Raw genomic sequence first — 57,671 nt, forward strand, 5'->3', positions numbered from 1 at the left:
GTGCCCCAGGTGAGACTCGAACTCACACTGGACGGGTTTTGAATCCGTTGCCTCTGCCAATTGGGCTACTGGGGCGCAAAGAAGATATTAGCCTAAGGGGGAAGTATTGGCGAAATTAGCGCCATTATGTGGGCTTTTGGTGTCGAAAGCGGCTCTCGTCGCCGTCGAAACTCCCCGCTATAGCGCGCGATCTTCCCGCTACGATGTAGCGGGGCCGCGGGCGCATTGCAGCCACGAACCACCTTGTGGTTGGTGCAACCTTCGTCATCGTTGATCTGAGATTGTCGGTGCATTCCGCTAACCGAGCGGGGCTTTTCGCTAGACTGTTGGACTGTGACTGACGCAAACAATCGACTCATGCTTATCGACGGACATTCCATGGCGTTTCGCGCATTTTACGCGTTGCCCGCCGAGAACTTCGCCACCTCAGGTGGACAGGCAACCAACGCCGTTTACGGATTCCTATCGATGCTGTCGAATTTGCTTAACGACGAAAAACCCAGCCACGTCGCGGTGGCCTTCGACATTGGCCGAAAAACCTTCCGATCTGAACTATTCCCGGAATACAAAGCGCAACGCGACGAAACTCCAGAAGCATTTCGTGGACAAGTGCCACTGTTGAAAGAGGTGCTAGCCGCGTTGGGGATCGTCACCCTGGATAAGGAAAACTACGAGGCAGACGACATCATCGCAACCTTAGCCACGGCTGCGAAACCCTTGGGCTATGAAACTCTCATCGTTACCGGCGATCGAGATTCTTTCCAGTTGGTCAACGACACCACAACGGTGTTGTATCCCATGAAAGGGGTCTCGGTGTTGCATCGATTCACCCCGGCAGCGATTGAGGAGAAGTACGGATTACAGCCGAACCAATACCCAGATTTCGCCGCGTTGCGGGGTGACCCATCCGATAACCTGCCGTCGGTGCCTAAAGTGGGCGAGAAAACCGCGACGAAATGGATTGTCCAGTATGGATCTCTGGAGAATCTTCTCAGTAGCGCCGAGGAGATCAAAGGCGTTGTCGGAAACAATTTGCGTGACTGCATTGAGCAAGTGCGCATGAACCGAACCTTGACTGAAATGGTTAAGGATTTGGAATTGCCCTATTCGCCGGACCAATTGGAATTACGCCCGGCGAACGTCAATGAGGTTGCCGCCAAATTTGACGAGCTGGAATTTGGCGTTAACCTTCGGGAACGGGTGCTTGAAGCTGTCCACGCGGACGGTGCCGTAGCCGCGCACACCGTCGAAAACGCGGTGTCCGCCACCGTGGATTTGGTGCCAGTGGATAAGTGGTTAGCAGCTAGGAAAAAGACTGCCGGAATCAAGACCTGGGATGCGACAGCACCAGGGATGGCAGTGTTTATTGAAGGTTCGGGTACGCCAGCTACGGGTGATGCGGAGGGGTTTGCCATTGTTGACCAAGACTTCCATGCGATCGCTGGATCGTTTGCGGAGTTGACACCAGGTGAAGAAAACGCTCTGGTGGAATACCTTGAATCGGAGGCACCTAAGTTTTTTCACGGCGCAAAAGCCAACTACCATATGGTGGCAGGCCGGGGAATCACCCTCAACGGGATCGCCCACGACACGGCAATCGCAGCGTATTTGCTTCGGCCTGGGCAGCGCACTTATGAGCTAAAGGATGTTTATCAGCGTCACCTCAAACGACAACTTGAGGTCGTGGAATCGGGGCAGCTTTCGCTTCTTGATATACCAGGATCGGAGCACCTCGTTGACGCCGCGGTTGCGATCATGGAATTGGTACCTACCTTGGTATCTGAACTGCAAGACATTGCCAGCTTGGAACTGTATCTTGATCTGGAACTGCCATTGATCTCGTCGCTGGCTGCGATGGAGGAAGCTGGTATCGCCATCGATGTGGACACCTTGGAAGACCAATTAGAAACCTTCCAGCAGCAGGTGGTTGAGGAAGAAGAAGCTGCCCGCGCGATTGCCGGGGACCCCACCTTGAAGCTCACCTCGCCGAAACAATTGCAGGTGGTGTTGTTTGACACGTTGGGGCTGCCAAAAACCAAGAAGACCAAAACTGGGTATTCGACAGCGGCCAAGGAAATTGAGGCGTTGGCGGTCAACCATCCGCATCCGTTCTTAGATCACCTGTTGGCGCATCGCGAATATCAAAAAATGAAGACAACCCTTGAGGGGTTAATCAAAGCGGTGGGCAGCGACGGGCGGATTCACACGACTTTCAATCAGACAGTAACCTCCACTGGCCGGTTGTCTTCAACAGACCCGAACTTACAGAACATCCCAGTGCGTACCCCGGCTGGTCGGAAGATTCGTTCCGCCTTTGTAGTCGGGGATGGTTACGACAAGCTGCTCACAGCTGACTATTCGCAGATTGAAATGCGAGTCATGGCTCATCTATCCGCCGATCCAGGTTTGGTGGAGGCCTACCAAAAAGGCGAGGACCTGCACAATTACGTGGGCTCCAAGGTTTTTGAAGTGCCAGTCGACGAAGTAACTCCGGAGCTGCGTCGACGTGTTAAAGCGATGTCTTATGGTTTGGTGTATGGGCTTTCTGCGTTCGGGCTATCGCAGCAACTAGGCATTTCGCCAAGTGAAGCGAAAAATATTATGACGGCGTACTTCGAACGATTCGGTGGTGTGAAACGCTACCTAGACGAGGTCGTGGAAAAAGCGAGGAAAGACGGGTACACGGCAACGCTGTTTGGTAGGCGGCGCTATCTGCCTGAGCTAAATTCCGACAACCGGGTCGCCCGGGAAAACGCGGAACGTGCCGCGTTGAACGCACCGATCCAGGGAACCGCCGCCGACATTATTAAGGTGGCCATGTTGCGGGTGGATCGGGAACTGAAGAAGATCGGTGCAAAGTCGCGGGTGCTTCTCCAGGTGCACGATGAATTGGTTTTGGAAGTCGCCGATGGCGAGTTAGAACAAGTGCGGAAGATTTTGGAAACCGAGATGGATTCCGCGATTTCGCTGTCTGTTCCGTTGGAGGTTTCCGCCGGGGTGGGCACAAACTGGGACGAAGCCGCCCACTAAGGGGTGGGACTTCGCGGCGTCGAAAAGCTTAGCGTCATTGCTTTTCGACGCCACCAAGAGGCAAACACGCAGTTTCCGTCTGGCGTAGTAGCTACAAGCCGGGTTGGAGGTATGAGAAAAGTTGCATGAAAAATGCCGCCCAGATTACATTTTCACCAGCGATGTTGTGCGATTGCGCGCTGACTAATCGCTTAGATAAAGAGCACATACGGTGACACGCCTGCCCGTTGGGTGGGCGATGCGATTGCTGTAAGAGGAGAGCCATTAATGTCGAGCACACTTTTCGACGCGATAACGGTGTTCAAGGAACTCGGGTGGAACGACGCCAACACCGATGAATTGGAACATCTTCCGATCGGCACCGCCGAGCAGCGGAAGATCGCGGTCCAGGGCTTGGAACAGGGAAGTCTGCTTGGTTTAAATAATGTCAACCGCGTGAATTTACGTGTGTTTGCCATTCGGGCTGGGGTTTCCGCCGCCCGTGCGGCGGAGCTTATCGACGCCCGATTCGCACGGTCAATGGCGCTGGCGGTTGCGGACCGTGGGGAGGCGTTCGCCCAGGAGGTCGTCGAAGAGGTAGGCGCGGAATCAACCGCCAACATTGGGTATTTATGCGTCAATGATCCGCAGCTGGTGTCGTTATGGCTTCTTACACAGCTCTATCCGGAGCTACCTGTGCCTGCTTCGGCAAGCTATCTGACCTTTTGGTTAAACTTTGCCAGTTGTGAATTAGGCTTCGCCGATAAACTGACGATCTTTGGCGATACTGAGCGGTTACCAAAGTTTGCTGAGGCTACCTTGCGGTTCCCGGAGCACTTATGCGCATTCGCGGAATCGAGACTGCCTACGCCACTACTTTTCGCTGAAGTAGTGGAAACTGCGTACAAAAAGGGAATCGTATCCAAAGAAGATGTTATTGCCGCCCTATGCATGGTTGTGGAACATTCCCAGCGCAGAACAGATATCGCCCGCTGTGTGAAGATCCTTGGCAATTCTGTGCAGGTGTCAGACAGGGAGCTCCTGCACCATTCGTCAACGATTCTTCCGGCAATCGAAGCCGCCGAACCGAGCGTGGTGCGGGCCTTTGCATCGCGGTTACTACGCTGCGCTGCCGAACCGAATATTGCTGCCATCGGTATCGGCGCCATGAACTCGACTGCGAAGAAGACGAAACGGGAGGCGATTTCGGCGCTACGGGATCGAACCGATCTTGGTCGCACTACTATCGCCGAACTATTCCCGGAGGTTAGCAAGCTATGCCAGGATCCAAGTCCCAATATAGCTAAGGCAGCGCGTGATCTCGTTGCATCGTGGAAAGCAACTGGTACCGATGATAACCTGCTGAATCAAACGGCCAATAACGAAGCTGCGGAAGGCCAGAACATGCAGTTGAGGCCGACCCCGCCAGTGTGGGAGATACCGCGATTAGAACGAAGCACACCAACGGTGGACTCAGTGGTTGCTCAGGCACGCGATACCGCCACAAACGCGCTGACCTCAGATCGGGCGACCGAAGAATTCCTGGCATCGATAGTGGAACTGGCTTGGGCTGACCGTGATGGTGCCAGACGGGCGCTTTCCGGGGTTTCTGTAGTCAAACGATGTGCACCGTTTGCTGCTTGGGCGAAAACCAATGGCCTCCATGTCCCCGAATGCGAACACGATTTTCCCATTGAAGCCCGTGACGTGGGAATTGCGCACATGCTTGGGCAGATTCCGTGTGTCGTATCCGAACCGAGCTTCGTAGATTTGTCCATTTCAGTTTCCGATTTTCTAGCACGGATCGATGCATACGCAGACACAGACGCTACGGTGTGTGATGCTGACTTGTACCTCGCGATGTGTCGACTAGTTCCTGTAGAAGCGGAAACTGATGTAACAGTTTTATCCGCACTGCGCAGTTATCGGGACTGTCCGGTTCCGGTCACCGTTGTTGAGTCTCATTCCAGAAAAACTTCGCTGACAGTTGGTGCTGTGCTTACAGACGTATGTGCAGTGATAGATGCGATAGATAATCCTGCTACGACGATTCGAGGTGCACTTAGCCAATTAACGTGCATGAAAAACCGGTTGCAGATTATGCGGGCTTACGGCTTTGAACCAGATTTTTCCATCCTGCCACGATCCGGGGATTTGGCATATCAATCAGTGCGCTGGGAACGACGATTACATCCGAACCGACTGGCTGCCATGGCGCTACAACTAGCGCAATGCGCCCAACCGTTGCCGCCTGGCGCGACGATGAATCTTATTGGCTTGCTTCGTCCCACTGCCACGGGGGTCGATCCGCGAATAGCGGAGGCGATTTTTATCGCCTGGGAACGTGGGCTTATTCGTCCAGGTCGGGCGGATGTACGGGTGCTTGATTGGGGTGGAAAACAACACGTTAAACCCCTTATGGAGCCGTTGCGGGAATTGGCGCAGGCTGGTTTGGTGACCGTTGTGTGGCCGATTCTTGACGGGTTTTTAGAGCATTCAGTACCGCTTGGTTTATCGTCGGTGGTTGTTAATGTGGTGGTGGAGCTGCTTGCAGAATGCGCTGAGAGTCTTTGCGAGCCTGTTGTCGGAAAGAATTCCGGTGAGAAATCAGACAGCGCCGCCTGGCAGCGAGTTTCGGGATTGCGGATGGTAGCGGAATCTGGTGCGAGAACAAAGGCGGTGCGTAATGCGCGAAACCTGCTGGAAAAGTTGGGTACGGGGTAGGTTAAGCGCACGAAAAAGCCTCGCATGTGAATGCGAGGCATAGGAAGCGAAGAATCGCGGTTATGTCGCGGGGACTTCTACGCTTGGTAGGTCAGCGCGGGTGTTGGCGTCGTCTAGCTCGACGTCCCAGTGCAGCCGGCCGTTATCGTCATCCAAGTCGACGGAGTCGATGAGGGCGTCGTTGTGGTCGGATAAGACCTTTGCGGCGGCTTCTTTCGCGGTGACGGTTGCTTCGGAAGCCATACGGACGTCGTTGGCCAGATCGTCACCGTTGTCATCCATATTGTCTTGGACATTGCCGTCTTGGTCGACATGAATGCTCTTGAACGCACCATCAATAATCATGTCCACTTCGGTGTGGCGGTCATCGTCGGAGCGGTCAGCGTTGATGACGACTGCGTTAGGATTCTTTTCCAACGCAATATCGATTGCTTTGAGAACCTGATCGTCGGACATCGCTGCAGTCATTTTGTCCGATGCAGAATCCATTGCGCTGGCACCTGCATCTTTGGCTTTATCTACTGCGGATGCGCCTGCGTCTTGTGCAGATGATACGCCAGAACCGACTTTTTCGGCTGCCGAGGAGGCGGCTGCTGGCGCATCGGCGCGCTGGGAATCGGTGCAGGCGGCAAGGGCTGGGAGTGCAAGTGCTGCGACTGCGGTGCCTACGAGGATGCGGTTACGGAAAAGTGAAGTCATATCTACTGCCTAACTAAAGTTACGTGACTTTTATGAAGTATCTGTCACTAGTTTCGGACACCAAACACTTTACCGGCGGATTTTGGAACCGGCTATAGGTGTGTACTAGACTGATTCTTCTGTGTTTTTGCTAGGGGATCGGTTGATGCGCCGTGATTGTTTAGTATTTCCCCTTGTAGATCCTGGTAGCGCGGTGTCGACTGAAAATCCCCAATGATGCTCATACCGCTAACGGGATGCAATTTAATTCATGTATTGCTTTATCTTTTCTAAGTTCCCCGAGCCGCGCAAGCGTCGTCAAGGGGAAAAGAAACGGCGCATAAACGTTGAAAAAGTTCGACCGGGCAACACGTCACTTTCGCTTTACGACGTTCGGGGCACCGAAGCGGTGCCCCGCAACCTGTTCCTAGTATCTCATTTTCCGGCTAAAGCCGAATTCATCATTGTGGGGCAGAGGATTAAATGCTGCACTTGTGGCAGTTGATGGTGTTCGCCGCAGTGCGGTCGCGCAATGTGTTAACCCGGCGCGTTCCCTCGTGGGTGGGTTGGGTGCCCCTAATCGGGCAAAAGTGCCCCTACATCTCCAGTTTTATAACGTAAATGCAACGGTTTCACATGTTTTTCTTCGCAAATTACTTAATTAAGGCTAAGTTTTGCGATTCGTGGGTTTTGGTGGGTTAGTATGTGAAATCGCGTGTTTTGATTGCACAATTTTAGTTTGTACAGAAAGGCTACATAATGAGCTTTATTAAGAAGATCAAGAAAGTTCTCAAGCTAACCGATAACGAATACGGCGAGCAGCTTACCGACAGCGCTTTGGACGGCGCTACCAGTGTTGCCGAGACTGTCGCTGGTGAAGAGCACGCAGATAAGATCCAGTCCGGCCGCGAGTTCCTGGACGGCAAGATCGGTCAGAAAGACGCACAGTAGTCTTTTAACCCATCGTTGTAGAAGGTGACACCCAGCGGAAATACGTTTCTGGTCCTGGTGTCACCTTTTTGCTTACGTGCCCCATTTCTTTTCACGCTGAAGCTCGTTGAGCTGTAGCTTGTCAAGAGTATTCATCGTGGCAGGAAAAGGGCGTGGGGCGGGGCAGTTTGATTTCCTTGCAGGGTGGGAATGTATAAGGAACATCCTGGGAATCCGATACCTGCAATCGGTGTTGTTGGTCTTACTATTAAAGGCGACGGATCTGCGGGAGCAATAGACAAACCGGGAGGCGTGATGGGTGAGACGTTGAACTGGGAAGCAATGGATGCCACTGATTGGGTTGGCACAGATACTGTGGCGGCCGGAGTGGAACATTGCCTAAAAGTGATCGCGGAAAAAGACAAACAGATCAACGCTTTCGAGCACGTTTTTGTAGAGACCGCCCGCAAACGGGCGGCGAAGTTGGACAAACTTGCTCCCAAAGATCGCGGACCGTTGCACGGATTACCGGTCGCCATTAAAGCGGAGAACAACGTGCTTGGGGTGCCAACTTCTTTCGGTACTCATGCCAACATCACCCCACCCGCCGTCGAAAGCGCGGTAGTTCGTCGGCTGCGTGAAGCAGGCGCCGTTATTATCGGCACCACCCGGATGTCGGAATGTGGTGCTTGGCCGGTGACTGAAACGGATCGGATTATTAGCCGGAATCCGATCAATACCGATTTCAGTCCAGGTGGCTCTTCCGGCGGTTCGGCAGCGGCGGTCGCTGCGGGCATGGTGCCGGTTGCAATTGGCGGTGATGGGGGTGGCTCGATCCGCATACCGGCTGCCGTGTGTGGGCTATTTGGGCTGAAGCCGCAATTGGGCCGAATTTCAGTCGCCCCCTATCCGCACTTGTGGCACAACCTCGGTGTGGTTGGACCATTGACGAAATCCGCTCGGGATTTGCGGCTGCTATATAAGGTTTTGGCGGGCAATGAGCCAACTGATCAGCATCCGGCAACTGCCCCTATGGCGGAGAATACGCTGTCGGTTGTACCTAAACCACAATTGCGCATCGGCACGGTGATGAAAGCACCGGTTCCAGGGATAACCGTGCACAAGGCACACCGCGACGCAGTGGCGAAAGTGGCATCATTATTGGACGGTGATGTGGTTGCTGAAGTCGAATTGCCAAAAGTGACGGGCACTTTTATCCCACTGTATTACGCGTCGATTGCTGGTGAGGTTGCGTATATGGAGCACCCGGAGGATCTCGATAGCAAGACCAAGCAACTCGTTGCATTTGGTAACGCCGTGCCAAAAACGCTGGTGTCGATGCTCAAGAAACGAAGCATCCAACACGCTACAACAGTTAACGGCCTGTTTAAACGCTTCGATCTCTTAGTCACTCCAGTGATAGCGCCGCGGCCAGCACCCGCAGGATTCCTTAGCGGCACTTCCGCGATTAAGGCTCAGATGAAATCGGCCCCATTCGCTGCGTTTACCGCCTTATTTAATGTGACTGGGCATCCTGCAATCAGTGTTCCGGTGGGCTATTCCTCCACCGATGGGCTTCCGATAGCTGTGCAACTTGCTGCCGCCGAACACCAGGAAAACCTGCTCATCGACGCAGCGGAATATCTTCACGACAAGCTGAAAGATAAAACATGGGGCTAAACCCACGGCAGATACAGAAAGACCATGCTGCGTATATGCGGTTACACGCGGACTTCGCATGTAGATCTGTTGAGCTTTCATGCGATACAGCATGGCTCTGTATATAGTTCATACCGGACCGAAAAGAATACGACAAGGGGTCTTTGATGCGCAGCCGGTGGGAAGAGCTCTTCCAGATGGATTGTGAGCTTGCTGCGTTGGGGTGGAAGGATGCGACCGTGGAAAGGGCAGCGGTCTTGCCCCTAGGGTCGGAAGAATTCCGGCAGAAGGTCGCGTCTATCATGTATTTTCGTGATGATTGTCCCGATGGTTTTCTTAGCGACGACCACAACGTGTTATTCATCTATGGTTTACGATCGGGAAAAGAACAATCCTTGTTGCGGTATCGCAGATATGACGGCCCGCCTGAAATTGTAAAAGGCATCGTTTCCCGCTGCGACCCCCTCCATATTGAACGTTTTGTCCTTAACTCGCGTTACGGACATGGTGATTTTTCTCTTCCGTTCAGCAATGCGGATATTGCGGCAATCATGCTCGTTAGTGACCCAGATCTAGGACTTGAAATACCGCGTTCCCAGGAGTATCTCCACGGGTGGGTGTCAGTTGCAGCGAAGGTCATTGCAAATCTTGACAGGATTGGGAATCCAGATAACCTCACCCTGCCCACTCGTGAAGAACTTATGCCGCGCCTGCAAGAACATATAGCTGTAGTTCTAGAACAAAACTTTCCCCTGTGGGAGGCGCTGGGCTACCTCTTGATCCACATGAGTAATGCGGGGCTTTTTGACCGAAGTAGGCTCATCGAGCTTTTCCTTAACAGCATCGAACATGCACCACGGGTTTTTCCGCGCCGCATCATAGTGCAGTTACTGAAAGATTATCTCGCTGTTACTGATGCTGAACTGTATCAACATCGCGCGAAACTGATTCCATACCTAAAACAAGCAGATCTTTTCTACATTAAATCCTTTGGTAGGTGGCTCATACCGATGCTGGACGATTGTGAACTTACCGCCGTTAGTGCTGGGGCACTTCGTGTGAAAAACGTGAAGAGACAACGCGAGATTCTACAGACACTTCTTGATCGCGCCGTACCGCCGCGTGAGGTACCCCAGGAACTCACCACAATCATCCGGTCACTGGCCGAATCCCCTGATAGTGAAGTTGCGAAACGCGCAAAGAATCTTAGCCATGAATGGTTTGGATAAAACATCAGCATTGCACCTGGTGGGAAACCAAGTATTTCACAGACGACTACACATGAGATTGTGGAGAACCCGGGTCGTTTTCCACGACTCTAACTACATGTGGGGCGCGGTCCGAACAAAAACCAAATCGTAAGAAAGTAAGGGAAGAAGACACGATGAAATCGCAGAATAACCCCAGCGAAAACGACATTTCCCGTATTCACCAAAGCCTCGCCGAGCTTGGGTGGAGCACGGCCACCTGTGAGCAGGCGCTCACCCTCCCGTTGGGGCCCAAAGAATTGCAGACTAAGGTGCGTGCACTGCTGCGCCCCCCGCTGTCGATCCCAGACGACTTCCTCAACAAGGACAGAAGTATCCGCGTTCTTTACGCTATTAGGGCGGCAGAATCCCCAAGGAACATTCTGTGGTCAGGGTTTCATGGTTCCCCAGAAATCTTGGCACAGGCCCTCCACAACCAAGGGGTGGGCTATGTTCAAAAGGTTGGGAACCACTTCACCTTTGAGCCCGAAAACGAATTTGAGGGATTCTACTATTCGAATTATCGGCTGGGGGTCATCGCCGCAATAAGTGACCCTGAGTTCAACTGCCCCATCCCAGACAACCCCGGCTATCTGCGCGCGTGGGGCTTGATGGCCGCCATCAGTGTGGTGAAACTTGATCGTGTGACCAGGTACTTCGATAATGACGAGCTTTCTGCGGAGCTACTGGAGCCCCGCTTCGATGAGCACTGCCAGAAAGCTATCGAGCTGGATTTACCCCTGTGGGGGCCGTGGGGCTATATTTTGAGCTTCCAGGTGAATCGGGGGCGGGGTGACCGTGCACAACTGATCGCGCGGCTGCTTACCGCACTGGAAGTGGAACCGAGGACCCAAGACCGCCGCATCATTACCGAAATCCTCACCAAAGAACTCAAGGTCACCACCGAGGATCTTCTTGCCCACCAAGAAGTGATCGCCCAACTCCTCGGCACAGCCGACCCAATGTACATCAACGCGTTCGCCGCCCAGCTCATACCCGCAGTGGAAGAATCAAACCTCTTCGACGTAGCACTCGGGGCACTGTATGTGAAAACGCTCAAGGGGCAAAAAATTGTGCTTGACGCGTTGGCGAAACGAAACCCACCCAGCCTAGACATTGCCGAATCCTTCGCACCGTCCCTGCAAACCCTCGCAGACTCCGCCGACACGCAGGTGGCCAAGCGTGCTGCTGACCTGATGGGGAAGTGGGGTCTGGCGGTGGCGTCGACAAGCGAAAAACCAGAAACCAGCATGTGGCGCGAAACCCCACCACTGTGGGAGGTGCCACGGTTTGAGCCGGGTGAAGGCACACTCGAGTCGGTGATTGCCGCGCTGAAGGACATGCCGACCAGCCCAGGATCCGGCTTTGTGCCGCGATCGATCACCTACTCTGACCTGAGTGTGGAAATCTTCCTCCACCGCTACCACGAGCTGGCACGCAAAGACGGGCAGGTGGCAAAACGCGCGATCCAGGGCGCGCCGAGCAACATTCGGGGCGGTATTGTGAAGACACGTGCAGAGCGTTCTGGCATTTCGTGGTGGCAGAACAAGGATGGGTCGCCGGTGGTTCACCGCGACGAGGCGGTGCTGCTGTTTGCGCAGGAAATGCCGTGTATCCTGTCCGCCCCATCGTTTGAGAACCTGCGGATCACCCTCGACGATTTCCTTGACCGCCTCGAACAGTACGATCAGCTGGGTCGCGCAGTTCAGGGGCCGGATCTGGTGCTTGCGCTGCTGCGCCTCGACTTGACTGGGGCAGATGTGGATGCGGCGAAGCAGCGGCTGAAAAACCTCAACGTCCCTATGAAGAAAAACAGCTTGGGGTCGAAAACACAGCGGGAACCTCAAGGAAACGCGGCGGTTGTTGCCTCCATCTACCTGTCTGGCCCATACGTTGAGCCACCTTTGAAATCGGCGAACGGTACATGGTTCCCCCTAAACCTCGATACTCCACGTGCCATCAGCTCACTGCACGATCAGCTGCGCAAGGCCGCCATTCATCGCCAGATTGATCCCGCCGCTGTGCCCAACTGGGGTGATGCGGCATGGGTGAATCTGTGTTGGTCCCCGACGCTCTCGGTCAACGCGCTGGGGAAAATGGCGGCGCAGGCCGCTAGGCTGTCCCGCCCGTTCGACCCGGGGCTTGCGATGAATATGTTGGCGATTCAGCGTCCTACCCGCCGCGGCGAGCTGGTAGGGGTGCGGGAGGCGTTGTGGCAGGCGTGGGAGCGCGGCCTTCTTCGACCCGGCGTGGCTGGCCCGCGCTTTCTTGACTGGGAGGTGCACGTCACCAGCTTTAAAGGGGTTGCTGCGACGTGGGAGGAGCTTGCTCGGGACGGTTTGTTGTCCGTGGTGTGGCCGCTTTTCGACGCCGTTCTCACGTATGCTTTCAAGCGCAGCTCTCCTACGGCTGGGGCAAGTGAAATAGCAGAAGCCATGGCGAGGCTTGCCCCACACGTGGTGGCGGCGGTGGATTCGGGAGTGGCTGATAAGTCGGCACTCGAAGCACCTGGTGCACGCGCGTGGGCTGGGAAAACTGGCTCCTCAAAGATGGTGAAAGCTGCGAAACAGGTGGTGGAAGCTTTAGGTGAGGTAGCTGGTGTACAAGCACAACCCCAGCCAGTGAAGAAGCCTAAGGGTCGGAAAGTATCAAATCTTACAGAGTTGTGGGCTCCTGACGAGTCCACCACGGCGGTGTTTCATCCGGAAACAACAATGAAGGTCATAGCTGGTGAAACCCCATCGACGAATAAAGAATTGTGGACTGAATTTCAGCTTCCAAATTATCCTGACCGATCCTTCATCATCCCAGTTCCGACCATCTTCAACGATGATGTGAGAAAAAATAAGTGGCAGATATATGAACGTTTAAAAACCCCACACCGTTACAATTTGGGTGACTACAAGCTTATGTACTGGGATGGCACCAAAATGCTCCTTTCAGAACCCTACAACACAATCAAGCCCATCGACCCACCCCGCCCGGCTCCGCAACCAGTGATTGTTGCTGCACTTGCAGGTCTTTCCGCAGGTACCGGCGACCAATCCTATTCCACGCACGCATTGCTGCGTGGTCTCATCAAACACAGGAGACTTGGTGTGGCATCCTGCCGACAGGCAGTCAACACTCTTGTGGAATCCGGTGGAGTGTGGAGCCCCGCCAAAGCGATGTCGATTGTCGACCACATACCCGAATTCCTGCCACAATTGTGGCCGCTAATCACCGACACCATTGCTTTCGCGGCTGCACAGGAAAAGAAACCGCATTGGCTCAACCGAGTACTCGACACTGCGCTTGAGTACAATGAGATTCTCAAGTACGGCACCGACAACGGCTACATCGCCCCAACATACTGGTCGGGGCTGAACAGCATCGCCGATCAACCCAAGGCCAGTGCCGCCCGGACAAAAGCACAGGAACTGAAAACAGCCCTCAACCTTTAAAACGGTAGGCAAGAAAATTATTTGTTTCGCATCTTTTGTTGAGTTTCACACGAGAGAATCATGTAATGGCACACAAAGATTTATCCCATGCGGTTGAACTGTTTCGAGAGCTTGGTTGGGCGAAGGCTCAGCCGAAAGACACCTCTACGTTATATGCGGGGACTCCCGAGCAGCAGGCAGTGGCGAAACGGGGGTTAACAAGTGGTGACTGGTACGGGAAAGATTTCAATCGCGCCCGTGAACTTCACGGGATTGACCTTTATATGATGATCCTGTTTGCACTGCGTCTCGGGGTGAAGCCAAGCCGTGTCATTCGTCTCTTCCGAAACTATGAGGAGAGTACCGATTATCGTCTGATCGCTGAGCTTGTGGCGCTCAATGGGCAGGATTATGCGGAGCGTTTTATTGAGGAGGCTGTGCGTTTCCGCGAATTTGAAGGCCTGGAGGCAGAATTGGGCAACGAATTTACCGTGTCAGTATTCTTCCTAGTAACGCAGCATTTTCCTGAGCTGGAAATGCCGGTGGATAGAAATTATCTCGAAGCGTGGGCGTTGTGTACGGCAGTGCAGATGGAAATACCTGGGGCCAAAATGCGGGGACCACGAGAACAGCTTCCTGCGTGGGAAGAACTGTTGCCCACACTGAATGCTCACCTCGACCAGTGCGCCAGTGCGGGAGTGGAAATGTGGAACGCTCTCGGCAATGTCATTGTCGAATGTGTTCAGCGTCAACTGCTAAGCCGTAACACAGCTGTGAACTACGCGATTCGTGGGCTGGGTGCTGCTACAAGGCAGGGGCAGAGGCGGCGAATGGTGGCCGTTTTGTGTGATGAGCTTGGGGTGAGTGATGAGGAGCTTGTGGCACATTGTCAGGCGCTGGGTGGGGTGTTGTCTGCGGCTGATCCGGTGGTGGTGTCGGCGTTGGGGTTGCGGCTTATAGGGTGTGTTCCGGTGGAGGAAGTGGGGGATGTTGCTTTACCTATGTTGTATGTGTCCACGTTGAAGGGACAGCGTGATGTTCTTTCTGCCATTGTTCAACGAGGTGATCTCCCGGAATCAGCACAAATTATTCTTCGACCACGCGTTAGTGAACTTAAGGCGAGTACGGATAAAAAGGTTGCCGATGCGGCAACTAGGCTCCTTGAGCAGTGGGGTAGTGGGGTGACGGATTCAGGTGGCGAGGAGGGTGAGTTTTATTCGTGGAGTAATCCGCCTTTAGTGTGGGACCTTCCGCGTTTTCAGCGGATCGACCCCACCTATGATTCACTTATCGAAGCGCTGTCAAGCAGGGATTTTGTGCGGGAAAGCTCCTATCCGCAACCAATGTGGCTTATCACTACCGAATCGGAACAGTGCTTGGTGGCGTTTAACCAGCTTGCACTGGATGATCCCCCGGCCGCGCAGCAGCTGCAAACCGTGATAAAAAACTGCGGAATATGGGTGCCGCGCATGCGATCCGATGTGGAAAATTTTTGTTTCGACCCGAGAGACAATTCGCCGCTTGCAAGGAGGCAGCGGGATTTGGCGTGGGTGCTAGGTTCTGTTCCGTGTCTGGTGTCGGAGCCCAGTTTCGTTGATTTGAGCATTAGTTTTTCTGATCTGTTGGATCGCTTTGCGGCTTACGATCGTGCGGGGGTAAGTATTCTTTGTTCGGATCTGATGGTTGCGTTGTTGCGGCTTAATCTTGATGATCTTGACGGCCTTGATATTTCTGCGGCTGTGGAAAAGGCGCGGGCTTATTCCACTCCTGTGATCCATTCTTTTACTCAGCCGGTTGAGCGTACTGCTGGTGAGATTCTTGCCGACTACCTTGCCGATCCCTACCACGTACCCGCCCTCGTGGAACGGACACTGGTGTCCAAATATGGCGGAATGTATGCCCCCGAAAAAGTTGTGTCACCCCAAAGTCTTGCGGAATTCCCCCAAGATGTTACCTACGACAGTAACCGCGGTGACCTGAACCCGGCAGCCACCCCACGGTGGGGTGATGCAACGTGGACGAGAATGCGCCACTATCCCCAGGCAACCAACAGTGATCAAGGCGTATTGGCCCGCCAAGCCGCGCGAAGCGCCAGCCCACTAGGTCCTGCCACCGCGATCAACCTCATTGGTTTGTGCCGCCCCACAAAGAAAGGTGGGGTTAGCCTTGCTCATGAGGCACTAGCGGATGCGTGGGCGCGGGGACTTCTGCGGCCAGAAACGCTGGATGTGCGCTACCTTGATTGGACAGTTGACCCTGCCAAAAATTATTCCGGTATGGCGGACGTTGCCCGAGGTCTTGCCGAAGCTGGAATGCTCGCCTTGGCGTGGGGCATGTTGGACAACATTTTGGCGCAGTCTGCTAAACCGAGTGGAAAGACCGCTGAAATTGCCGAAATGATGGTGCACCTTGCGCCCAGTGTTGCCCACGCTATTGCCAACGGTTCAGCACCTTCGTCTAGTGCACAGGTGCCTTCTCTGCGCAGGTTCGCGGAGGCTAAGGGGAATAATAAAACCACCGTGACGGCCCGGAAGGCGATTAAGCTTCTTCCTGAATTAACCGGTGAGGCAACAGACGAACCATGTGAGCGTCACCCAGAATCGGCCCTCACGCTGGAGCACTGGGGTGTGGAAGTTGAGGAAGTGGTGAACGATTCGGTTGATCTTTACCTCACCCACGCCATTTCCAGCCCGAGTGCCGTCACGGTGGGTGTGCGTGATAGTAACCACCCTAAGTTGACTTTTGAAGTGAGTTTGTGGGATTTCGATTTCTTTCCCAAATACGGCAAATACAAAGTGGAGTCCTACCAAGGGAAAGAATTCAACCACTACTACCAGATGCGGTGGGATGGGAACACGTGGCATCTTGAGCCACAAACTGGGCCACGGCCTACTGCTAACGAATGGTTGGATCCGGAACTTCCAGTGTTCTCTTCGCTGGTGTACATCCTTTTCGGGATGATGCATTCCGGTAGCCGCGCAAAAAATGCCCTCGATGTTGCTACTAAGTTTTTGATCGAGAAGAAAATTACTGCGTCGGCGGTGGCGCACACCGTGAGCACACTGGTGCAGGAGGAACTCTGGGCACCTACCCAAGCGCTAAAATTACTGCACGATAATACACATCTTCCGGTTTTATGGCCGTTGTTGACTGAAACTGTGGCCAAGGCGGCTGCCGATTATCAGCAGGGACTCAACCCATCCAAGTGGTTGGGCAAAGTGCTTGATGTTATCGCTGAGCACGCCCCAGAGCTTGTGGCCGCAACCCACGCAGGGTTTATCGAGGCCACAGCGTGGGGACCCATCGCCGTGATTGCAGAACAGAAGAAGAAAACTGCGGCAGTGACGAAAGCCCGCGCACTCTGTAAGCAATTTTCCCAAGTAGCACAACACGCGAGGTAGTAGTGAGCACTTCTAGTCGTATCCAGCAAGCTGTTGAAATCCTCTATGAGCTGGGGTGGTTAGGTTCGCAATCCACCCCAGAGAAACTCAGAGTGTCTGAGCTGGAGTTAGGCACACCCGCACAGCAGGAGACAGTTGTTGAGGCGCTGTCCAATCCACGCTGGCCGCAAAAACTCAGCCACTACCTTAAAATACCCGAGCGGGAAATCTATGGCCGCGCCGAAACCACCTTCCTGCAATTTTTCGCTATCCGCGCTGGGGCTCAGGCACAAGATGTGGATAAGTGGCCCACTGTTTCGGATGAAGAAACACTCGCTGAGTTGGTGGAAAAACGCGGTGAAAAGTTTGTGTGTGATTTTCTCCGTCTCGTGAACTATGAGCGAACGGTCGACGAATTGCAGTATCCCACCCGTTACGCCGTTGCCTCGGTGCTGTTGGTCCATTCTGGTGCGACGATACCCGATAATCCCACCTACCTGAATAATTGGGCGTTGACGGTCTTGCCGCTTATTGCACCAGATGCTGTGAAAGATTTTCCGGTTGCAGCGCATCTGGCGATCACGAAGAAAAATGCGCTGGCTCGCCTTCCTGAGCACATTGCCTGCGGTGTGAAGTACCCAGTTTTGGTGTGGGGTGCGTGGGGAAAACTCCTTGTCGAGGCCGAAAAACACGCCATGGTGGATCGTGGCGTGGCGCTGGATGCTGTGGTGCGGGCACTCGATGTGGCGCAGAAGCGATCCCAGATCAAGCGGTGTATGAGCTTACTAGTGGATGATCTTGCTATCACCGATGAGGAACTTCTCGCTCGCACTGATGTGCTGGTTCCCCTCTTGGCACGCGGGGATTCGTTGTGCGTGACTAGTTTTGCGCCCCGTCTGATTGCGGCCGTCCCTAGCGACGGGCTGGCTGAGGTGGCGCTTGCAGCCAGCTATGTGTCCACGATGACGGGGCAGCGGAAGGTTTTTCAGGCCCTTGTTAAACGCGGCGAACTCCCGCCACAGTTGCGTGATCGTGTTGAGGAGTGCGCGGGTTCTCCTGACACCCAACTTGCTGGTTACGCGCGAAAGCTTCTCGGCGGTGGTACATCACGCCCTGACACCACGGAGTATTTTCCGTGGCTTCCTACCCCTTCCCTGTGGGAGGTTCCTGCCTGTGAGCTGGGTGAAGTCACCGTGGACAGTGTGGCGGAGACTTTCCGGGTGGCGGATGCGGATGAGGATTGTGTAGATATTTCGCGCGAGCGTTTCCTCGCGCTGCTTGTGCAGCTTGCCGCGCAGGATGTGGAGCAGGCGCGTCGCGCGGTTGCTGGTGGTACGAGAACCCGTGTGGGGCGGTGGTCGAAGAATCGCCTTGAGCGTTGGGGCAGGGCTAGTCGCACGGAGTCGTTACCGGTGGTGCGGGAACTTGCGGTTTTGCCCCAGTTGGGGCGGGTTCCGTGTCTGCTTTCGCAACCGTCGCGGGTTGATTTGAGCATTACGTTTCCTGATCTTCGTGCTCGTCTAGCCCTGTATGATGCGCAGGGTGTGGCTGTGCTTGAGCCTGATCTTGTGCTTGCTCTCACGCGCCTTGACCCGGCGACCATTCCGCCTAAACCGCAGGTGGAGTGTTCGTGCCCTATTCTTCTTGATACTGGAGCGAAGCACGGTAAAACGGCTGGTCAGGTGGTTGAGGCGTATTGTCTAGACCCATTCGTTGAGCCGGATCTTGCTCAGCCGACGTCGCTTGCAGGGTTTCCTGTGCGGTTGCACACGCTCGCGCCGATTCCTTATGGGGTGTTTCCGCACTGGTCGCCCGATATTTTTCTCACGCCGTCTGGTTCTGCGCTTAGTCACCGTGCCGCGCAGCAGCTTGCGTGTAGCGGCGTTCCGCTGGGTCCTCGCGCGTCGATGGCTGTACTGGTTTCTTCACCTGATGCGGCGCGTGTGGCGTGGTCGCGTGGTCTGTTGCGCCCGGGTGTCCCTGATCCCGCGGCGTGCCCACGGCCACGTGGGTTGGCGCAGTCGTTGTCAGAGTTGGCGAGGGAGGGGTTGTTGGCGCTGGTCTGGCCGCTTTTCGACGCCGTCATCGGCGTTAGCCTGAACGCGAAAGGTTCACCTCGTGATCTGGTGGACATTGTCCACGCCATGTCTACTTTCGCCCCTAGCGTCATCCGAGCGGTTAAAGAAAAATCGGCACCCGAGTCCGCCTGTGAGCTTCCTTACCTGAGACAACTAGCCGCCCGCCCAGGGAAGTCGGCAGCGAAGCAGCAGGCGGGCGCCCTTGTGGCGTTGTTGCCTGAGGTACACCACGAGCCAGAAGCTCAGGGCACCGTTGACTATCAGGATTTTTCCCACCTGTGGGCTCGTGATTCTTTCTCTGCACCGGCCTGCAGCGATGGCGTAGAGGTGACCGTGACGCCTAGCGGTGACTGTGTGCTGACACTGGGGGAGAAGCGGTTTCTGGCAGAAGATCCGAGGGCGTTTTTCGCCAACTCGTCGTATTTCATGTGGAAAGTGCGAGATGATTCCTCACACACTGTGTGGTTGGCGTGGCGCGATGGTGCCATGGTTGTTGCAGATAAGCCGAAGTTTGTGCGCCCTGATCCTGGTTCGATTGTGCCGACCTCCATTGTGGCGTGCCTTGTGGTGGGGTTGGGAACAAAGGACACCTATGAGGATGCGAGTCGAGTTTTCGACAAAATGCTTAGTGGGAACCATCTTTCAACTGCCAGTATTGATGAAGCAATGGCGAAGATTGTGGGGTTTTGTGACTATTGGAATCCTACGGTTTTGCTGCGCTTGGTCAAGGCCAAGCGTGAACAGAGTGCTCTTCTGTGGCCGATTCTTAGCCACCTCCTCACATATGCAGCCCAGGCTTGTCACCAGCCCAAATGGCTCAATGGGGTGCTTGGCATTATGAGGGAGGATGCGGGATTTTTCCGGTGGGCGCTGGTTCATCAGCGGATCCCCGCTGATCGTTTCGCGGCGCTTGCACGATTGGGGCAGGATTCATCCAACGCGACGGCGACAGTGCGTCGTAAAGCGAAAGAGCTTTCGCACCTTCTTAACCTGGCGAAGGACGCCCCAGCGTGAAGCCACAGCGGCGAAAGCTTAGCGGGAGCCCTTCCAAGCGGTAGTAGCGGGGAGCCAATCGGCTGATGGTGTAGAAACATAAGCAGGAACTGTCAGGTCTGAGGGTTCCACGGATTGTTCGTGACATCAACCAAATGGATTGATGCGCGGTCTCACCTGCTATACACATAACTGAAAAACTACAAGAAAACTTCGCCCCGTACCCGCATCAAAGAACCCAGCGCTTTTAGGAGATAATCCACCATGTCTTTTCACCCACCCACTGAGGGCGAACTTGCTCGCATTGGCCATAAGCTTGCTGATCTTGCCTGGAAGAACGCCACTACTGACCAAGCAGGGGAGCTACCGCTGGGGTCTGGGCAATTCCAAACACGGGTGCGGGAATTGATTGTGCATCAAGAGGATGTGCTCCACGATGTTGTTCACATCTCGCCAGGTGTTTGTTTACTGTACGCCATCCGGGCGGGGGAGAAGTCCACCCCACGGTGGCTGAATAAAGTGCTGGACACAGCATTGACACACGCCGAGAGCTTCCAATTCGTTACCGAAAACGGTTACATTACAGCACAGGCCTGGGCGGGCCTGGGCAGCGTCGCAAAGCAACGCAAAAAGACCGCCGCAACTTTCAAAGCAGAAGAACTCACCCGCATCCTTTAACGGCGAAGCAGAAGAAAACTAACAACATGGGCGCACTCGACCAGCTACAACACGCAGTACGTATATTCACCGACCTCGGATGGTGTGGCATCACCCCAGGCGCGGACATCTGCACCCTCCCAATGGGAACCACCCAGCAACGCGAAACAGTCGTCGCCGCCCTCTCCAACACCCGCTGGCCGAGCCTGCTTCAAGACCCAACCTACACCGACACATTCGAAACCCCACCCCACACTTACATCCCCGCACTTCAACTATTCGCCGTGCGTGCAGGCGTGGCCGCCAAGTACTTCACTCGCTGGCCCGAAGTACCACACCGCGCCGCAGTACTCGCAGTAGTCAAAGAACGCGGAATAAGCTACATCAATTCCTTCATCAAACACACCAACCCCGAACTCACCATCGACGAACTCCCCTTCGCCACCCACTACGCACCCGAGTCCGTCCTCCTTGTCCACGCAGGCACACCCGTACCCAACCTACCCACATACATCAACAACTGGGCACTTTCAGCCATCCCCATCCTCGCTCCGCGTTACAACAAACGATTCCACACAACCCCCGACCCAGCCATCACAGAAGACCTCATACTATCCCGCTACCTAGAACACATCACAACCGGACTCCAGCATCCCAAACTAGCCTTCGGCCCATTCTGGAAAATACTCCTCGCCGGAATGAACCGCGGAATGATCGACCGCCAAACCGCAGTCGACTACGCAATACGCGCACTCGACACCGCCCACCGCAGACGACACAAAAACCAGTGCGTCGAAATGCTTTTCGACGACCTTACCGTCACCGACTCCGAACTCATCAACCACATCGATTCCCTCGTACCCTATATCGCCACCGGTGAATACGCCTACGTCACCAGCTTCGGAACCCGCCTTATCGCCGCAGCACCCCGCACCACACTCCCAGACATCGCCCAAGCCGCCGCCACCGTCACATCCATCGGCGGACAAACCGCAGTTCTATCCGCTCTCATCGACCGCGGCGAATACCTACCCCAACTCAGGCCCCGCCTAGCCGAACTCACCCAATCCCGAGACACCACCGTCGCCCACCGCGCCAGCCGCCTCATCGGAGAAACCCCCCAACCACAACCAGAAATCATCCCCAACATCTGGCAACCCAAACCCCGAAAATGGCGCGTACCAAAAATCACACTAGGAAAAGCAACACCAGAAACCGTCACCCACGCACTGCAACGCATAACCATCGACGACTTCGCCACCGACATCAACCGCGAAAAATTCCTCGCACTTTTCGTCAAACTAGCAGCAAAAAACCTCGACGAAGCCCATAGAGCAGTCCAAAACGCCACCGAAGGGCTCATCGCCAAATGGGCCACAAACAAACTCGAACGATGGAGCAGAATACACCGCACCGAACCACTACCCATCGCCCGCGAACACGCAATCCTTACCAACATCGGCACCATACCCTGCCTCCTATCTCAACCCACCCGAGAAGACCTCAGCATCGACTTCCGCGACCTCAACAAACGACTCAAACAATACGAAAAGAAAAACGCACTCGTCATTGAACCGGACCTCATCCTCGCCCTCTGCCGCCTCGACCCCACAACCATCCCACCCGACACCACTGTCGAATGCAGCTCACAAATCCTGCTCGACACCAAAGTAAAACTCGGCCGCAACGCCGGACAAGTAGTCACCGAATACCTCACAGACAGCTACAAAGAACCAGAACTCGTCCCAGACCAATGGGAATACCTCCACCCACTCCCCATCAAACAACCCCTATCCCTTGATGGAATGCCCAACCGAATAGGCGGCGGCAACCACCTACCCATCGGAGTATTCCCACATTGGACCACCGACGCCGCACACACCGGCATCACCGGCGGACGCCGCATTACCGGCGCCCGAATGGGCATCCGCGCCCAACAAGCAGTCCGCACCAACACCCCACTCAGCCCCGGACTAGCTATGAACCTCCTCGGCCTCCTCAGAACCTCACCCCGCGGCGACCACATCGAAGGCGCTTACGAAGCAGTCCTATCAGCCTGGCACAACGGACTACTACGCCCCGGAAAAACTAACGCCAAACTACTGTACTGGCACACCCAAGTAACACACTTCCGCGGACTCGCCGAACCACTAGAAAAACTCGCAAAAGACGGCCTCCTCTCCGTCGTATGGCCAGTACTCGACGACCTCCTCGGCATAGCAGCACGCCGGGAAGGCGCAACACTCGGCGCCCTCGAAGTCGCACAAACCATGGCAAACCTAGCCCCAAGCGTCGTCGCAGCAGTGACCACCAAACACGCACCCGTCACCGCACTCGACGTCCCCAACCTCCGCGAAATCGCAAGCAGAGAAGGCAACTCCAAAGTACTAAAAGCCGCAAGCACCGCCGTCGCACTACTACCAGAACCCGTCCGAAAACTACGTACCCCCAATAAACCTAAAGAAATCACCCTGGCCGAATTCGAAACACTATGGACACCGGAAATCAACAACCGGCCCGCCTGCCCCGACAACCTCAACCTCCACATACAACAAGGAAGCATCGTACAGCTCACAACAGCCAGCACCACATATCAGGTAGAAGACTTCGACCTATTCACCAAACACCCAGCATTCTTCATATGGCAAGTATCCACAACCACCGAAAACACCAACACGACCACCACTGACACCACCCAACCAGAAAACACCGCATGGCTAGCCTGGCGAAACGGACAAATAGAAATCTTAGAAAAACCCCACTACAAACGCCCCGAACAACAAACCTACGCCCCCGACACCATCCTCGCCTGCGTACTCATCAACCTCAGCACCACAGCCGGATACGACAACGGCTACCGATACATCTCACGACTACTCAACAACAACCAAATAACAGCCGCAAGCATCACCAACGCCATGCGCACCATCTGCCCCTACCTAGAACACTGGAACCCAACCATCACAATGCGACTACTGCGCAACGAACCACACCACATCGCAACCCTATGGCCCATCCTCGCCGAACTCGTACAACACGCAGCAACCCTACCGCGCCTACCCAAATGGATAAACCCAGTACTCGACATCATCACCACACAACAAACAGCACTACTACTGGCAATGGGACACAACTACATACAACCCCAACGCTTCTCAGCACTCATCGACATCGCACACGCGCCCATGAAACAACCATCAGCAGCACACCAAAAAGCAACCGCCATAGCCGCCGCATTCGGCCTCGTAGAACCAAAAACACACCAATAACCACAACCACCAAAACCTAAAACGCCGCCACAACCGCCAAAACTAAAAACAAGGACACCACCCACATGCCCCACACCCCAACAACCGACAACGCACTCACAATCTTCAACAACCTAGGGTGGAACAACGCCACACTCGCCGATACACCAACCCTGCCGCTAGGCAACCTAGAACAACAAGAAACCGCACGCCGCGACCTAACAAACACCCACATCGACTTCAGAAACCATAACCTCGTTATCTTCGCCACCCGGCTCGGGATACCACCGCGCCGGGTTATAGAGATCGCAAGCCAGATTCCAAGCGACGTGCTGGCCACTGTTATCACGGAACACGGGGATGAGTACTGCCATAAGTTCATAACTGTGGCGTGTACGGGTGGCTCCCGGATTGGTGAGCATGGCGTTAGCTGGTTCGGAACGGCTGCCGTCGATGCGCTGTTGCGGCTGGCCGTAACCGACCCTGATGTGGTTGTACCAGCGCTGTCGAATGCGGAATACGTTAAGGATTGGGCGGTTGTCGCAGCGCGCAGCTTGCAACCTGATGCAGTAACTGCGGTGCCCCGCAAGCACGAACAGGTAGTGCCGCAGGAGTTGATTACCTCCACGCTCGCTAGACATGTGCGTGCTGGCTTCGAGTTGGGTTTGGCTGCGACTGGTCCGTTCAGTACGGTTGTTTCTGCTGGTTACCGCGGTGGGTGGCTCGGGCGGGAAGAGACGATTATGCATATATGTCAGGCGCTTTCCATGGTGAATCGGCCTGGTGATGTTAAACGGTGGGTTCAGTGTCTGACGGAAGATATAGAAATAGCCGACGCGGAAATATATGCGCAGCGCCAACTTCTTAGTGCGTGCATTGCTACGGGACAGCCTGTGGTCGTCGAAAAGCTCGGCGTGCCGCTTATTAGCACAGTAACCGACAGCGAACTTGTTGATATCGCGCTGCCCGCGTTATACACAAAGACCAAAAAAGCGCAGAAGTTGGTTATCGCGGCGCTGAAAAATCGGGTGAACCCCGCGCCCGAGACGGTGCAACCGCTTGTGGAACGACTGCGTGAGGTGCCGGAGGGGAGCAGTTTGTTAGAGCAATGGGGGATAGTCTCAGGGACTTCTGCCACAAGCAGCCACGATGCGCCCACATTTATCTGGCGTGACGCACCACCGTTGTGGGATGTCCCGCGTTTCGCGCCGATCCCGGCAACCACAGAACAGATCGCGCAGGCTTTGCCGCAGGTCATCGCTTCACAACGCGCACTTTCGACTACCCGGGGCAGCTTCGGCGACGGTACCACCGAAAAATTTGTCCTAGCGTGCCACCGCCTGGCCGCAACCGACCCGCAGTCGCTGCGCCGAGTAGTGGCGGGCGTTCCAGCTGAGCTTTTCGACGGCATATTGCGTCAGTGGGCAGATGATTGCCTGGAGATACCGCGTTCCTTCCGCAAACTTTCACTTGTCGACGCCCGCCTCATCGCGCTTTTAAGCGCAGCCAATCAACTACCATGCGTGCTCTCAGAACCCAGCTACGAGGATCTTTCCATCACTTTTGATGACTTCTTGACCCGACTCAAGCTCTACGAAACCCACAATCAGCCAGTCGCCGAAGCCGACCTTGCAACCGCGCTTGCCCGCCTCATCATCCCCGAATCGGTTATGGAACTGCCGGAACTTGAGATCCGGGTCATGAACCTCAGTGGTGAGATTCTCCATCCGACGGTAGGCACTGTCTTAAAAAATTACCTGGCTGACTCGTTCACCGAACCAGCATTGGACTACCAGCAACCAGAAGTGAAGAAACGACCGAAGTCGTTGCGGACGGAACCCGACGGCATTGCACCCAATTACTTTTTCTACGCCACCCCGCAACTGTTTCCTTGTTGGCAATACGCTCACCTTGGCGGCCTTCATGCCCACAGCCCAGCTGCGCCGATTATCGCAAATCAGCTTGCATGCCGTGCCACCGAACTGCATCCGGCAGCAACGATTAATTTCATAGGAAGCTGTCGGAGCCATCCAGAGATTATCGATACCCTGCACACGGCGTGGCAACGCGGACTCATCAACATAGCAACGATGGACGCAACCTATTTGGATTGGAAACCGGAATTAACACACCTGCAAGCGCTTGCCACCACCCTCATGGACATCGCCGAAGCAGACATGGTGGCATTAAGTTGGTCGGCCCTCGACGCGGTCATTACCAAAGCGGTTACTACCCACAGCCGCATTCCGGCGGGGCTTACCGACATTATCGATGCAATGGCAACACTTTGCCCATCGGTTAAAGCAGCGGTGGCTGATGCTACCGCGCCACAAACCGTTTTAGCGGTGCCTGGGTTACGGGCTCTGGCTGCTAAAACCGGCAATGCCAAAGCCATCGTCGCGGCCCGTAACGTCGTGGATACACTCGGTCCGATTACAACAGATGACAGCCCCACCCCGCAGGCTTCCCACCTAGACGACACCCAATGTGGGCAATTGTGGTCCCCGCCGGAGGCCCCTGATATTACCGATTCTCTGGTAGTTGGTATTAGCGAATCAGGCGTGATCACCCTCGGTTTTCCCGCCGATCTGGCCACCTACTACCACATTCGCAGCGTGCCCACATTAGGGGCGGTGGTCTTAGACCAAAGTTATCCCAGCACCAGTAAAACGCAGCGGAAAACCGGAAGCTTTATCTACTGGGACGGTGAAGCTATCCAACACGAGCCAGCAAAACAGTTCAACGGATTCCTCTACCACAAAAACACCGGTACACCTAAATCTCTTCCGCCAAGCCTTGTGGCGATCTATCTGGCCGAACAGGGAACTGAGACATGGAATGACGAAACCTGGCAACTACTAAGCACACTCGCCACCACAGGTGGCATAGCGGTGAGCGCCGTGCAAAACGCGGTGCGCATCTGTAGCCAACACCCCGCCTGGAATCCAGCCATACTAGCCGAAAAGACAGTGCACAACCCGAAACTCGTGCCTGTTTTCTGGCCGCTGCTTCTTGAGGCTTTGCCTGCCGCAAACCCCAGAAACACCAACCGGATACTTGAGGTCATCGCAACTTCTCACACGACCCTTATGGAAGCTACGCGCCGGGGGCTGATTCCACTCTCGAGTTGGGATGGGGTGAGGCAACTCGCCTTAAACGGAACGCCAAAGAACAAGGCTAAAGCCCAAGAGCTAGTAGCGGCACTGCCTCCTGCCTGAAAGCACCGCTACCCGACCTGGTGCCCGATGTGCCGATACACCGCTCGCATAGAAACTTCTACTAAGTGGAGACCCCATGATCGATGACAATTTAATTCGTCGCCACGAACGCAGAGTCGCTAAAGAGCGTGATCGGCGCGCTAGCTTGCTTAACAATACGAAGTATCGCGAGCTTTTCCAGTTTTTCGATTCCATCGGAGTTGTTCGGGGACAAGTAAAAACGCTCACAGAATCGCGACTATATTGGACGGAACTTGCGGAATACGAATACGTACCTGGTTACACAGCAGATGGTTGTGGCGGGCCCATCAAATTCAAGGAAATTGAATGCGTACTGGTTGATATTCCGCACAAAGTCTCACCGGATGTGATTGAAACGGGTCTCGGTGCACTGGGCCAGATTTCCTGGGAATGGGTCGGAGATCAGAACAACCAGATACGTATTGACGCCTACAGCAGGTAATTAGTGTGTAAGCGGTGAAAATACGGTGGTCTTGCTACCTGGTTCCGGGAAACACGACTAGCTTTCGTGGCTAATGCCGGTCAGTTCCCGGTTTTCGGTGAATCTACAGGCGAGGATCTCATCGGAGAAGTCACTGTCCAATCCGAAATCGAAGCAGCAGTTTAGTCTTGGAGTATCGTCCCCAGTGTTGACGTCTTCTGGTAGCGAAAACCAAATTGCTCGTAGGCGGATTTTTTCCAGAAACTTTTCCGGGGTGATCTCATCGACGCAGGAGACTGCAAAATAATCGACAAGATCATCTGGGTAAATCTCCGCACGTTGGTCGTTAATGAAATCGACAATCACGGGATCAGTTGTATAAGTAGCCGCAATTCGATCCCAGCATTTTCGATACATGTTGGGGATAGTGTCAAGATACGTCCGAAGAATAGACGCATTAGCTTCGGTGACCGCATTTTCCAAGGAGCTTATCCGTGTTGTAACGGTCGCATCACCTACGGTAAAGCGCGCATCCGATTCCCACATGCCCTCTGAACTGTCGAATTCGATCAGCCCAAATAATGCGGTGGGGATTGCGATCCTGGTCACGTTTTGGCCTTTCAAGCTGCGATAATCAATGTTTTTTAATCTTAATGCAAAATTATGCAAAACTTCTCGGGAATGCTGGTATTAGTGGAATCTGGTCGAAAACTCCGCACGCCGTACCAGTAGTCGAAAGAAGCATTCGTGAAAATTAATCCGAAACTAGAAACCGCCGTTGCAGTCTTTCGTGACCTCGGCTGGGACACCGCTGATCGTGCCGAAATGTGTTTCCTGCCGTTAGGAGATAAGGACCACCAAAAGGCGGCGTTAAGCGGGTTGAAATCAGGTGATCTCACGTACTGGAGCAACGGCGAACTGCGGCCAGTACCGCCACTGGCCGATATCGACCTAACGATGTTTCGCTGTTTTGCCATTCGGCTTGGGATATCCGCGAACCGCGCTCGAAGCATCGTCACACAATCTGATATGGAAGTGGTCGCAGCAGCTGTGGCCTGTCGGGACGACGATTTCGTGCGCTCATTTGCCGAAACCGTATGCAGGAAAACCAACCGTTTCGGCGAGCATAACGCCACATTCTATGGCGAGATTGCTGTCACCGCGATGTGCGTTAAGGAATTACCGCCGATTGAAAATTTTGAGTATCTCAAGGACTGGGCAGTTTTTGCTGGCCGAAGTTTAGGCGGTGCCACTGAACCCACGTTATTTCCGCCAGAAGCACAGGACATCCCGGAAGAAATACTCCTGCCAACTGCGATCGAGCACCTTGTAGCGGCGATCGAACAGGGGGTGCGGGTATCCGGCCCGCTCGGTGCCGCGATTACTGGCATTATCGAACGCGGGTTGGTCCCGACAGAAGGGCTCATCGGTGCTGCGATACGTGCGCTGGAAGCTAGCGTGCGGCCAAGCGATAGACGACGCTGGATCGAAATACTTACCAACTATCTTGGTTTCGAAGGCGAGACACTGTATCGCCATCGCGTGGATATATATCCGCTGATTGCCACCAGCGAATCGCTATTTGTCACCACTTTCGGCATACCGCTGCTTGCGAACACCTCGGACAGCGGCTTAACCGATGCTGAGCTTATCGACGTCGCACTAGGTTGTCTCTATTCATCAACCTTGGCCGCGCAACGTGGCACGGTGCAGGCCTTAAGGGGTCGGCAAGCACCAAGCGTTGAGGTTCAAGCCGCACTGGCAGCTCGGCTTACGGAACTCGCACATTCAACAGACGATAAACTTGCCGACGCGGCGGGCAGGCTCCTGAACGAATGGAATATCGAAGAGGAACGGCAACCAGCCGTTGCTAACTCCGAACCTACTGTGCGTTGCTGGCAACCAACTCCGCCGACATGGTCGCCAGCTCGATTTGAGAAAATCCCAGCAACCGTCGAATCGCTGTCGGATCTGATTCGTATCATTAGAAGCCGGGCTAGCGAATCGGACTTATATTTCGGGCAGCTTCCCGATGATCTCATAACGGAACAACTCTCGTTAGCCATCTACGAGCTGGCTAAAAAATCGCCGACTGACCTTCAATCGGTGACGCAGATGGTCGGCATCGAGCCGTGGTCAACCATCATTCGGGACTGGGAACGCGGCGAGTTAAAAACGAACCTGGGTGTTAAACAATATTCCATTGGTGCCGCTCGACTCGCGGCACTGATGGCAACTGTCGAAGAAAACCTGCCTGCGGTTTTGTCGGAGCCATCTTATGGTGATCTTTCCATCGATGTAGAAGATCTCATTGAGCGAATCCGCTGTTACCAAAAAGCCAACAGGCCCGTACAGGAAGCCGATTTGGCGTTAGCGCTCGCTAGGCTGCGCGAGGGTGCACTCAACGATGACGCCGCGCGGGACAGCTTCATTGCTGAACGCGGAATCCAAGACTTGGATGTAGCCGTGCGCAGTAATTCTGGTGAGATAGTAGGGATAACCGTAGGCACGATCGTTGCCAAGTATCTTAAAGATCCGTTCACGGAGGAAACCGTGACAAGTAGCAAAGAGTGGGCAAATGGAAAAACCCCTGCCGTGGTCAGCGCACCGCTATCGCTTCGGCAGAAGCCGAATCGGCTGGTGAAAAACTGTAAGTTCGCGCCGGAACCGGGCACTTTTCCGACATGGCGGGACGTGACCGCGCGCGGCTTGGTATGGAACGCGAAAGACTTGGGGGCGGCTGCGATACTGGCTGAGCAATTCGCACGGTCATCTGAACCGCTGAGTGCTACTACTGCGATAAACTTGCTCGGCTTGCTGCGGCCTGCCGCGCACCCGGCGTCGGCGCGGGTAGCGGAGGCGGTCGATACCGCTTGGCGCCGGGGACTGTTGCTACCAGGCGTGCCGGATTTTGCAACGCTGGATTGGGCGGAGCAGAAAACCCATCTCGCGTTGTTTGCTGCGGGGTTAGCAGGCTGTGCCGAAACCGGCATGTTGGCGCTGGTGTGGCCCGTGCTTGACGACGCCTTAAGCTATGCGGCGGCACAAGCATCCGTGCCTAGCGGCACCGCAGAAATAGCGGAGGTCATGGCGCATTTTGCCCCCGATGTGCGAAGCGCGGTGGTACAAAAGATTGCACCACCGGAGTCGCTACTCGTACCAGGCCTGCGCGAATTAGCCACAAGGAGCGGAAACAGTAAAGCCGTGAAATGGGCGAAAGCTGCGGTCGCGGAGCTTGACGCTGCCTGCGAACCGAAGCGGGATTAGTAAACGGTGAAACCCGCGTTAGCAAAAACGGCGCGGGTGTGGGCAACCGACTCGGCGGTGGGAGGGGCCACGTTTTCGAGGTTGTAGTGCAGCCCCAATTGCTGCCACTTATCTTGCCCCATGTTGTGGAAGGGGAGCACCTCAATACGCTCGACATTGTCCTTCCACCGGGAGACAATATCGCACACCGCTTGGATATTTTCTTCGGCGTCGGTCAGGCCGGGAACTAGGACAAACCGCACCCAAACCTTCTTACCCAGCGCATGAAGACGGTCGCCGAAATCGATCGTGGGTTGTAACTCTTGGCCAGTTACCTCTTTATACGTTTCCGGGATGCCCGATTTAACGTCGAGCAAAACCAAGTCAACTGATTCCAGATCAGCATCAGTCATATTCGCCCCGAGAAAACCAGAGGTATCGATTGCGGTATGAATTCCCGCATCGTGGACAGCGCTCAAGATTTTTCGAGTGAAGGCGATCTGAAACAGTGGTTCGCCACCTGAGATGGTTAAACCGCCGCCGGAAGCCTGGAAAACCCGCTTATAGCGGAGGATTTTAGCGATGATATCCTCCACTTTTTCAATCGTGCCTTCCTTCATAGTCATGGTGTCAGGGTTGTGGCAGTATTGGCAGCGCAGCGGACAACCGGAGAGAAACAATGTCATCCGAGTGCCAGGCCCATCAACTGCGGTGACGAGTTCCCAGGAATGAACGAGACCGATGTCGCCGGTACGGCGGGCGTCGAAAAGCTCCGGCCTACTGAGCTCCACTGCGATATCCGTGCCGTGACCAAGCCCTTGTGCCGTTCCCCGTAATCGCGGTCCGGTACTCGGCGCCACCGTGACCGATGTATTTACACCATCAACCATGAAAAACCTCGTGTACGTTTTGTACTTAATGCATATAACCGGGGTGTCATCTTAAAAGCGCGAGATCCGTGTTTTAAGAAAACACCCCAATGGCATAATCCCGATACAAACTGTTATGCGCCGTAGTGGAACGTGCGGGAAATGACGTCCTTTTGCTGTTCCTTGGTGAGTTTGACGAAGTTAACGGCGTAACCAGAAACACGAACCGTCAGATTCGGGTAGTTTTCTGGGTGCTCCATGGCATCTTCCAAAGTACCCCGATCAAGAACATTGATATTGGCGTGATACAGACCAGAACCAGCATTGTGCTCTGAGCGGGCAGCTTTCATATCGGCGAGGCGTTCGTCGAAGGATTTAGTGGACATAGGGTGGTTTTCTCCTTTGCTAGTACTAACGGACCAAAAACAGGTGGAAGGTTTGCGGTTGCGGGCTTCACGGTGCTTCACCGTTTTCTACGAAGCTCGGAAAAGCACCTTGGGTTCGCACATTCAATTGGTTATTGGCTGACCCCGCAGCAAGGTGGATCGTCCATAATGAAACCGGCGTCCAAAATTCCAACGAGATTGCCGATCTGTTCAGTCTTGGTGCGACCCAAACCGGATGGGGTGATGGTATTGGTGAGCGAGATTCCGTCAAGGGCGTCTTCGTAATCAAGTTTGCCCACCGACAACATTGACGCCAGCATTCCGTGCGAATCCAGGCCGTTTTCTGGGTTTGCGCCCGGGGCGAATGGTGTGCCAGCTTCGTGACCAGATGGGAACGCACCGGTTGCTTTACCGTAGACGACATTCGACGTGATGGTAAGCACCGATTGGGTCGGAATGGCATCCCGGTACATGGGGATTTCCTTGATTTTGCTCATGATGGTGTGCACGATCGTCGCGGCGATGTCGTCCGCCCTATCGTCGTCATTGCCGTAGACCGGGAAATCGCCTTCGGTGACGTAATCAACAACCAGACCGGTTTCGTCCCGCACCGGGGTAACCTTCGCGTATCTGATTGCGGAGAGCGAGTCGGCCACGATGGAAAGCCCGGCAATGCCGCAGCCCATGGTGCGCACGATTTCGGAATCGTGGAGTGCCATTTCGATGGATTCGTAGGCGTAACGATCATGGCAATAGTGGATGATATTCAGCGCCTCAACATAGGTGCCGACTACCCAATCCAGCATGTCTTCGTATTTCTGCCACACTTCATCGAAATCTAATGGCCCGTCGCCGGAAATAGGATCGTAGCCGTCAACTATCTGCTTGCCTGAGACCTCGTCGCGGCCACCATTGATGGCATAGAGCAAAGACTTCGCGGCATTGACGCGAGCACCGAAAAATTGCATCTGCTTGCCCACCGCCATAGGGGATACGCAGCACGCGATCGCCGCATCGTCGCCCCACCGGTCACGAATCTGTTCGTCTGATTCGTACTGGATAGAGGATGTTTCAATGGAGATAGCGGCGCAGAAATCTTTGTAGCCTTGCGGCAGTGCTGGGTCCCAGAAGATGGTGATATTCGGTTCTGGCGCAGGCCCTAGGTTCCGTAGCGTCTGGAGCAATCGGAAGCTGGTTTTGGTGACCATGGAACGGCCATCGGTACCGAAACCGGCATCGGACCAGGTTGCCCAGTAAGGGTCGCCGGAGAAAATCTGGTCGTAGTCGATGGTGCGTAAGAACCTGACGATACGCAGTTTGATAACCAGCGCGTCGATCATTTCCTGGGCGTCCGTTTCGGTGATTCGCCCAGCGTTGAGGTCGCGCTCAAAGTAAATATCGAGGAATGCAGATAGCCGACCGATGGACATCGCGGCACCGTCCTGGCTTTTCACCGAGGCTAAATATGCAAAGTAGGTCCACTGCACGGCTTCTTGTGCAGTTCGTGCCGGCTGGGAAATATCGAAACCGTAGGCCTGAGCCATTGTTTTCAGCTTTTTCAGCGCCTTGATCTGTTCGGAGTGTTCTTCCCGGAACCTGGCCCAGTGCTCAGTGAACGGCTTGTCTGCGACGCTGTCTTTAGCGGCTTCCTTTTCTTTAATGAGGAAATCAACGCCGTATAGAGCTACCCGCCGGTAGTCGCCAATGATGCGTCCGCGGCCGTAGGCATCCGGGAGACCGGTGACGATATGTGCGGATCGGGCGGCCCGAATGCGTGGGGTGTAGATATCGAAAACCGCTTCATTATGGGTTTTACGATATTTGGTGAAAATCTCTTTGATGTGTGGATTTGGTTCCAGTCCGGCTTCTTTGATCGCGGTTTCCACCATGCGCCATCCGCCGTTGGGCATCATGGCTCGTTTGAGTGGGGTATCGGTCTGTAATCCCACGATTACGTCGTCGTCGGCACAAATGTACCCGGCTGGAAACGCGTCAATATCGGCTGGGGTTGTAGTGTCCACGTCGTACACGCGGCGTTCGCGCTCTACTGCGAGGAAGTTTTGTTCTAGGTGGTTCCAGACCCGGAGTGTTTTTTCGGTGGGGCCTGCTAAAAACGACTCGTCTCCGTTAAACGGTGTGTAGTTGAGTTGGATGAAGTCGCGGACATCGATGGTTTCTTGCCAGTTACCTGGGGTGAAACCCTCCCAAGCAGCGTTGCTCACGATAGTGGTTCTACCTTTCTTAAGGAAAAGTACGCATGTTCTTTGATCAGCGATTGTGGGGCCTGCGGTCGTTCGTGCTTACCCTTGACTACACTTTTCGACGCCCCAAGTTTCCCAAATGCCACACCGTGTCAAGCCTTTTCATTCGCTGTTGACTACGAACTCAAACTTTGGTGCGGTTGCGTCGCGCTTTAAAGCACCTGCATAACCGTGAGATTCTTTTTAACAATACACCCAATAACACTTAAAACAACATTTTCACAGATTTGTCTGATGTCCGCCCTGACCGTTGGGTATCTGAACTTTCGCTAGCATAGCTGCATAAACTTTTCAAACGTGCTTGCTGTTGGATATTTTGCCCAAAAACTAGCGATGTGGCTTTCGTTCTACAATGTCCGATCGGGGGTATGGAGGGGTTAGCGCCGGATTGGTTTAACCCATTTGGGCTATAAAAATGGCGGTTCCTGGAAATATCTTGCCGCGAAGTGGTGACCACTGGCCCCAGTTTTCAGTGAGATCGTCAGGCCACTCGGGCTCTAAGACGTCGATAAGCTGAAACCCGGCTGCCGTTAACGCCCGGACATGATCGCCGAAGCTGTGGTGATATTCGATGTATGTTAAATTCCCGGAGGTCGGGTCAATTTCGTGGTAGCTGTCGTCGAAATAGGGGATCGCCGCGAGTAGCCCAGCCTCGCCCGGGTCGTCGAGAAAGACCCAACGCATGGGGTGATTGGTGGCGTAGACAAACCGGCCGCCGGGTCGTAAACACCGTCCAATCGCGGCGAATAGTTCGTTAAGGTCGGCGATAAACGGGATCGCGCCGAAAACAGAAAATGCCTGATCGAACGACGCGTCCGCGAACGGAAGCCGAGCGGCGTCCGCTTGAATAAGGTGCAGGTTGCGTGGTTGATTGTGCTTTTCGACGCCAGATGTCGCCCGAAGCATATTCGCTGAAATGTCAAAGGCGGTGACAGTGGCTGCGGGGTACTGGTTGGCGAGCCATGTGGCGCACGGGGCTGAGCCGCACCCAATCTCCAAAACATGTTGACCGCTTACATCGCCGAGCAGCTGTGTGTCCTGTTCGCTTAGCATTTCTGGGCACCAATAAAACCCAGATAGATAGTTTTTGTGTCGGTCATGGTAGTTGCGCGCATCGGCGTTCCAATGCGATTGTTGGGCGCGGGCAGCTTCGGCTGCGGAAAACTTCGTTGGTTTGGGATCCACAATGGGGGATTCTATTTGCTCTAGCTGCATAAATGGGGTAATGTTGCACGAGCGTGTCTGGGCTTTGAGTGCGTGTCGTTTTAGTAGGAGAGCGATGGCTGTGCTGAAAGCGGGATCATAATGGTCGCTGAGCAGCCATTATGAGAGAGGCGCATAACTGTCCATCAACGATTCCTACATATTTCGGAGCACTTAACATATGACCTCCAAGAACGTCCCTCAGGTAGCCATCAACGATATTGGCTCCGCTGAGGATTTCCTCGCAGCTGTCGACGCTACCATCAAGTACTTCAACGATGGTGACATCGTCGAGGGCACCGTGGTGAAGGTTGACCACGACGAGGTTCTGCTCGACATCGGATACAAGACCGAAGGTGTCATTCCGGTTCGCGAGCTTTCCATTAAGCACGACGTCGACCCAGATGAGGTCGTCGAAGTTGGCGATCAAATCGACGCTCTTGTTCTCACCAAGGAGGACAAAGAAGGCCGGTTGATTCTGTCCAAGAAGCGTGCACAGTACGAGCGTGCATGGGGCGCTATCGAAGAACTCAAGGAGAAGGACGAAGCCGTTACCGGTACCGTCATCGAAGTTGTCAAGGGTGGCCTCATCCTCGACATCGGTCTCCGTGGCTTCTTGCCAGCATCTCTGGTCGAGATGCGTCGCGTCCGTGACCTGGATCCATACATCGGTCAGCAGATCGAAGCAAAGATCATCGAGCTGGACAAGCAGCGCAACAACGTTGTTCTGTCCCGCCGCGCATGGCTTGAGCAGACCCAGTCCGAGGTTCGCTCCGAGTTCCTGCATCAGCTGCAGAAGGGCCAGGTTCGCAAGGGTGTCGTTTCCTCCATCGTCAACTTCGGTGCCTTCGTTGATCTCGGCGGCGTTGACGGTCTGGTTCACGTTTCCGAACTGTCCTGGAAGCACATCGACCACCCATCTGAGGTTGTCACCGTCGGTGACGAGGTAACCGTTGAGGTTCTGGATGTTGATCTGGACCGCGAGCGCGTTTCCCTGTCCCTGAAGGCTACCCAGGAAGATCCATGGCGCGTCTTCGCACGCACCCACGCTGTTGGCCAAATCGTCCCAGGTAAGGTCACCAAGCTGGTTCCATTCGGTGCGTTCGTTCGCGTCGAGGAAGGCATCGAGGGTCTGGTACACATCTCCGAGCTGGCTCAGCGCCACGTCGAGGTTCCAGATCAGGTTGTTGGTGTCAACGAAGAAGCTATGGTCAAGGTCATCGACATCGACCTCGAGCGTCGTCGGATTTCCCTCTCCCTCAAGCAGGCTGACGAGGACTACACCGAAGAGTTCGATCCATCCAAGTACGGTATGGCTGACTCCTACGACGAGCAGGGCAACTACATCTTCCCTGAGGGCTTCGACCCAGAGACCAACGAATGGCTCGAAGGCTTCGACGAGCAGCGTCAGGAATGGGAAGCTCGCTACGCTGAGTCGGAGCGTCGCTTCAACCTGCACACCGCTCAGATCGAGCGTAACCGGATCGCAGCAGCTGAGGCTGCCGCAGCCGGTGAACCTGCTAACTACTCTTCCGAATCCGCTGAGGCAGCTCCGGCAGCAGCAGACGAGGCAGCAGAAAGCGGTTCCCTGGCTTCCGATGAGCAGCTCGCTGCACTGCGCGAGAAGCTCGCTGGCAACTAATCGCTAGTTAGTAACAACCCCTTCACCGACCTTTTTTGGTTGGCGAAGGGGTTATGTGCGTTTTAAATAAAACTGCAGATAGCTAAAAGAGGGAACCAAATGCACATCAACCGACAACAAATCGTTTCCGCCGCAGCGAATTGGGCGGCTCGTCCCGCCACGGCTTCTACAATAAATGCCTACCTTGGGGTGGAAATCGACCGAATAGGTGATGCACGATGGGGCGAAGCCGGAAAGAGTTATTTCGGAGTCAATGTGGCAGACCCATTATTGTGGGCGAACCGAATCATTGATCTTGGTGCGGGTGACTGGGCACTGACCGGAATACGTTACCGGGGATTAGACGTGTCCCAACCGTTTATTGACATCATTGCCACCTCACTGACACCAGAGTTGTTTAGTTTTGACCACTGCACAGAAATTCTTCGGCAGTACGAGTGCTTTAAGCCGCTTGCTATGCGTATCTTCACGCCAGTAGTTTGGCCGAATGTCGCCGTCGACCAATATGTGGTTTCTGCACCTATCGCAACAATAGCCAGCCATTTTAGCCCAACGCTCGAAAACGTACAGTTACGAGGAATGAGCGCTGATGAAGCAATAAAAGTTGAACGCAGCATTTATACGAAGTTGCGTGAGGTGAATCCTAGAATTTCCCGTAAGTTCCACCTTCTTACAGCTGACCAGATCTCACCAGGTATGGCTTGGAGCGTTAGCACAGACGGAGAACTCATTGGCATGGTTGCATGTGCGATCGATTCGCAGTTCGGAATTGATGGCATCGCGTTAACTAGTATCTGTCTTGTGCCGCAACACCACGGAAAGAAATTCGGTAAAGCAACACTGATTCATCTTGCCCGGGAGTTAGCTGATAGCGAGGCGTACAAAACCAAAGAACTCTGGGGACATATTGATGGATACAACCAAGTGTCTTTGGCTAATGCCCAGTCGGTTGGGCGGGAAATTGTCGGCGCATACGTCTGGAGCGAGTCCGTCTCACAGCTACAGTGATAAATACGGATTGCGTGTCAAAGCCGCGACGTCCTTCGTCGTAAAGTGTCTTCGACACGATGGTGCTAGTAGCACGGAGGAGAAAAGCTTTTGAAACTTACCACTGAGACATATGACTGCGAAGAAAATTAATGAGGTTCAAAGCCTGTGGCTTTGATAAAGTGCCAGTTAATCTCTGAAGCTGAAAATCGTCAAGCGTTCCCGACCAAGAATCGTCATGAATAAGGTGACCAGTCTTGGTCCGGTGTAGCGTGATGTGGGCATCTGTGGGCGCACCAAAACTAACCGCACAGACATCACCCGGATCGGTTATTACCGCCTCGCCGCCGATACGCATCAACCCGGAAATGGAAACGCCACCGGTGATAACGCTTGCGTCTGTAACCAGTGCGGAACCGGAAACCCACGTCGAACCTGTGACCATAGCATTCCCTGAAACGCACGCCCGGCCAAAAACCTCAGCGCACTCCGCAACGTGCGCGGCACTGGTCACTATCGCTTGGTCATAAATATCGGCATTTCCGCTGATTATTGCCTGTTCTTTGACATGCGCGGCACCCCATACGGTTGCCTCATCGCGAACGATTGCCTGACCAGATACAACGGCATCGTCATAAACCTTGGCCTCGTCCGCAATCCAGGCGCTTTCCTGGACGTTATAAGCCCGCGCCGCCCAACCACCCCGGTCGCCGCGATTCACACCGTGCACTGGAAGATCCACTGCGGCATGCACCCGGTACAACGTTGTGTCGTTGAAAATGAGGGTGTCGGTGGGGGAGAGGAGGATATGAGACATTGTTGTTAAAGTTGATAAGTCAAAGCAGGAAATAACACCTCGAGGGGCGATTAAAAGCATAAGCTGCTGCGTAAACGGTTGTTGAAATTGGCCGCCAGCGCGTACGCGAAGACCACGAGGCTTATCGTAGCAACTTACGACGACCGGTTGGGTTAAAAAATTAGAAAGTGAACAGCAAGAATAAGAGAACTTGGGCGCTCACGATTTTAGCCACCATCGCCATTGGATAAACCGAGGTGTAACCCATGGACGGTAATTCATTCTTGGTGTGGTCTGAGACATAGGTTAAGACAGCTGGGTGGGTCTGCAGACCTGAAATCATGCCAGCAACCTGACCGAATGGGATTTTCAAAACCTTGTATCCGATGATTAAGGTGAGCAAGCTGAAAACAACAGTGATGATCGCGCCAATGCCGATAATCAAAAGCGATTGCGGATCTTTCAAAGCCTCGCCGAATCCAGCACCAGCCGTCGTGCCAATCCCGGCGAGGAATAGTGTGATTCCCAGTTGCCGAAGCGCGAGGTTTGCACCGAACGGAATTTGCCACACTACTGGGCCCGTGCGCCCGATTGCCCCCAAGATGAGGGCGGCGATAAGCGGGCCACCTGCACTACCAAGCTTCAACGATGCGCCACCCGGCAATGGAATTGCGACCATACCGAGCAAAACACCGACAGTCATGCCGACCAAAAGCGGAAGCAGGTTGATGTCTGAGATTCGCTTATAAGAATCTCCGAAAATTCGGGTTGCTTGGTCAATCCGATCGGTACTAGCAACCACTCGAACCCGGTCACCCAATTGCAAGACAGTGTCAGGAGTCGCGACAAAATCCATATCCCCGCGGCGAACCCGGGTAACCAATATTCCCGGAAGTCGGCCGCGCAGTCGGCGCAACGGAATACCAACCAATGAGGTGGAGGAAACGAAGATGCGCCGGAAATCTAAGCGTTCATCATGGGTTGGATCACCGGGGAGGAACTCACCAATGTGTTCAGCTGCGCGCTCAAGTTCCTCCTCTGTCCCGACAACGGAAATGATGTCACCTGGATCAACATGGTCATTTGGCTCCGGTAGGAAGAGCTCGCCGCGATGCTCGATGCGAGAAATGATAATGTCCAAATCAAAGCGAATCGGCATGCTCGACACCGAAGGTAAGCCCTCATGAGTCACCCGAATCCGGCGGGTTTTTAACGGCTGAATAGCTACCCCAGCGTCTTCGGCTTCCCTGTCATGATCAATCTTGAAAATCTTAGATAAGAACGCCACTGAGAGGATAACGCCCAAAACACCAAGTGGGTAACTAAGCGAATACGCAACCACCGGCAAATCCAGGGTTTTATCGTCTGCACCAGTAACAAAGACCGGAAGGGAGTCGACGACGGCCGCCATGGCAGGCGTATTTGTAAGTGCACCAGTAAATAAACCAGCTCCGGACGGGTTGTCTATACCAAACCACTTGATGAGTCCGAACGAAACCGCTGTGATCGTCGCGATCATACCGAGGCCAAAGAGATTAAGCCGAAGCCCAGTTGTGCGCATCGATTCAAAAAATCCCGGGGCGGCTTCCAGGCCGATGGTGTACACGAATACGGAAAGCCCAAGGATATAAATGAGCGGTGGCAATGTAATCGCAGGTTCGATTGTGGCAAGCCCCAATCCGACGAAAAGCACAGCCGCGACACCTAATCGGAAATTACCTATTCTGACTCGCCCAAGAAGTAACCCGAGCGACATGATTGTGATGAGAGCAAGAAGCTGATTTTCAACAAGGAGATGCACAGTCTCATGTTGGCACATATCTGAAAGGTCTTCAATTGCTCAAAAATCAATTATTCGGCAATTGACTTAATGAACGAAAAACTGTTGTCGATTCCTTGTGTGCGCGGAAAACTGCAGTTATCGACACTATTCGCCCTAAAACAGGGGCAAAAAGTATCGCATGCAACTCATTGAGGCTGACAGTGTTGTGTATTTTTTAGGTCAAAATTGGGGGACCGTTATTCATTTTCAATAGCCGCAGAACATCGCTTTTGTGACAAGTGACTCAACTTGAACCGACGCCACATTGGTGTGGACCTGCCTTAGGGGATAGTTTCCAATAAGAGTGAGCTGGACCCCAATTCCCCCTATTTGTGGGTTGAGGCTCAATCGGGTGGCGTAATTCACAGCCAGGTGGAGTGTCATGGGAGATGGAAACGTTTGCATGAAATGGCGCGCGGTGGGAGGCCTTGTGTGGTCATATTGAAAGTTGTTGCACGCTGGGAAATTAGGTTAAAAACGGCTTCATTGTGGCCAGGTTTGGCGTGACGGGGTTTCGTGGGATTACGCAAATTAACCCAGAGATAGGTTTGTTTATTTGAGTTTTTGCCCGAACTTGCGCTGTGAGATATTCCGCAAATGTGGGAAAACGATTATTTGAGTGTGGAGTTGGGTTGTTCCAACGGCTAAGCTGTGGGGTAAGTTCCGGTTTTGCTTCCGTTTGTGAGCAAAACCCCACATTTCATTCTCGAAAGGGTTTTGATGGCGACTGTAAAACAGACATCAGAGTTCATTTTGGAGAAGGTCGGTGGTGCAGCAAATATTGCTTCCATGTCGCACTGTGCGACGCGCCTCCGCTTCCAACTTCATGACCAATCTAAAGCGGATCAAGACGCCCTTGATAACAACCCCGATGTTCTCGGTGTAGTCCCACAGGGAAGCACCGGTCTTCAGGTTGTCATGGGTGGCGCGGTCGCCAACTACTACCAGGAACTGCTCCGGCTTCCTGGCATGGGCGAAAAAGAAGAAGGGGGCGCCAGCACCAAGAAGGAATATGGCGGCGTTCGTGGCAAGTACTCTAAGGTGGATTACTGCTTCGAATTCCTGTCAGACACTTTCCGCCCAATTCTTTGGGCACTGCTCGGTGCATCGCTGATCATCACGTTATTGGTTCTTTTTGACACCGCAAACATTCAGTCTTTCAATCCAGAAGAGGGCGAAACGCTACCAGCTGGTTTCCAACTGATGCACGCGATGTGGCGGTCAGTGTTCTACTTCCTGCCAATCATGATTGGTGCTACTGCTGCCCGCAAGCTTGGCGCCAACGAATGGGTCGGTGCGGCTATCCCGGCTGCGCTTTTGACTCCAGAATTTTTGGCTCTTGGTGAAAAGGGCGAGACGGTCGACGTTTTCGGTCTGCCACTGGTTCTCAATGACTACGGTGGACAGGTTTTCCCACCGCTGATCGCAGCTATCGCACTGTTCTGGGTAGAAAAGGGACTTAAGAAGATTATTCCGAGTGCCGTTCAAATGGTATTCGTCCCATTCTTCTCACTGCTCATCATGATTCCTGCAACGGCATTCATCTTCGGCCCGTTCGGTATTGGTATCGGTAATGCGATTTCGAATTTCCTGTACGCAGTTAATGGTTTCTCGCCGTTTATCCTCGCGATTATCATTCCATGTCTCTACCCATTCCTGGTGCCACTGGGTCTGCACTGGCCACTCAACGCCATCATGGTTCAGAACCTTGCTACCTTGGGATACGACTTCATCCAAGGCCCAATGGGTGCCTGGAACTTCGCTTGCTTCGGTGTTGTTACTGGTGTCATGATCCTTTCGATGAAGGAACGCAATACTCAAATGCGTCAGGTGTCGCTTGGTGGCATGATGGCTGGTCTATTGGGCGGTATTTCCGAGCCTTCGCTCTACGGTGTTCTGCTCCGGTTTAAGAAGACCTACATGCGCCTGCTGCCAGGCTGCGTGGCTGGCGGTATTGTCATGGGTATCTTCGATGTTAAGGCGAAAGCATTCGTCTTTACTTCGTTGCTCACCATCCCTGCGATGACTCCAAGCGGTGGTTACGCCCTGGGTATCGCTGTCGCCTTCTTTACGTCGATGTTCCTGGTCATTTTCTTCGATTACCGCGGCAAGGAAGAAAAAGAAGAAATCTTGGCGCGCCTGGCTGCTGAACGCCAGACCCCAGTGGAGGCTGCCCCTGCGGTTGCGCCTTCTAGTGCAGCAAGTGCTGCAGCTCCAGTGGCTGGTGCCGCAGCGGCCGGTGGTACCGCAGTAGCTGTAGCGGAAGCACCTACCAAGACGGCGCTTGAAGAAGGCGTTGTTACCGAAATTACCGCACCTTTGGCTGGTGAAGCAGTGGCACTCAGCGACGTTCCAGATCCGATCTTCGCTACGGCGAAGTTGGGTAAGGGTATCGCTATTAAGCCAACCGGCACCACGGTAGTTGCACCAGCTGACGGCACCGTGATTGCAGTTCAAAAGTCGGGTCATGCTGTCGGACTCCGGCTGGACAACGGCGTGGAACTATTAATCCACGTGGGTATCGATACCGTCCAGCTCAATGGCGAGGGCTTCAAGGTTCATGCGGAGCGCAAGGAACACGTCAAGGCAGGTTCGCCGCTGATCACCTTCGAGCCCAAGTTCATCCAATCCAAGGGCTACAACCTAATCACTCCGGTATTGGTCACCAATACCTCGAAGTTTGCTGATGTCGAGGGTATTCCGAGTAATTTTGTAGACAATTTCTCGGTGGTAATTAAGACCACAGGTTAATCAACCCAACAGGCTAATTGGTCTAAAAGATCAGAATCGAACCGGGTCGGTAAGTTATCAGAAACTTACTGATCCGGTTTTCCATTTCTAATACAGTGGTGGGCATGAAGATTATCGGATTGACCGGAGGAATCGGTTCCGGAAAAACTACGGTGGCGAATCTTATTCGGGAAGCAGGCATTCCTGTCGTAGATGCCGATCTCATTGCCCGGGAGATTGTGGAACCAGGGCAACCAGCGCTGGTGGAATTAGCAGCGCATTTTGGCGAAGACATCATTGGGGCGGACGGTAGCCTTAAACGTTCAGAGTTGGCGGCTCGGGCTTTCATATCGAAAGAAGAAACGGCCGCCCTTAATCGGATAACGCACCCCCGCATTGCGGAGTTGACGCAACGGCGATTTTCTGAATTGGAACGTGACGGTGAGCCGCTGGTGGTGTGGGACATGCCGTTACTCATTGAAAACGGACACCATAACGATGTAGACGCGGTAATCGTGGTCGATGTGGTGGCAGCAGAGCGCATTAATCGATTGGTTCAGTATCGAGGATTAACCCGTGAAGACGCTGAGCGGCGCATCGCTGCACAAATTGGCGACGAAGAGCGTCGAAAAGCTACAACGTTCATCATCGACAACAACGGTGAGCAAGCCGCGCTGGCACCCCAAGTTGCACAGGTGGTGGCCGAATTGCGCTCGCGGTGGTTGCAATGAAACTGTGTGGCACTTCGGCGCTACTATGGTGAGTTATGGATGCGGCTTTAGAGCACGAAGAAAATGCGGTCAATCACCGGCCAGTCGGCGAGATCGAACGATCCAACGGAACGTTCGAAGTCGTTTCGGAGTTTTCGCCATCGGGTGACCAGCCGGAGGCGATTCGTGAATTAGATGAACGGCTCAATCGTGGTGAACGCGACATCGTGTTGTTGGGTGCTACCGGAACTGGTAAGTCGGCGACAGCAGCGTGGCTCATTGAAAAACAACAGCGTCCGACTTTGGTCATGGCCCCGAATAAGACGCTTGCGGCCCAGCTTGCGAATGAGCTTCGGCAGTTACTACCGAACAACGCCGTTGAGTACTTTGTTAGCTATTACGATTACTACCAACCCGAAGCCTATATCGCGCAAACCGATACTTATATCGAGAAAGATTCCTCCATTAATGACGACGTGGAGCGGCTTCGACACCGGGCCACCAGTTCTTTGTTATCGCGGCGCGACGTCGTCGTTGTGTCGTCGGTTTCGTGCATCTACGGTCTAGGTACCCCGCAAGAATATTTAGATCGCTCAGTCTGGTTGCAGGTGGGAGAAGAGGTCGACCGCGACCGGTTTCTACGTTTGCTTGTCGACGTCCAATACGACCGCAACGACGTGGGGTTTAGCCGCGGTACATTCCGAGTCAAAGGCGACACTGTAGACATCATTCCGGCATACGAGGAAGTAGCAGTGCGTGTGGAGTTTTTCGGTGATGAAATCGATGCGCTGTATTACATCCATCCGCTTACCGGTGACGTGCTAAACCAGGTAGATGAGCTACGAATTTTTCCAGCAACCCACTATGTGGCAGGTCCGGAACGGATGGCGCGTGCGATCGAAGATATCAAGGAAGAATTAGCTGAGCGCCTGGCGGATTTAGAAAATCGCGGCAAACTTTTGGAAGCGCAACGGCTGCGAATGCGTACCGAATATGACCTTGAAATGATAGAGCAGGTTGGCTTCTGCTCAGGCATTGAGAACTATTCCCGCCATTTAGACGGTCGCGCCGCAGGCACGGCACCTGCAACACTATTGGATTATTTCCCGGAAGACTTTTTAACCATTATCGACGAATCCCATGTGACTGTTCCACAGATTGGTGGCATGTTCGAAGGCGATATGTCCCGGAAACGCAATCTGGTGGAATTTGGTTTTCGATTGCCGTCCGCGTTGGATAACCGTCCGCTTCGGTGGGAAGAATTTGAGCAACGGGTGGGGCAAACGGTCTATCTGTCGGCAACTCCTGGAAACTATGAAATCGCAGCTGCGGGCGGCGAATTTGTTGAGCAGGTGATTCGACCCACCGGTTTGGTTGATCCGAAAGTCACCGTTAAACCTACCCGGGGCCAGATCGACGATTTGATTGATGAAATTCGGGATCGCACGCGTAAAAACGAACGGGTGTTGGTGACGACCCTGACGAAGAAAATGGCGGAGGATCTCACGGATTATTTGCTAGAAAGCGGGATTAAAGTCAGGTACTTGCATTCGGATATTGATACTCTGCAACGTGTTGAATTGCTCAGACAATTGCGACTTGGGGAGTACGACGTCCTTGTCGGCATTAACCTGTTGCGTGAGGGGCTTGACCTGCCAGAAGTGTCGCTGGTGGCAATTCTTGATGCGGATAAAGAAGGATTTTTGCGGTCTACGACCTCGTTGATTCAGACCATTGGCCGTGCCGCCCGAAACGTGTCCGGCGAAGTCATCATGTACGCCGACAAAGTCACTGATTCGATGCAACAAGCGATCGACGAAACCGAACGGCGGCGGGAAAAGCAGCTTGCTTACAATAAGGAACACGGCATAGACCCACAGCCATTGCGTAAAAAGATCGCCGACATTCTTGACCAGGTTGCGGACACGCAGGGAAGTGGTTCAGCGCAAGCTGATGCTGCCTTGGTAGAGAAGCCCGATACATCCAGCATGGCGTCAAGCGAGGTTGAGAAGCTTATCGACGATCTAACAAAGCAAATGGGTGACGCCGCTCGTGAACTAAAATTCGAGCTCGCTGGCCGGTTACGCGATGAAATTATCGATCTGAAGAAAGAATTACGTGGCATGAAAGAAGCTGGAATCTAGCTGAGTTTCTTTTTTACAACCGCCCGTTTGACCCACCACTGTTTAAAACGACATTGTTGTTTGCAAACCACCGCTGAGGAGGAAACCCATGATTTCATACTCACAGATAGTTGTTGGTACCGATGGCTCCGATTCGTCATTAAAGGCAGTAAAGACAGCGGCTAGTTTGGCCGAAGTCTATGGGGCGGAACTGACCATTGTGTGTGCGTATTTTGGCGACTCGGACCCAATTACCGCCAAAGCACATTCGGAGCTGCACGCGACGCCTGTGTTCACAGAAGAATCGGCAACGGACATTCTTGCTGAGGCAGTTCACGCCGCCCAGGAGGAAGGATTTGGTGAGCCGAGAACGGTCACGAAATCCGGATCGGCAGCGGCTGTTCTCCTGCATGTAGCAGATGAAATATCGGCAGATCTTCTGGTGGTTGGCAATCGGGGATTGGATTCACTTCTGGGCAGGTTATTGGGCAATATCCCAGGTGAGGTATCTCGCAGAGCCGATATTGACGTGATGCTGGTTAACACGGCCGAAGCCTAACCTTGGTTTTTGTTAGACTTACTTTTATTCCACCATTCACGAACTAAAGAAAAGGTTCTTATGAGCGATTATTCGACCATCGTTGTTGGTACCGATGGCTCCAAGTCTTCCATGCTTGCGGTTGAGCGCGCAGCCAAGATCGCAGCAGCTTTCGACGCAACGCTGGTAATCGGTTGCGCCTATTACGAGACCAAAGAGGAAGCCTCTAAGACCCTGCGTCAAGATTCCGTCACCGTTTTGGGCACCGACCCTGCCCAAGAGAATCTGGATAAAGCAGCGGAATTTGCCAAGACTGTTGGCGCTACCAAGATCGAAACCGCCGTGCGATCCGGAACTCCAGTCGAGGCGCTCATGGCAATCGTCAATGAAAACAAAGCGGACCTCCTGGTTGTCGGTAACCGAGGAATCAATTCCTTGACGGGTCGACTACTCGGCTCGGTTCCGGCTGATGTGGCCCGCCAATCAGATTGCGACGTGATGATCGTTCACACCGTGAGCTAGTTTTTAGTTCTTTTTCACAAGCCGAGACAGCAGTCAGTTGTTGTCTCGGCTTTCTGCTGGCGCGTGGTGCTTTCAACGAAAGGCAACACAAATTCGCTACTGATTCGAGATGGTTTAAAAAACTAAAGTTCGCCAACAATGGTGAGACTTTGCGTTGCCCGGGTGAGGGCAACGAATAAATCTTGATACCCTTGGGGCGAATCGGCGATTATTCGCTGCGGCTCCACCACAATCACGTGATCGAATTCGAGGCCTTTAACTTCGCTGACTCCCAGCGCGCCTGCATACTTCTCCGTGTCGGCGGTGATGATAGCTGAGAGACGATTCGGATGGGCCGCGGTGAGGGCGTCGAAAAGCGCAGAAACGTCCGTACCGGAAGGCTCGAAGCGGACCTGGTATCCCGACTTCCTTAAACTCACACTTGGCGTGATCTCGGGGGCGAAAACGGCAAGCACTTTATTCGCCACCGCCATAATCTCCTCTGGGGTCCGGTAATTGACAGATAACTGATGCGTTTTAAACCTGCTACCAACGAAGGGGGCAAGGGTCTCCGCCCAACTGTCAACTCCCGCGGGCGAACCCGTTTGCGCTGTATCGCCAACGAGGGTCATCCACCGTGATGGGCTCCGCCGCATAACCATGCGCCACTCCATCGGACTTAGCTCTTGTGCTTCGTCGATGATCACGTGTCCATATGCCCACCGTACGTCGGCGGAAGCGCGCTGTGCTGTTGAGCGGTGATCGCGCACTTCGTGGCGGCGGGCAAGTTCCTCAGCATCCACAACGTCAAAGGCCGACAAGATTTCGGCGTCGGATTCGTCATCCAAATCAGAGCTTGCCGACGAACTCAACGTGTCCAAGGCATACTCGGCATCCTCGATCTGGGCCTCCCATGTTTCATCGGACTCAGTCGTGTCCGTAACCCCAATGAGCTCAGCCAACTCATCAAGCAGCGCGGCATCGCTGGCGGTCCACATCTCACCTTCAGCACGCCACAATGCAGATTGAGTTTCCTCATCATAATCGAACGCAATCTCGGCGATAACATCGCGATCAGAAAGCAATTCTGATAGTACTTCGTTAGGGGAGAGCAACGGCCAAAACTCCCGGACGACGTCTGCCACCGCTGGTTCGGCTGCCACGTCGTCGTGTAACTGGGCCTTATCGCCAGCCGACAGTAGATTGGTGCCGCCGAGTGGATCAGCACCGATTTTATCTACCAGAAGCTCCGTAATTTTCTCGGCCAGAGCCTCCGCAAACAGCGGTTGTGCTTCGTTATGCGGACGGCGACCTCGACGAGCGCGGGTTCGAGCAGCTTTCACCAATGCAGGGGAGACGTCCACATCAATGCCATCGACAGTGATGGAAAAGCTTTTCTCCGGTAGTCGCTGATAGCGTTTAACTGCCCGATGAAGAAGCGTCACCATCTCCTCGGATCCTTTAATTTCTCGACTGAGAACCGATTCAGTGGCTTTGGGGGCGACCCCTGGGTAAAGCTCGCCAATGGTCGATAACACGACGCCAGTTTCGCCCAATTCCGGCAGCACTCGAGAAATATAGTCCAAAAAGGTGCGGTTGGGGCCGATGATTAACACGCCAGTGCGCGCCAATTGCTCCCGCCAGGTATATAAAAGATAGGCCACTCGGTGCAGTGCGACGGCGGTCTTACCGGTACCTGGGCCGCCAACTACCACCATCACGCCGCGGGTCTCATCGCGGATAATTTCGTCTTGCTCTCGCTGAATGGTCTCGACGATGGAGGACATAAAGCCAGTTCGCGCCGCGGACATAGCGCGGTGCAAAACGGACTCGCTTGCCACGCCAAGTGATGCCTCATGCGCTAGCGACGAAGAATCGACGGCACCTGAGAGAACCTCATCATCAATCCCGACGACTTTGCGGCCGGTGGTTCGAATATGGCGGCGGGTTTCCACTCCCTCTGGCTTTGCAGTGGTCGCCAGATAAAACGGCCGTGCTAGGGGAGCACGCCAATCAAGAAGCAATGTTCGGTAATCATCATCGCGATCATCTAATCCCATGCGCCCGATATAACGTCGGTCCATATTCTGACGTCCAGGTACCGGGTTATCGATAAAATCTGGCTGGTCACACACAACATCGATTCGCCCAAAAACCAAACCCAATTGGGCAAGATTCAATTTATCGATGCGCTCATTTAACCCGTGGTATTCGGTTTCGCGTTGAATCAATGCTTCCGCATCGGGGTTGGCCGGATCCACGCGTAATTGAACTTCCGCAAGGCGGTTTTGCGCGGCGGCGACTTCGTCGTCAAGTTTGGCAAACAGCCCATCTACGTAGTGTTGTTCAAGCGCAATTTCAGAAGCGAAATCCGACACACTAAACCTCCCGACGTCTCAGCAACCGTAAATAAAAAGGAAAGGCATAAGCTTAGCAAAACCCACTTTCAACGGTCGTAGTGAACCGCTGAAAGTGGGTTATGAAAAACTATTGCCAACTAAAAGTCTAAGACGTCCTGGAACCGGTTAGACAACGTCACCGATCTTTTTCTGGGCACGCTTGACGGCCTTTGCTGCTTGATCCTGTAGTTTTTCAGCACGCTTCGATGCCTTCTTCGCGGCACGACCGGTGGCAGCCTGCGCGTCAGCATAAGCAGAAGCTGCGCGATCCTGTGCCTTCACTGCAGCCTTAACCACACACTTTTTAGCTACCTTCGAGTTTTCTTGGGCAGAAGAAAGCCAATCGGAAGAGGCATCCACAAAGCTGGAGAACGCACCTTTCCAATCATCCTGATTATCAGCCACGAATTGATTGATCTTATCTTGGGTGTCTTCGAACCAATCGGCTGCAGAGGAAGCAAACCGCTGAGTATCGCTCTGTGACGGGAGTGCTTGTTGAACCTGCTTCTGTGCCTGCTGTGCTGCTTTAGATGCACGCCACTTTAAACCGGGTTTACCAGCGGTGTCGGCACTGGTGATGAACAGTCCGCCCAACAATGCAACGGAGGTGAGGAATCCTTGGCGCCGGGCGACCTTCTCCTCCAGGTCCTGGGTTTCCCAGAATGCGTGGCGAGCCATCATGGTAGGAATGCTGACAGCTGCGAGCGTTGCTGCTGAAAGCCGGGGGAACTTACCAAGGGCAAGCATGGTGCCTGCGCCGACTTTAACTCCGCCAACAGTCCGAGCGACAACGACCGGATCTTGTGGCAATTTTTTAAAAGTGCTGCGAGAGACGACTGTTCGAAGCCGCCGCATCAAAGCCTCTGCGCCCTCAACATGTGCTTGGGTGTTAAGAATGGTGTCTGCGCCGTCAGCGATGTAGACGGAAGCTACCATGGGGCGGGCGAATTTCCGGATCATGTAGTTGATCGCTCCTTCGTGTGCATTCAATTGATTTCTTAAGGCCTTGTACCACAACGACCTACTAAAGATCGTACAGAACTGTGGGGGAGTATGTGGTCGGTTACCGGCGATAGAGTCGGTAGAACGATGGGGAGAAACCGCTGCGATTTACGGAATCATCCGAAGCTGCCAGGTCAATTTCTACCATTTGCGGTCCCACCATTTCTCTAACTGTGGACGTTCATCTCCCAAGGTCGTAGGCTTGCCGTGCCCGGGCCAAATCACGGTTTCATCAGGGAAGACGTCGAATACCTTCGAGGTTGTATCCTTAAATAGCTGCGTAAAATGCTCTTCAGACGCGGTTTTCCCCAAACCGCCAGGAAATAGGCTATCGCCGATGAAAATATTGGGAACTCCGTCAATATCAACCACAAGGCACGCGCCACCGGGAGTGTGTCCGCGCAAGATGATAATTGGAAGTTCTTGACCGCCAAATTCAATGACGTCGCCGTCGGTGAGTGGGACGTCCACCGGCGCAGGTAAGCCTGGGGCGTCCAGTGCCGAAGCGTAGTGTGTAGCACCAGTTGCCGCCAAAACTTCTTCCAATGCGCGCACGTGATCGTGGTGTTGATGTGTGGTGAGTACTTTTGTAATCTCAACGCCATTATCGGCTGCCAATTGGAGTATTTGGTTTGCGTCATCGGCGGCGTCGATAAGCAATCCTTGGCCATCGGAGCACAACAGGTAGCAATTATTATCCATTGCGGAGACTGAAATGTGAGTCAGAAGCATAGTGCCAGACTAGCGAAAGTTTCGATTCGTTGCTATGTTCGATTTGTTAACGTTAAGTGGAAAGTGGGTTTACTGTGGCAGATCGGTTGATAGTACGAGGTGCACGGGAACATAACCTTAAAGGTGTCGATATTGATATTCCGCGCGACTCGCTCGTTGTTTTTACTGGTTTGTCTGGTTCCGGAAAATCCTCACTCGCCTTTGACACGATTTTCGCAGAAGGGCAGCGGCGCTACGTCGAGTCCTTGTCTTCCTATGCCCGGCAGTTCTTGGGGCAGATGGATAAACCCGATGTGGAATTCATCGAAGGCTTGTCACCGGCGGTTTCCATCGATCAAAAATCGACGAATCGAAATCCGCGGTCAACAGTGGGAACAATTACCGAAGTATATGATTATTTGCGGCTGTTGTACGCCAGGGCAGGTACGCCGCATTGCCCCGAGTGCGATAGCGTCATTGACCGCCAAACTCCTCAACAGATCGTCGACCAAGTCTTGGAGATGGAAGAAGGCACCAAATTCCAGGTTTTAGCCCCGGTAGTGCGGACCCGGAAAGGCGAATTCGTTGAATTGTTCCAGGACTTAGCAAGCCAAGGTTTCTCTCGGGTTCGAGTCGACGGTGAAATCTACCAATTATCTCATCCGCCGACGTTAAAGAAGCAAGTAAAGCACGACATCGACGTTATCGTCGACCGGTTGCAAGTGAAGAAAACCCAGCAACAACGTCTCACTGATTCCGTAGAAACAGCGCTGAAATTAGCGGACGGGGTTGTTGTTTTAGACTTCGTTTCGCTTGACGACGACCACCCGCACCGCGTTCGCCGATTCAGCGAGAAAATGGCATGCCCCAACGGTCACGCCATTGGAATTGACGAACTTGAGCCTCGCGCTTTTTCCTTCAATTCACCTTACGGCGCCTGTTCGGCGTGCGACGGATTAGGAACTCGCTCGGAAGTCGATGTCGATTTGATTATCCCCGATCCGGGCGCTCCCGCGGTGAGCTGTATTCAACCGTGGTATTCCAGCCCGAACTCCAAGTACTTCGCTAAATTGATTGAGGGCTTAGGTGCGGTAATGGATTTCGATCCGAAAACCCCCTACCAAGATCTGCCTGAGGCCGCGCAACATGCTCTCATTCACGGTTGCGATGAGACCGTGACAGTGCGCTATAAAAACAGGTACGGCCGAGTCCGCAACTGGAGCGCGCCATTCGAAGGCGTATTGGGATACATGAACCGCAAGATTGAAACCTCTGACTCAGAATCCCAGAAAGAACGCCTGCTTGCATACACTCGGGAAGTGGCCTGCCCGGCATGTGCAGGATCGAGGTTACGGCCCGAGATTCTGTCCGTTAGGCTGAATTCCGGAAGCCACGGCGAGCTATCTATCGCAGGGTTGGCCGCGTTATCGGTAGCGGACGCCGCGGCGTTTTTGGAGTCGCTGGTGTTGGGTGATCGGGAAAAAATGATTGCCGGTGCAGTGCTCAAAGAAATACAGGCGCGCCTGAAGTTTCTTATCGACGTGGGGCTGACTTATCTCAGTCTCAATCGTGCCGCAGGCACCTTGTCGGGTGGCGAAGCACAACGGATTAGGCTGGCAACCCAGATTGGTTCCGGTCTCGCCGGTGTCCTTTACGTCCTTGATGAGCCATCAATCGGTTTGCATCAGCGCGATAATCAACGATTGATCGCAACATTGGAACGACTTCGGGACATTGGAAACACCCTGATCGTCGTAGAACATGATGAAGACACGATCAAAGCCGCGGATTGGCTTATAGATATTGGGCCGCAAGCCGGCGAATACGGTGGTGAGGTTGTCTATCAAGGCGAACCAGAGGGAATCAAAAACTGCGCGAAGTCAATCACCGGTGCTTATCTTGCCGGAAAAAAGGCGCTGGGTGTTCCAGATACTCGTCGACCCATCGATAGTGACCGAACCCTCAAGGTGATCGGTGCCCGGGAAAATAACCTCAAAGGAATTGACGTCGAAGTGCCGCTCGGCGCGCTCGTGTGTGTGACGGGTGTCTCCGGTTCCGGTAAATCTACGGTTGTTAATCAAATCCTCGCTAAAACCCTCGCAAACGAGTTGAATCGTGCCCGGCAAGTTCCTGGACGTGCAACCCGCGTGGAGGGAATCGAGCATTTGGACAAACTGGTTCAAGTCGATCAGTCGCCAATTGGGCGGACGCCACGTTCCAACCCGGCAACATACACCGGAGTTTTTGACAAGATTCGTACCTTGTTTTCCGAGACTACCGAGGCCAAAGTGCGGGGATACAAACCAGGACGGTTCTCATTCAACGTCAAGGGCGGTCGCTGCGAAGCCTGCCAAGGAGACGGCACATTGAAGATTGAAATGAACTTCCTTCCAGATGTGTATGTTCCCTGCGAAGTTTGCCACGGTGCCCGATACAACCGCGAAACCCTGGAAGTGCGGTACAAGGGCAAAACAATAGCTGAAGTTCTGGAAATGCCGATCTCCGAAGCCGCCGAATTCTTCGCACCTATTACATCCATCTACCGGTACCTGAACACATTAACCGAGGTAGGACTCGGCTACGTGCGGCTAGGGCAATCAGCCACCACGCTGTCCGGCGGCGAAGCGCAACGGGTAAAGCTCGCCTCTGAACTTCAGAAGCGATCAAATGGCCGCACGATTTATATCCTGGACGAACCCACCACCGGCCTGCATTTCGAGGACATTCGGAAGCTCATGCTGGTCATTCAGTCGTTGGTGGACAAGGGAAATTCAGTGGTCGTCATCGAACACAATCTTGACGTAATCAAGGCTGCTGACTGGATCATTGACATGGGGCCGGAAGGCGGCGCGGGTGGTGGTCAAGTAGTGGCTCAAGGTACCCCGGAACAAGTCGCGTCCGTTTCGGGGTCTTATACCGGGGAGTTTCTCAAACCACTGCTCAACCTATAGGCGAATCCCATGCTGTTCGTTCAAACGCAGCATGGGATTCTTGGATTGCGGTTAGTGCCTATTTCGAAGAGCCGCTATCTTTCGGCGATTTTTCGGCATCATCAGCGTCAGAATCGTTTTTCGGCGCGACTGTTGGTGACTCCGTATTACCTTGATTGCCCTCATCGTCCGCGCCACCATCATCGTTTGTGGCGGAATCCGCCGTAGCCGGTGTTGCGGACTCAGCGTCAGAGTTCAATGTATCGTCGGCAACGGATTTTTCTTCTTCCACACCGACTGCTTTTTGATCGTCCTGAGATGCGGTTTTGGAATCCTGTCGGTTCTCCGAATCGGGAGCATCTTCCTCGATTTCAACATCGATGATTTCATCGTCATCGCTGTCGTTTCTTTCACCGATAACGACCGTTGGTTCGCTTGATGGCCCGGAATAAGGTTCCGGAATAGGGGGCGCTGCGGGAGAATTGACAGGATCGGTTGCTCCATCCGCAATGATCTTCACGTCAGCGCCCGTCGGTTCAGAGTCTCCTAGTACGGCAGTTTCTTCGCCTTGAGAGATCGGCTGTTCTGGTTCGGCGGCATTTTCGCTGTTAGGCGTCGGCACTTGCGGTTCCGTATCGGATACACCGGTAGGTTGACCCTCTTTGCCGTAAGGGTTATTGACAACAGCGGCTTGTGCTTGTTGCCATGGTTGCGGCTGCTGCCGGGATGCCACTGGCGTCGTTGGTGAAGCCTCATCTAGATCTGATTGCTGATCCGGATGCGTGTCTGGATACGTTGTGTCATTCGCCGCAAGCTGTGTTGTACCAGGTGCGTGCGGGTCGGTGTCGGTGTGGTGATCGGCATTCTGGGCTTCAGTTGGATTCTCAGACTCAGCTGATGGTTTGGTGCCGGTGGTCTTGCCTCGACTAACGGTAATGCCGATAAGCACTGCGCCAGACAGCAGAAACGCGAGGACACGTGGGATTCCCGTCAGGGTATCCATGTCGAAAAGCAGGAGCTTGAGAATTCCGGCAATAGCAAACATCATGCCAATACCTAATGACGAATGCTGCTTGAGCAGAAGCCACGCGGCCAAAATGATCCACAATAACGAGGTCAGGGCATGGCCCAGCATCAACCCATTAACGCCACCAAGGGCACCTGTGATGAGGCCAACGGCGATCATAGAGTAATACAGTCCGAAGATCGCACTTAACAGCGGAATGGGACTTGGCTGGCGTGCGAAAACATCGCGATAGATAAGGGCTACCACTAGTGCGACCGCGATGGAGAAGCCGACCACTAATGCTGACGTTACTGGGATATTTGTGATGGCACGAGAGACAACAGCCAGCGATTCGCCCGACAACATCAACGCACCGAGGAACAGCCATGTGAGCCAAAATGCTGGATGTTGGGGACGATTCTTGAAATATGCAATTGCCGCCGCGAAACAGATAAAGAACGCAGCGGTGACGACGAATTCCCATTCGCGAGGTGAATGGAACTGGAACGGCAGGAAATTAAAGATCAAAACAATCCACGGGATATATCCGCCAGCGAGCGCAATCCAAATAGCACACACCACTACGGCGAAACCGAACGTAATTGGATCGTCGAAAGTGCACAGGACCGCGTAAAGGCCAATCGTGATGGCCGGGTGTGCTTTCAGCAGAACCGTGGCGAGCATGGCCAACAGGATGAAATAGCCGAAGTCATCTATGTCGGCAGAGAATGTATCACCGAATAACGCACCGGCAACCGCAAGAACGCCACCGACAATCTCAGCATTTTTCCACTCGCGTTTGTAAGCCGCATATAGCACCATAATGCCCGCTAAGGCGTGCGGCATTAACTGTATATCAAGATCCGAATGATAGCTGAAATGCCACATGGTAAGTGCAAACGCGGAAATGCCCGTAGCAATTGCGATGCCTTCTTGGTTCCACCGGCGCGTTATTATGCCAAAACCGACAATCAGGACGATGAGGCATGACGTGGCCAATGCCGGTTGCCACAAATCCATAATGTAGCCAAGCGCGATAACAGTCGCGCCCAGAACGAGAAGCGCAGCGCTTGATGTAGCCCCAACTGCGGCTGGGTGGAAATTGCGTTTTTTAAAGAAGAACGAAAGTCCCAGGAAGGCAAAACCTAATAAAGCGGACAAGACGACTCGAGTGATTGGTCCGAGCCAGCCTTTTTCAATGCCAAGAGATACTAGGAAGCCAACACCCGCAAAGGTGATGATGGTGCCGAGGGTACCCAGGATACGAATAATAATTTGCTCATTTGTCCACCACGGTTTGCCCGGCAGCAATGGACCTTGTGCTGGCTGTGACTCTGCACCTGGAAAAGGCTGTGGTTGATATGGCGGACGAGTGTGTCCGTATGGCGGTTGCTGGGGAGAATGCGAATGCTGCGGAGACTGCGGATGCAGGGGAGTGGGTTGTGGTATATACCGCTGCTGATTGATCGTAGGACTAGTAACTGGTGGCGGCGGTGGGGGTGCCGGAAACTGTCGAGGCGGTTCAATCCGTGCGGTTATGGCTGCAAGTTCATCACGAGCTCTGCGAAACTCGTTTTCTGCAGCCTGCAACCGCCGCATTGCTTCCGCGATTTGATCACTGGATTGCGGTATTTCTTCCATGCGAACTAGCATATCAACTGCAAATTAGCTGATTTTGATTTCAATTTTGCGGTTTCATAACAGTTTATGTTAAGTTGATTCAGCTACCGCCTAAACCTAGTTTGGGTCGCAAGTGGAGATCTTCCCACCTGAAGCTGCTTCTGTCGAAGTTGGCACAAGGTCAAAGAGTACGTCAGTAACTTTTTAGGTTGCTGCTGTATGGCATATAAGGTCTCCCGTTTATCGGTTTTGGATAAACGGGTTTTATTTGTGCCAGGGAAAGCGCGAGCGATTGACGGTAGGACACATTTCGTTCACTTTGCTACTTGAGGAGTTCCCATCAGCGCTGAAGCTCGAATTAATGAGCGTATCCGAGTCCCCGAGGTCCGTCTTGTTGGCCCTAACGGTGAGCAGGTAGGTATCGTTCGTATCGATGATGCTCGTAAATTGGCATATGATGCCGATCTTGATTTGGTGGAGGTGGCGCCAAACGCAAAGCCTCCC

At 53.8% G+C, this 57,671-nt stretch carries 34 protein-coding genes and 1 tRNA gene (1 of these 35 running past the window's edge); 22 read left to right on the forward strand and 13 right to left on the reverse strand.

From position 1 onward, the window contains the following. Nucleotide 1: 1 nt before the first annotated feature. A tRNA-Leu gene (locus Q4D85_RS07010) sits at nucleotides 2–75 on the reverse strand. 282 nt (nucleotides 76–357) lie between these two features. Here Q4D85_RS07010 and polA point away from each other — a divergent pair. Both polA and Q4D85_RS07020 read left to right on the forward strand, forming a co-directional pair. Continuing rightward, complete coding sequence (gene polA, locus Q4D85_RS07015) at nucleotides 358–3,030, forward strand: DNA polymerase I (RefSeq protein ID WP_303199328.1); 2,673 nt, start codon at nucleotides 358–360, stop codon at nucleotides 3,028–3,030. A gap of 267 nt (nucleotides 3,031–3,297) precedes the next feature. Beyond that, nucleotides 3,298–5,733: a hypothetical protein gene (locus tag Q4D85_RS07020; RefSeq protein ID WP_303199237.1), complete on the forward strand. Its 2,436-nt coding sequence runs from the start codon at nucleotides 3,298–3,300 to the stop codon at nucleotides 5,731–5,733. A 60-nt stretch (nucleotides 5,734–5,793) separates the two neighbouring features. Here Q4D85_RS07020 and Q4D85_RS07025 read toward each other — a convergent pair whose 3' ends face one another. Further along, a complete protein-coding gene (locus Q4D85_RS07025) occupies nucleotides 5,794–6,432 on the reverse strand; it encodes a PepSY domain-containing protein (RefSeq protein ID WP_303199239.1) in 639 nt (212 codons plus the stop codon). 738 nt (nucleotides 6,433–7,170) lie between these two features. On the opposite strand from Q4D85_RS07025, the gene Q4D85_RS07030 reads away from it, so the two are divergent. From Q4D85_RS07030 to Q4D85_RS07075, 10 genes are all read left to right on the forward strand, one after another. Beyond that, complete coding sequence (locus Q4D85_RS07030; RefSeq protein WP_303199240.1) at nucleotides 7,171–7,362, forward strand: antitoxin; 192 nt, start codon at nucleotides 7,171–7,173, stop codon at nucleotides 7,360–7,362. Nucleotides 7,363–7,551: 189 nt separating this feature from the next. Beyond that, nucleotides 7,552–9,021 carry an amidase family protein gene (locus tag Q4D85_RS07035; RefSeq protein WP_303199242.1) on the forward strand — a complete coding sequence of 490 codons (1,470 nt, stop codon included), beginning with the start codon at nucleotides 7,552–7,554 and terminating at the stop codon, nucleotides 9,019–9,021. A 146-nt stretch (nucleotides 9,022–9,167) separates the two neighbouring features. Further along, the gene (locus Q4D85_RS07040; RefSeq protein ID WP_303199243.1) at nucleotides 9,168–10,229 is read left to right on the forward strand and encodes a hypothetical protein; all 1,062 of its coding nucleotides are present in this window, start codon (nucleotides 9,168–9,170) and stop codon (nucleotides 10,227–10,229) included. Nucleotides 10,230–10,384: 155 nt separating this feature from the next. Further along, nucleotides 10,385–13,690 carry a hypothetical protein gene (locus Q4D85_RS07045; protein ID WP_303199245.1) on the forward strand — a complete coding sequence of 1,102 codons (3,306 nt, stop codon included), beginning with the start codon at nucleotides 10,385–10,387 and terminating at the stop codon, nucleotides 13,688–13,690. Between the two features lie 65 nt (nucleotides 13,691–13,755). Then, nucleotides 13,756–17,070 carry a hypothetical protein gene (locus tag Q4D85_RS07050; RefSeq protein ID WP_303199246.1) on the forward strand — a complete coding sequence of 1,105 codons (3,315 nt, stop codon included), beginning with the start codon at nucleotides 13,756–13,758 and terminating at the stop codon, nucleotides 17,068–17,070. Nucleotides 17,071–17,072: 2 nt separating this feature from the next. Next, nucleotides 17,073–20,141 carry a hypothetical protein gene (locus Q4D85_RS07055; protein WP_303199248.1) on the forward strand — a complete coding sequence of 1,023 codons (3,069 nt, stop codon included), beginning with the start codon at nucleotides 17,073–17,075 and terminating at the stop codon, nucleotides 20,139–20,141. Nucleotides 20,142–20,384: 243 nt separating this feature from the next. After that, the gene (locus Q4D85_RS07060; RefSeq protein ID WP_303199251.1) at nucleotides 20,385–20,798 is read left to right on the forward strand and encodes a hypothetical protein; all 414 of its coding nucleotides are present in this window, start codon (nucleotides 20,385–20,387) and stop codon (nucleotides 20,796–20,798) included. Between the two features lie 26 nt (nucleotides 20,799–20,824). Continuing rightward, nucleotides 20,825–24,046, forward strand: coding sequence for a hypothetical protein (locus Q4D85_RS07065; protein WP_303199253.1), 3,222 nt, complete (start codon nucleotides 20,825–20,827; stop codon nucleotides 24,044–24,046). A gap of 65 nt (nucleotides 24,047–24,111) precedes the next feature. After that, entirely contained in the window at nucleotides 24,112–27,243 is a 3,132-nt protein-coding gene (locus Q4D85_RS07070) for a hypothetical protein (RefSeq protein WP_303199255.1), read from the forward strand. A gap of 76 nt (nucleotides 27,244–27,319) precedes the next feature. After that, a complete protein-coding gene (locus tag Q4D85_RS07075; RefSeq protein WP_303199257.1) occupies nucleotides 27,320–27,706 on the forward strand; it encodes a hypothetical protein in 387 nt (128 codons plus the stop codon). A 57-nt stretch (nucleotides 27,707–27,763) separates the two neighbouring features. Here Q4D85_RS07075 and Q4D85_RS07080 read toward each other — a convergent pair whose 3' ends face one another. Further along, nucleotides 27,764–28,294 carry a DUF2004 domain-containing protein gene (locus tag Q4D85_RS07080; protein WP_303199258.1) on the reverse strand — a complete coding sequence of 177 codons (531 nt, stop codon included), beginning with the start codon at nucleotides 28,292–28,294 and terminating at the stop codon, nucleotides 27,764–27,766. 138 nt (nucleotides 28,295–28,432) lie between these two features. Between Q4D85_RS07080 and Q4D85_RS07085 the strand changes: the two genes are divergently transcribed. Continuing rightward, nucleotides 28,433–30,952 (forward strand): DUF6493 family protein, encoded by a 2,520-nt coding sequence (locus Q4D85_RS07085; RefSeq protein WP_303199260.1) that lies wholly within the window; start codon nucleotides 28,433–28,435, stop codon nucleotides 30,950–30,952. On the opposite strand, the gene pflA is transcribed toward Q4D85_RS07085, so the two are convergent. From pflA to Q4D85_RS07105, 4 genes are all read right to left on the reverse strand, one after another. Beyond that, nucleotides 30,949–31,821 (reverse strand): pyruvate formate-lyase-activating protein, encoded by an 873-nt coding sequence (gene pflA / locus Q4D85_RS07090; RefSeq protein WP_303199262.1) that lies wholly within the window; start codon nucleotides 31,819–31,821, stop codon nucleotides 30,949–30,951. The genes Q4D85_RS07085 and pflA overlap by 4 nt on opposite strands. Nucleotides 31,822–31,934: 113 nt before the next feature. Beyond that, a complete protein-coding gene (gene grcA2, locus Q4D85_RS07095; protein ID WP_303199263.1) occupies nucleotides 31,935–32,186 on the reverse strand; it encodes an autonomous glycyl radical cofactor GrcA2 in 252 nt (83 codons plus the stop codon). A 131-nt stretch (nucleotides 32,187–32,317) separates the two neighbouring features. Continuing rightward, complete coding sequence (locus Q4D85_RS07100) at nucleotides 32,318–34,408, reverse strand: pyruvate formate lyase family protein (RefSeq protein ID WP_303199264.1); 2,091 nt, start codon at nucleotides 34,406–34,408, stop codon at nucleotides 32,318–32,320. Nucleotides 34,409–34,840: 432 nt separating this feature from the next. Beyond that, complete coding sequence (locus tag Q4D85_RS07105; protein ID WP_303199265.1) at nucleotides 34,841–35,632, reverse strand: class I SAM-dependent methyltransferase; 792 nt, start codon at nucleotides 35,630–35,632, stop codon at nucleotides 34,841–34,843. Nucleotides 35,633–35,831: 199 nt separating this feature from the next. Between Q4D85_RS07105 and rpsA the strand changes: the two genes are divergently transcribed. Both rpsA and Q4D85_RS07115 read left to right on the forward strand, forming a co-directional pair. Next, nucleotides 35,832–37,292: a 30S ribosomal protein S1 gene (gene rpsA / locus Q4D85_RS07110; protein WP_047261957.1), complete on the forward strand. Its 1,461-nt coding sequence runs from the start codon at nucleotides 35,832–35,834 to the stop codon at nucleotides 37,290–37,292. Nucleotides 37,293–37,391: 99 nt separating this feature from the next. After that, entirely contained in the window at nucleotides 37,392–38,300 is a 909-nt protein-coding gene (locus tag Q4D85_RS07115; protein ID WP_303199266.1) for a GNAT family N-acetyltransferase, read from the forward strand. Nucleotides 38,301–38,397: 97 nt separating this feature from the next. On the opposite strand, the gene Q4D85_RS07120 is transcribed toward Q4D85_RS07115, so the two are convergent. Together Q4D85_RS07120 and Q4D85_RS07125 are read right to left on the reverse strand one after the other, a co-directional pair. Then, the gene (locus Q4D85_RS07120) at nucleotides 38,398–39,096 is read right to left on the reverse strand and encodes a hypothetical protein (protein ID WP_303199267.1); all 699 of its coding nucleotides are present in this window, start codon (nucleotides 39,094–39,096) and stop codon (nucleotides 38,398–38,400) included. A 160-nt stretch (nucleotides 39,097–39,256) separates the two neighbouring features. Continuing rightward, nucleotides 39,257–40,876, reverse strand: a complete 1,620-nt coding sequence (locus Q4D85_RS07125) for an aspartate:alanine exchanger family transporter (RefSeq protein WP_303199268.1) — start codon at nucleotides 40,874–40,876, stop codon at nucleotides 39,257–39,259. Between the two features lie 741 nt (nucleotides 40,877–41,617). On the opposite strand from Q4D85_RS07125, the gene Q4D85_RS07130 reads away from it, so the two are divergent. The 5 genes from Q4D85_RS07130 to Q4D85_RS07150 all read left to right on the forward strand — a co-directional run bounded on the left by Q4D85_RS07130 (nucleotide 41,618) and on the right by Q4D85_RS07150 (nucleotide 47,520). Continuing rightward, nucleotides 41,618–43,648 carry a glucose PTS transporter subunit IIA gene (locus tag Q4D85_RS07130; RefSeq protein WP_303199270.1) on the forward strand — a complete coding sequence of 677 codons (2,031 nt, stop codon included), beginning with the start codon at nucleotides 41,618–41,620 and terminating at the stop codon, nucleotides 43,646–43,648. A 104-nt stretch (nucleotides 43,649–43,752) separates the two neighbouring features. Beyond that, on the forward strand, nucleotides 43,753–44,358 hold the full coding sequence (gene coaE, locus Q4D85_RS07135; RefSeq protein WP_303199272.1) for a dephospho-CoA kinase: 606 nt from the start codon (nucleotides 43,753–43,755) through the stop codon (nucleotides 44,356–44,358). A 35-nt stretch (nucleotides 44,359–44,393) separates the two neighbouring features. Next, nucleotides 44,394–46,481 (forward strand): excinuclease ABC subunit UvrB, encoded by a 2,088-nt coding sequence (gene uvrB, locus Q4D85_RS07140; RefSeq protein WP_303199274.1) that lies wholly within the window; start codon nucleotides 44,394–44,396, stop codon nucleotides 46,479–46,481. A gap of 88 nt (nucleotides 46,482–46,569) precedes the next feature. Next, a complete protein-coding gene (locus tag Q4D85_RS07145; protein ID WP_303199275.1) occupies nucleotides 46,570–47,019 on the forward strand; it encodes a universal stress protein in 450 nt (149 codons plus the stop codon). A gap of 60 nt (nucleotides 47,020–47,079) precedes the next feature. Then, nucleotides 47,080–47,520: a universal stress protein gene (locus Q4D85_RS07150; RefSeq protein WP_303199277.1), complete on the forward strand. Its 441-nt coding sequence runs from the start codon at nucleotides 47,080–47,082 to the stop codon at nucleotides 47,518–47,520. A 122-nt stretch (nucleotides 47,521–47,642) separates the two neighbouring features. Here Q4D85_RS07150 and Q4D85_RS07155 read toward each other — a convergent pair whose 3' ends face one another. The 3 genes from Q4D85_RS07155 to Q4D85_RS07165 all read right to left on the reverse strand — a co-directional run bounded on the left by Q4D85_RS07155 (nucleotide 47,643) and on the right by Q4D85_RS07165 (nucleotide 51,632). Further along, nucleotides 47,643–49,877 (reverse strand): UvrD-helicase domain-containing protein, encoded by a 2,235-nt coding sequence (locus tag Q4D85_RS07155; RefSeq protein WP_303199278.1) that lies wholly within the window; start codon nucleotides 49,875–49,877, stop codon nucleotides 47,643–47,645. 147 nt (nucleotides 49,878–50,024) lie between these two features. Further along, nucleotides 50,025–50,858, reverse strand: a complete 834-nt coding sequence (locus Q4D85_RS07160) for a DoxX family protein (protein ID WP_303199280.1) — start codon at nucleotides 50,856–50,858, stop codon at nucleotides 50,025–50,027. Between the two features lie 183 nt (nucleotides 50,859–51,041). After that, nucleotides 51,042–51,632, reverse strand: coding sequence for an MBL fold metallo-hydrolase (locus Q4D85_RS07165; protein WP_303199281.1), 591 nt, complete (start codon nucleotides 51,630–51,632; stop codon nucleotides 51,042–51,044). 74 nt (nucleotides 51,633–51,706) lie between these two features. On the opposite strand from Q4D85_RS07165, the gene uvrA reads away from it, so the two are divergent. Then, complete coding sequence (gene uvrA / locus Q4D85_RS07170) at nucleotides 51,707–54,562, forward strand: excinuclease ABC subunit UvrA (protein ID WP_303199283.1); 2,856 nt, start codon at nucleotides 51,707–51,709, stop codon at nucleotides 54,560–54,562. Between the two features lie 58 nt (nucleotides 54,563–54,620). On the opposite strand, the gene Q4D85_RS07175 is transcribed toward uvrA, so the two are convergent. Next, on the reverse strand, nucleotides 54,621–57,188 hold the full coding sequence (locus Q4D85_RS07175) for a hypothetical protein (RefSeq protein WP_303199284.1): 2,568 nt from the start codon (nucleotides 57,186–57,188) through the stop codon (nucleotides 54,621–54,623). Between the two features lie 318 nt (nucleotides 57,189–57,506). Here Q4D85_RS07175 and infC point away from each other — a divergent pair, with 318 nt between their 5' ends. Beyond that, nucleotides 57,507–57,671: the start of a translation initiation factor IF-3 gene (gene infC / locus Q4D85_RS07180; protein WP_083987465.1), read on the forward strand. The gene runs 357 nt beyond the window's last position; 165 of the gene's 522 nt are visible here — the first part of the coding sequence; the start codon lies at nucleotides 57,507–57,509; its stop codon lies off the right edge, out of view.

The sequence above is a fragment of the Corynebacterium sp. genome (genome assembly GCF_030532965.1).
GTDB lineage: Bacteria > Actinomycetota > Actinomycetes > Mycobacteriales > Mycobacteriaceae > Corynebacterium.

Bases quoted from the DNA above. Each gene is read 5' to 3' on its own strand.
- Q4D85_RS07165 (WP_303199281.1), bottom strand. From the start codon at position 51,632: ATGCTTCTGACTCACATTTCAGTCTCCGCAATGGATAATAATTGCTAC.
- Q4D85_RS07030 (WP_303199240.1), top strand. From the start codon at position 7,171: ATGAGCTTTATTAAGAAGATCAAGAAAGTTCTCAAGCTAACCGATAAC.
- Q4D85_RS07130 (WP_303199270.1), top strand. From the start codon at position 41,618: ATGGCGACTGTAAAACAGACATCAGAGTTCATTTTGGAGAAGGTCGGT.
- coaE (WP_303199272.1), top strand. From the start codon at position 43,753: ATGAAGATTATCGGATTGACCGGAGGAATCGGTTCCGGAAAAACTACG.
- Q4D85_RS07150 (WP_303199277.1), top strand. From the start codon at position 47,080: ATGAGCGATTATTCGACCATCGTTGTTGGTACCGATGGCTCCAAGTCT.
- Q4D85_RS07070 (WP_303199255.1), top strand. From the start codon at position 24,112: ATGCCCCACACCCCAACAACCGACAACGCACTCACAATCTTCAACAAC.
- uvrB (WP_303199274.1), top strand. From the start codon at position 44,394: ATGGATGCGGCTTTAGAGCACGAAGAAAATGCGGTCAATCACCGGCCA.
- Q4D85_RS07075 (WP_303199257.1), top strand. From the start codon at position 27,320: ATGATCGATGACAATTTAATTCGTCGCCACGAACGCAGAGTCGCTAAA.
- polA (WP_303199328.1), top strand. From the start codon at position 358: ATGCTTATCGACGGACATTCCATGGCGTTTCGCGCATTTTACGCGTTG.
- Q4D85_RS07050 (WP_303199246.1), top strand. From the start codon at position 13,756: ATGGCACACAAAGATTTATCCCATGCGGTTGAACTGTTTCGAGAGCTT.
- Q4D85_RS07035 (WP_303199242.1), top strand. From the start codon at position 7,552: ATGTATAAGGAACATCCTGGGAATCCGATACCTGCAATCGGTGTTGTT.
- Q4D85_RS07025 (WP_303199239.1), bottom strand. From the start codon at position 6,432: ATGACTTCACTTTTCCGTAACCGCATCCTCGTAGGCACCGCAGTCGCA.
- Q4D85_RS07145 (WP_303199275.1), top strand. From the start codon at position 46,570: ATGATTTCATACTCACAGATAGTTGTTGGTACCGATGGCTCCGATTCG.
- Q4D85_RS07020 (WP_303199237.1), top strand. From the start codon at position 3,298: ATGTCGAGCACACTTTTCGACGCGATAACGGTGTTCAAGGAACTCGGG.
- Q4D85_RS07060 (WP_303199251.1), top strand. From the start codon at position 20,385: ATGTCTTTTCACCCACCCACTGAGGGCGAACTTGCTCGCATTGGCCAT.
- Q4D85_RS07120 (WP_303199267.1), bottom strand. From the start codon at position 39,096: ATGTCTCATATCCTCCTCTCCCCCACCGACACCCTCATTTTCAACGAC.
- Q4D85_RS07065 (WP_303199253.1), top strand. From the start codon at position 20,825: ATGGGCGCACTCGACCAGCTACAACACGCAGTACGTATATTCACCGAC.
- Q4D85_RS07175 (WP_303199284.1), bottom strand. From the start codon at position 57,188: ATGGAAGAAATACCGCAATCCAGTGATCAAATCGCGGAAGCAATGCGG.
- pflA (WP_303199262.1), bottom strand. From the start codon at position 31,821: ATGGTTGATGGTGTAAATACATCGGTCACGGTGGCGCCGAGTACCGGA.
- grcA2 (WP_303199263.1), bottom strand. From the start codon at position 32,186: ATGTCCACTAAATCCTTCGACGAACGCCTCGCCGATATGAAAGCTGCC.
- Q4D85_RS07045 (WP_303199245.1), top strand. From the start codon at position 10,385: ATGAAATCGCAGAATAACCCCAGCGAAAACGACATTTCCCGTATTCAC.
- Q4D85_RS07040 (WP_303199243.1), top strand. From the start codon at position 9,168: ATGCGCAGCCGGTGGGAAGAGCTCTTCCAGATGGATTGTGAGCTTGCT.
- rpsA (WP_047261957.1), top strand. From the start codon at position 35,832: ATGACCTCCAAGAACGTCCCTCAGGTAGCCATCAACGATATTGGCTCC.
- Q4D85_RS07115 (WP_303199266.1), top strand. From the start codon at position 37,392: ATGCACATCAACCGACAACAAATCGTTTCCGCCGCAGCGAATTGGGCG.
- Q4D85_RS07160 (WP_303199280.1), bottom strand. From the start codon at position 50,858: ATGATCCGGAAATTCGCCCGCCCCATGGTAGCTTCCGTCTACATCGCT.